This window comes from Campylobacter showae CSUNSWCD (genome assembly GCF_000313615.1).
Taxonomy (GTDB): domain Bacteria; phylum Campylobacterota; class Campylobacteria; order Campylobacterales; family Campylobacteraceae; genus Campylobacter_A; species Campylobacter_A showae_A.
The window spans coordinates 56,977-101,216 of record NZ_AMZQ01000012.1 but is presented as its reverse complement, the minus strand read 5'-3'; the positions used below and the strand labels follow the sequence as shown (position 1 = coordinate 101,216).

General features: G+C 45.1%; 46 protein-coding genes (1 of these 46 running past the window's edge). 33 read left to right on the top strand and 13 right to left on the bottom strand.

The window, feature by feature from the left end:
• Positions 1-283: 283 nt before the first annotated feature.
• From ftsZ to CSUNSWCD_RS09180, 4 genes are all read right to left on the bottom strand, one after another.
• Positions 284-1,438 carry a cell division protein FtsZ gene (gene ftsZ / locus CSUNSWCD_RS09195; RefSeq protein ID WP_009496063.1) on the bottom strand — a complete coding sequence of 385 codons (1,155 nt, stop codon included), beginning with the start codon at positions 1,436-1,438 and terminating at the stop codon, positions 284-286.
• 18 nt (positions 1,439-1,456) lie between these two features.
• Positions 1,457-2,887 (bottom strand): cell division protein FtsA, encoded by a 1,431-nt coding sequence (ftsA, locus tag CSUNSWCD_RS09190; protein ID WP_009496062.1) that lies wholly within the window; start codon positions 2,885-2,887, stop codon positions 1,457-1,459.
• A gap of 13 nt (positions 2,888-2,900) precedes the next feature.
• The gene (locus CSUNSWCD_RS09185; RefSeq protein ID WP_009496061.1) at positions 2,901-4,367 is read right to left on the bottom strand and encodes a peptidylprolyl isomerase; all 1,467 of its coding nucleotides are present in this window, start codon (positions 4,365-4,367) and stop codon (positions 2,901-2,903) included.
• A gap of 119 nt (positions 4,368-4,486) precedes the next feature.
• The gene (locus tag CSUNSWCD_RS09180) at positions 4,487-5,074 is read right to left on the bottom strand and encodes a class II aldolase and adducin N-terminal domain-containing protein (RefSeq protein ID WP_009496060.1); all 588 of its coding nucleotides are present in this window, start codon (positions 5,072-5,074) and stop codon (positions 4,487-4,489) included.
• Positions 5,075-5,128: 54 nt separating this feature from the next.
• On the opposite strand from CSUNSWCD_RS09180, the gene rsmH reads away from it, so the two are divergent.
• Positions 5,129-6,061 carry a 16S rRNA (cytosine(1402)-N(4))-methyltransferase RsmH gene (rsmH, locus tag CSUNSWCD_RS09175; protein WP_034964767.1) on the top strand — a complete coding sequence of 311 codons (933 nt, stop codon included), beginning with the start codon at positions 5,129-5,131 and terminating at the stop codon, positions 6,059-6,061.
• Positions 6,051-6,332, top strand: coding sequence for a hypothetical protein (locus CSUNSWCD_RS09170; RefSeq protein WP_009496058.1), 282 nt, complete (start codon positions 6,051-6,053; stop codon positions 6,330-6,332). The genes rsmH and CSUNSWCD_RS09170 overlap by 11 nt, the downstream gene beginning before the upstream one ends.
• On the opposite strand, the gene CSUNSWCD_RS09165 is transcribed toward CSUNSWCD_RS09170, so the two are convergent.
• Positions 6,333-6,842 carry a hypothetical protein gene (locus CSUNSWCD_RS09165; protein ID WP_009496057.1) on the bottom strand — a complete coding sequence of 170 codons (510 nt, stop codon included), beginning with the start codon at positions 6,840-6,842 and terminating at the stop codon, positions 6,333-6,335.
• Between the two features lie 130 nt (positions 6,843-6,972).
• Between CSUNSWCD_RS09165 and CSUNSWCD_RS09160 the strand changes: the two genes are divergently transcribed.
• From CSUNSWCD_RS09160 to CSUNSWCD_RS09150, 3 genes are all read left to right on the top strand, one after another.
• Positions 6,973-7,827 (top strand): D-amino-acid transaminase, encoded by an 855-nt coding sequence (locus tag CSUNSWCD_RS09160; protein WP_009496056.1) that lies wholly within the window; start codon positions 6,973-6,975, stop codon positions 7,825-7,827.
• 245 nt (positions 7,828-8,072) lie between these two features.
• Entirely contained in the window at positions 8,073-8,570 is a 498-nt protein-coding gene (locus CSUNSWCD_RS09155; protein ID WP_009496054.1) for a 2-thiouracil desulfurase family protein, read from the top strand.
• Complete coding sequence (locus CSUNSWCD_RS09150) at positions 8,548-8,871, top strand: hypothetical protein (protein WP_034964765.1); 324 nt, start codon at positions 8,548-8,550, stop codon at positions 8,869-8,871. The genes CSUNSWCD_RS09155 and CSUNSWCD_RS09150 overlap by 23 nt, the downstream gene beginning before the upstream one ends.
• A gap of 331 nt (positions 8,872-9,202) precedes the next feature.
• On the opposite strand, the gene CSUNSWCD_RS09145 is transcribed toward CSUNSWCD_RS09150, so the two are convergent.
• Entirely contained in the window at positions 9,203-11,272 is a 2,070-nt protein-coding gene (locus CSUNSWCD_RS09145; protein WP_009496051.1) for a bifunctional C40 family peptidase/M15 family metallopeptidase, read from the bottom strand.
• Between the two features lie 50 nt (positions 11,273-11,322).
• On the opposite strand from CSUNSWCD_RS09145, the gene CSUNSWCD_RS09140 reads away from it, so the two are divergent.
• From CSUNSWCD_RS09140 to CSUNSWCD_RS09125, 4 genes are all read left to right on the top strand, one after another.
• Positions 11,323-12,645, top strand: a complete 1,323-nt coding sequence (locus CSUNSWCD_RS09140; RefSeq protein ID WP_009496050.1) for an ATP-dependent DNA helicase — start codon at positions 11,323-11,325, stop codon at positions 12,643-12,645.
• Positions 12,642-13,145: a hypothetical protein gene (locus tag CSUNSWCD_RS09135; RefSeq protein ID WP_009496049.1), complete on the top strand. Its 504-nt coding sequence runs from the start codon at positions 12,642-12,644 to the stop codon at positions 13,143-13,145. Before CSUNSWCD_RS09140 ends, CSUNSWCD_RS09135 begins: the two co-directional genes overlap by 4 nt.
• A 448-nt stretch (positions 13,146-13,593) precedes the next feature.
• Positions 13,594-14,286, top strand: a complete 693-nt coding sequence (locus CSUNSWCD_RS09130; RefSeq protein WP_009496046.1) for a response regulator transcription factor — start codon at positions 13,594-13,596, stop codon at positions 14,284-14,286.
• Between the two features lie 21 nt (positions 14,287-14,307).
• Positions 14,308-15,546 (top strand): ArsS family sensor histidine kinase, encoded by a 1,239-nt coding sequence (locus tag CSUNSWCD_RS09125; RefSeq protein WP_009496045.1) that lies wholly within the window; start codon positions 14,308-14,310, stop codon positions 15,544-15,546.
• Positions 15,547-15,731: 185 nt separating this feature from the next.
• Here the strand turns inward: CSUNSWCD_RS09125 and CSUNSWCD_RS09120 are convergent, their stop codons facing one another.
• The 5 genes from CSUNSWCD_RS09120 to secA form a co-directional block, all read right to left on the bottom strand.
• Complete coding sequence (locus tag CSUNSWCD_RS09120) at positions 15,732-16,322, bottom strand: hypothetical protein (RefSeq protein ID WP_009496043.1); 591 nt, start codon at positions 16,320-16,322, stop codon at positions 15,732-15,734.
• Positions 16,323-16,449: 127 nt separating this feature from the next.
• Complete coding sequence (locus CSUNSWCD_RS09115) at positions 16,450-16,662, bottom strand: hypothetical protein (protein ID WP_009496042.1); 213 nt, start codon at positions 16,660-16,662, stop codon at positions 16,450-16,452.
• 279 nt (positions 16,663-16,941) lie between these two features.
• Positions 16,942-17,091, bottom strand: a complete 150-nt coding sequence (locus tag CSUNSWCD_RS11470) for a hypothetical protein (RefSeq protein WP_009496040.1) — start codon at positions 17,089-17,091, stop codon at positions 16,942-16,944.
• 497 nt (positions 17,092-17,588) lie between these two features.
• On the bottom strand, positions 17,589-18,785 hold the full coding sequence (locus CSUNSWCD_RS09105; protein ID WP_009496038.1) for an ABC transporter permease: 1,197 nt from the start codon (positions 18,783-18,785) through the stop codon (positions 17,589-17,591).
• 241 nt (positions 18,786-19,026) lie between these two features.
• A complete protein-coding gene (secA, locus tag CSUNSWCD_RS09095) occupies positions 19,027-21,612 on the bottom strand; it encodes a preprotein translocase subunit SecA (RefSeq protein ID WP_009496036.1) in 2,586 nt (861 codons plus the stop codon).
• 89 nt (positions 21,613-21,701) lie between these two features.
• On the opposite strand from secA, the gene lolA reads away from it, so the two are divergent.
• Positions 21,702-22,214, top strand: coding sequence for a LolA-like outer membrane lipoprotein chaperone (lolA, locus tag CSUNSWCD_RS09090; RefSeq protein WP_009496035.1), 513 nt, complete (start codon positions 21,702-21,704; stop codon positions 22,212-22,214).
• 412 nt (positions 22,215-22,626) lie between these two features.
• Here the strand turns inward: lolA and CSUNSWCD_RS09085 are convergent, their stop codons facing one another.
• Positions 22,627-24,042, bottom strand: coding sequence for a Do family serine endopeptidase (locus CSUNSWCD_RS09085; RefSeq protein WP_034964762.1), 1,416 nt, complete (start codon positions 24,040-24,042; stop codon positions 22,627-22,629).
• A gap of 174 nt (positions 24,043-24,216) precedes the next feature.
• On the opposite strand from CSUNSWCD_RS09085, the gene CSUNSWCD_RS09080 reads away from it, so the two are divergent.
• The 4 genes from CSUNSWCD_RS09080 to CSUNSWCD_RS09065 all read left to right on the top strand — a co-directional run bounded on the left by CSUNSWCD_RS09080 (position 24,217) and on the right by CSUNSWCD_RS09065 (position 27,642).
• On the top strand, positions 24,217-25,089 hold the full coding sequence (locus tag CSUNSWCD_RS09080) for a DnaJ family protein (protein ID WP_034964760.1): 873 nt from the start codon (positions 24,217-24,219) through the stop codon (positions 25,087-25,089).
• Between the two features lies 1 nt (position 25,090).
• Complete coding sequence (locus CSUNSWCD_RS09075; protein ID WP_009496030.1) at positions 25,091-25,468, top strand: heat shock protein transcriptional repressor HspR; 378 nt, start codon at positions 25,091-25,093, stop codon at positions 25,466-25,468.
• Between the two features lie 125 nt (positions 25,469-25,593).
• Positions 25,594-27,039: a potassium/proton antiporter gene (locus CSUNSWCD_RS09070; RefSeq protein WP_009496028.1), complete on the top strand. Its 1,446-nt coding sequence runs from the start codon at positions 25,594-25,596 to the stop codon at positions 27,037-27,039.
• A gap of 258 nt (positions 27,040-27,297) precedes the next feature.
• A complete protein-coding gene (locus CSUNSWCD_RS09065; protein ID WP_244263922.1) occupies positions 27,298-27,642 on the top strand; it encodes a hypothetical protein in 345 nt (114 codons plus the stop codon).
• Between the two features lie 163 nt (positions 27,643-27,805).
• On the opposite strand, the gene CSUNSWCD_RS09060 is transcribed toward CSUNSWCD_RS09065, so the two are convergent.
• Positions 27,806-29,077, bottom strand: a complete 1,272-nt coding sequence (locus CSUNSWCD_RS09060; protein ID WP_009496026.1) for an O-acetylhomoserine aminocarboxypropyltransferase/cysteine synthase family protein — start codon at positions 29,075-29,077, stop codon at positions 27,806-27,808.
• A 79-nt stretch (positions 29,078-29,156) separates the two neighbouring features.
• On the opposite strand from CSUNSWCD_RS09060, the gene CSUNSWCD_RS09055 reads away from it, so the two are divergent.
• The 19 genes from CSUNSWCD_RS09055 to CSUNSWCD_RS08975 all read left to right on the top strand — a co-directional run.
• Positions 29,157-29,489: a hypothetical protein gene (locus tag CSUNSWCD_RS09055; RefSeq protein ID WP_009496025.1), complete on the top strand. Its 333-nt coding sequence runs from the start codon at positions 29,157-29,159 to the stop codon at positions 29,487-29,489.
• Positions 29,486-30,109: an HAD family hydrolase gene (locus CSUNSWCD_RS09050; RefSeq protein WP_009496024.1), complete on the top strand. Its 624-nt coding sequence runs from the start codon at positions 29,486-29,488 to the stop codon at positions 30,107-30,109. Before CSUNSWCD_RS09055 ends, CSUNSWCD_RS09050 begins: the two co-directional genes overlap by 4 nt.
• Positions 30,110-30,199: 90 nt before the next feature.
• A complete protein-coding gene (locus CSUNSWCD_RS09045) occupies positions 30,200-30,457 on the top strand; it encodes a DUF2018 family protein (protein ID WP_004321218.1) in 258 nt (85 codons plus the stop codon).
• Positions 30,450-30,905, top strand: coding sequence for a hypothetical protein (locus tag CSUNSWCD_RS09040; RefSeq protein ID WP_009496023.1), 456 nt, complete (start codon positions 30,450-30,452; stop codon positions 30,903-30,905). Before CSUNSWCD_RS09045 ends, CSUNSWCD_RS09040 begins: the two co-directional genes overlap by 8 nt.
• Positions 30,906-30,928: 23 nt before the next feature.
• A complete protein-coding gene (locus CSUNSWCD_RS09035; RefSeq protein ID WP_009496022.1) occupies positions 30,929-31,822 on the top strand; it encodes a polyprenyl synthetase family protein in 894 nt (297 codons plus the stop codon).
• Positions 31,822-33,114, top strand: coding sequence for a glutamyl-tRNA reductase (gene hemA, locus CSUNSWCD_RS09030; RefSeq protein ID WP_009496021.1), 1,293 nt, complete (start codon positions 31,822-31,824; stop codon positions 33,112-33,114). The genes CSUNSWCD_RS09035 and hemA overlap by 1 nt, the downstream gene beginning before the upstream one ends.
• Positions 33,111-34,823 carry a proline--tRNA ligase gene (locus CSUNSWCD_RS09025; RefSeq protein WP_009496020.1) on the top strand — a complete coding sequence of 571 codons (1,713 nt, stop codon included), beginning with the start codon at positions 33,111-33,113 and terminating at the stop codon, positions 34,821-34,823. The genes hemA and CSUNSWCD_RS09025 overlap by 4 nt, the downstream gene beginning before the upstream one ends.
• Complete coding sequence (locus CSUNSWCD_RS09020) at positions 34,820-35,257, top strand: FxsA family protein (RefSeq protein ID WP_009496019.1); 438 nt, start codon at positions 34,820-34,822, stop codon at positions 35,255-35,257. Before CSUNSWCD_RS09025 ends, CSUNSWCD_RS09020 begins: the two co-directional genes overlap by 4 nt.
• A complete protein-coding gene (gene hemC, locus CSUNSWCD_RS09015) occupies positions 35,245-36,180 on the top strand; it encodes a hydroxymethylbilane synthase (RefSeq protein ID WP_009496018.1) in 936 nt (311 codons plus the stop codon). The genes CSUNSWCD_RS09020 and hemC overlap by 13 nt, the downstream gene beginning before the upstream one ends.
• 487 nt (positions 36,181-36,667) lie before the next feature.
• Positions 36,668-36,817, top strand: coding sequence for a twin-arginine translocation signal domain-containing protein (locus CSUNSWCD_RS11080; RefSeq protein WP_338120579.1), 150 nt, complete (start codon positions 36,668-36,670; stop codon positions 36,815-36,817).
• Positions 36,804-36,974, top strand: a complete 171-nt coding sequence (locus CSUNSWCD_RS11340) for a nuclear transport factor 2 family protein (protein ID WP_009496016.1) — start codon at positions 36,804-36,806, stop codon at positions 36,972-36,974. The genes CSUNSWCD_RS11080 and CSUNSWCD_RS11340 overlap by 14 nt, the downstream gene beginning before the upstream one ends.
• Positions 36,975-36,977: 3 nt before the next feature.
• Positions 36,978-37,196 carry an ester cyclase gene (locus CSUNSWCD_RS09010; RefSeq protein ID WP_100223852.1) on the top strand — a complete coding sequence of 73 codons (219 nt, stop codon included), beginning with the start codon at positions 36,978-36,980 and terminating at the stop codon, positions 37,194-37,196.
• A gap of 72 nt (positions 37,197-37,268) precedes the next feature.
• On the top strand, positions 37,269-39,077 hold the full coding sequence (locus tag CSUNSWCD_RS09005) for a menaquinone biosynthesis decarboxylase (protein ID WP_034964757.1): 1,809 nt from the start codon (positions 37,269-37,271) through the stop codon (positions 39,075-39,077).
• Between the two features lie 101 nt (positions 39,078-39,178).
• Positions 39,179-40,012: a thiamine-phosphate kinase gene (locus CSUNSWCD_RS09000; RefSeq protein WP_009496012.1), complete on the top strand. Its 834-nt coding sequence runs from the start codon at positions 39,179-39,181 to the stop codon at positions 40,010-40,012.
• Complete coding sequence (truD, locus tag CSUNSWCD_RS08995) at positions 39,990-41,114, top strand: tRNA pseudouridine(13) synthase TruD (RefSeq protein ID WP_009496011.1); 1,125 nt, start codon at positions 39,990-39,992, stop codon at positions 41,112-41,114. The genes CSUNSWCD_RS09000 and truD overlap by 23 nt, the downstream gene beginning before the upstream one ends.
• Positions 41,115-41,629: 515 nt before the next feature.
• Positions 41,630-42,268 carry a nucleoside recognition domain-containing protein gene (locus CSUNSWCD_RS08990; RefSeq protein ID WP_009496008.1) on the top strand — a complete coding sequence of 213 codons (639 nt, stop codon included), beginning with the start codon at positions 41,630-41,632 and terminating at the stop codon, positions 42,266-42,268.
• Positions 42,265-42,729 (top strand): YjiG family protein, encoded by a 465-nt coding sequence (locus tag CSUNSWCD_RS08985; protein WP_002950687.1) that lies wholly within the window; start codon positions 42,265-42,267, stop codon positions 42,727-42,729. The genes CSUNSWCD_RS08990 and CSUNSWCD_RS08985 overlap by 4 nt, the downstream gene beginning before the upstream one ends.
• 10 nt (positions 42,730-42,739) lie before the next feature.
• Positions 42,740-43,858: a M20/M25/M40 family metallo-hydrolase gene (locus CSUNSWCD_RS08980; RefSeq protein WP_009496007.1), complete on the top strand. Its 1,119-nt coding sequence runs from the start codon at positions 42,740-42,742 to the stop codon at positions 43,856-43,858.
• Between the two features lie 256 nt (positions 43,859-44,114).
• Positions 44,115-44,240, top strand: partial view of an alkylphosphonate utilization protein gene (locus CSUNSWCD_RS08975; RefSeq protein ID WP_034964775.1) — the 5' portion only. It continues 84 nt past the right edge of the window; 126 of the gene's 210 nt are visible here — the first part of the coding sequence; the start codon lies at positions 44,115-44,117; its stop codon lies off the right edge, out of view.

Sequence of the window (44,240 nt, the reverse complement as noted above, 5' to 3'; positions counted from 1 at the left end):
AGTTCTTGTGCTTGCACACTCTTTGAGAAAAACTCCTTTGAAAGTTTTTAACTTATCTTGAGCCTTTAATATTTATAAAATTTAATTATTCCAGATAGTATGGATGGAATTTGCGGTACTTGCGTGATTTGGTTTAGGAAAATTTTGTTGAATTATTCGATAATATTAAAATATTAGAATTAGGATGTGGATGGTAAATTTGCGTTATATTAGGTATTTTAAAATGGCAATAAAATAATATATAGAAAGGATTGGGGGGGGTGAATAAACCCAATCCTTCTTATTAATCCATTTGGTTTCTGATATACGATGGTGTTTCTAGCATATTAGTTGCTTCTTCGCTATTGTATCCGCCACTAACCTTTAGTCTGCTGATTCTTTCATCTAAAATCGGATTTCTTGACTTTTTAAATGCAGCGTCGGGCGTAGAGGCTACGGGCGTAGGTCTTTCTTCCTCTTTGTCTCTAAAGCCGGTGGCTATTATAGTAACTTGAATTTTGTTATTCTCAAAACTTTCGTCGCTTGTGGTACCGAATATAATATCAGCATCATCATCTACAGCATTTTGTACTAGGCACATAGCTTCCTCTATATCACTGAAAGGAGAATCTGGGTGATATTTGAAGTGTACCAGAACGCCCACTGCGCCGTTTATGGTAATGTCGCTTAGTAGTGGAGATTGTATTGCATTTTTGATTGCTTCCTGGGCTGCGCCTTCACCTTCTGATTCGCCTATGCCAAGTAGTGCCATACCGCGGTGTTCCATGACTTTTTTGACGTCGGCAAAGTCAGAATTTATATCGCTATTTCCCGAATCAAGAACTATGGTACACATACCGCTGACGGCTCGAGCTAAAACGTTATCAACTATTTTAAAACTTTCTTTTATACCAGCCTTTTTGTCTATAAGGGATTTTAGTCTTTGGTTTGGTATCACAACTATAGAGTCGGACTCTTTTTTTAGCTCGTTAAGACCTTTTAGGGCTAGATTGTAGCGCTTTTTACCCTCAAAATCAAACGGCATAGTAACTACTGAGATTGTTAGAGCGCCGATCTCTTTAGCTGCCTGTGCTACTACCGGAGCTGCGCCTGTACCAGTACCGCCTCCAAGGCCTGATGCTATAAATACGATATCTGAGTACTCAAGTGTAGATTTGATCTCTTCGTAACTTTCCTGGGCGGCTTTGGTTCCTACGTCAGGATTCATACCGGCACCAAGACCTTTTGTAATCTTTTCGCCGAGTTGAAGTTTTGTAAAGGCCAAAGAGCTATCAAGTGCCTTTACATCGGTGTTGGCAACTATTAGATCGATATCCATTTCATCGCCTTTTTCTCTAATAATATGATTTATCATATTTCCGCCGCCGCCGCCTACGCCTACTACTTTTATCTTTGCGCCGTATGAAGGCTTTTTCTCTTCTACCATAAAGTTACCCATAGTTGATCCAATCTCCTTTTAAAATAGTTGTGTTATTTTATTCCAAATCACAGAAAAAATATTTGGTTTTTTTTCTTTTTTGTTTAAATCTTCATTTAGTTCGTCTTGCAAAGTTCTGTCATCATCGATTCTTAAATCATCTATATAGTTATCATCTAGAGTGCTTCCCCTAAAGATTTTATTATCGACTTCTTCGATATTTTTTTTATCTTCGATTTTTACTCCATTGTCGTAGACTATATCTTTTAAAATCTTATTTTTTACTACAATCTCGTCTTTATATCGCATTTTCTTTTCAGAGTCGATTTCATAAGGCGTAAAGTAGCCTGCACCGTACATACAAAGTCCGATCGCACAAGAATTTGCCGGATCTCTTAAAATTTCATATAGCCCTTCCATTTCCTTTGGTCTTGCTATTCGCACCGGCATATTGTCAAATACTGCTACAGCAAGCTCTCTGATGCCTTCAAGCTTAGTCATGCCGCCCGTAAGAACTACGCCTGCGGCTATTGAGTTTTTGTATCCGCTATCCTCGAGCATTTTTGCAAGTATCATTAGTGTCTCTTCGGCTCTTGCATATATGACGTTTGAAATAACATCAAGAGATACTTCCTGCACCTTGCCATCTTCGTTAATAGGCGGGATCTCAACTAGTTCGTTGGCATTATTTAGCAAAATTCCGTAATTTAATTTTATATCTTCAGCTTTTAAAATAGGCGTATGAAGCGCTGCTGATAGATCATTGGTTATATTTGACGAACCTATGCCTAAAAATTCGTTATATCTTATCGAATTTCCAGAATGAATTATCATATTGCAAGTTGCACCGCCCATATCTATAAAAGCTACGCCTAAATCTTTTTCGTCTTGATTTAGTGTCGCGATAGCTGAAGCGTAGCTGGAAAGTACAATATTATCAGGTTCGACTCCTGCTAAATTTAACGCTTTTCTTAGGTTACTAAGAGATGATTTTTGCGCCATTATGATATGTGTTTGCACTTCAAGCCTGCTTCCGTTCATGCCCAAAGGATCTTCTATATGCTCTTGGTCGTCTACTTTAAAATTATAAGGAAGTATATGCAGTTTTTCATAATCGCTGTGGATTTGCGCCCTTCGCTCAGACTCGGACATCGAGCGTTGTATCTCTTTTATGCCTATTTCATACGTGGGAACATTTACCACACCGTTACTGTCAACGCTTTTTGTATAGGCTCCAGAAATTGAAACGACTACTTTTTCATATCTTGTACCTGCTACTCTTTGAGCATCGATTAAAGCACTTTTTATTGATTTTGATGCGAGTTCAATATTGGTTATTACGCCCTTTTTTATACCTTGAGTTTTTGAGGTTCCTATGCCGATTATTTTTAGTCCTGTTTCATCATGTTGTCCTATTACGGCGCAAATTTGAACAGAACCTACGTCAATGCCTAAAATTTTAGTACTCAAAATAAATGCCTTCTTATTGTTTTTTTGTGTAGAAATATGTTACTTGATAGCGCTTGGTTAGTGCGGTTGTTAAATCTCTAATAAGCTCGTTATTTTTCAAGTAGCCCACATTTTGTGTTATTATTTCTTTGTATTCTTTATCTTTGTCGGTATTTGTTAGTTTTTGCTCTATTATCTCATAAACTACTGCTTTATTGCCGAGTACTACGTAGCCCTTTTTATTGCTTTTTTCAAAAAGGCGATTGACGAATATATTAAACTCGCCCTCGCTTAACCCACCTTCGGCCTTCACGGTATCTCTACTAACAAATCCTATATCGGTACCTTGAAATCCTTTTTCAAGCAACTCTTTTGCTTTTGCTTCTACGATTTCTCTTGTTTTTTGTTCTTTGTAAAGTTCTAAAATTTGATCTTTTGCCTCATTAAAGCTCATTACTCTCGGAGCTACGATCTCTTTTACCTTTACTATCATATAGCCGTCTTCGTATTCAAACGGCTTTAGGGTATCGCCTTTTTTTGCTAGTTTTAGCTCATCCATCGGCAAGCTTGCATTATCTTCAAATGTAGCTATCGATACGTCCGCTTGCTTCTCGTCTTTCTTGATTTTTAGATACTCTTCAAGGGCGACTTTTTTAGTTTGTTTGAGATTGTAGTCTTTTAGTACTTCATCTTTAACAGCCTCAAATTCTTTTATCTTGTCGTCGCTACCTTTGTATTCGTTTTTGTTTTCGTTGTAAAATTCTGTTAGCTCGTTAGTATTTGCATCGCTTGATATAGCCGGGATAAATTTGGTATCAAGCTTAAATTCGGTCATGGTTTTGTATTCGTTCTTGTGTTCTTCCCAGAGTTTTTTGACTGCATCTTCATCTATTTTTATTTCGTCTGCGCTAGCCTCTACGACTTTCATGGAGATTTTATCCTGCATCAAAAAGCTAGCCGTTAGCATATCTATATCTTGAGCGTTTGCGGGTAAATTTATAGCATGTCTTAGCTTATCTAAAAGTATTACGTTTTTTAGGCTTTCCTCGTATTCGCTTTCAGTAGTTCTGGCTCTTTTTAAAGTATTTTTGTAAAGCTCTTTGTCAAATTTGCCGTTTGAGTGGAAATTTTGATCGGCGATGATGTATTTTACTATGTCTTCGTCGTTTACGCCCAGCCCCAAGTCATCGGCAAAATTTAAAAGCATAGTTTCGTTTACCAATGCCTCTAGGGCTAAATTTTCTATACCTAGTTCTTTTGCTTGTTCGTCGCTTAACTGCCCGTCAAAAAGCTGACTATAGTATGCATGAAGCTGACCGTATTTGCTTTGAAACTCTTGGATGCTTATATTTCTGTGCCCGACCTTGGCTACTGAGCTAGCTCTGCTCGCGTTTAGATCGTATGCTCCCCATCCGACGAAGCCTGCTCCGACAAAGGCTATCGTGCTTATCCAAATCGTCACGACGAGATATTTTCTATGCTTTTGCATCCAAGTTATCATCTAGTTCCTTCAAATTCATAAAAATTTTATGCATTATTTTACTGAAATATCGTAAATATCACCTTAAAAACGCGCTTTTTATCGATAAAATTTCAAAAAAATTAACATTTTTAAAGACGTTAGTTTCGTTCAGATTCGTAAAGGCGAGCTACGCTTAGCAATTTGCATGTATTTTCAAGAATTGCGACGTCTTTTGCTAATTGATACGGAGTCCTGCTATGCACGTATACGCCGTAGCCTTTGATGATCATTATGTTAGTTTTGTTTTCTAGCATGTAGCGATAAATTTCCGTATCTGCGCGCTCGTACCAGTCGTCAAACTGCTTTGGATCATAAATCGGGATCTCGTGATGCTTTATGTATCCGAAATAATCCCTAGGGCGGATAAAAGAATGCCCTAAAGTATAAGCCGTTAAATAAGGTGGCATAGCGTAGCAGATATATTTGGCTTCGTTTATATTTTTGTATATATTTAGGTGTATGTCTGCATCTATGCTTGCGTCGTTCCAGCGATAATCCCTTTTTGAATTTAGCATGATCAAGTCTTCTTCTTTAAGATTATCAAAAATTGTCGTTCTTTTATTAATCAAAAAAGAGTCGTGCTGAATTCTAGCTGAAATAGAGCCGTGAAAGACGCCAAAAAAATTTTTTCTAAACATCGAAAGAGCGATATTGCTAATCTCGCGTGCGCAGTATTTTAAGTCCATTTTAACCTTTTATAAACTTTTTTTGTTATTATACACAAAAAATAAAGGCTAAATTTGAACTCCCCACATGTTCCAGTGCTGCTTGATGAAGTTTTACGAGCTTTTGAGGATATAAAAAGCGGCGCGATTGTTGATTGTACGCTCGGATACGGCGGGCATTCCAGCGCGATTTTAGAGCAAAATCAAAACGTAAATTTGATAGCCTGCGATCAAGACGAAGAAGCGATCAAATTTAGCTCCGAAAGACTGAAAAAATTCGGTCAAAGAGCGCAAATTTTTAAGAGTAAATTTTCAGAAATTTTAGGCAAAGTAGAGCAAAGTCAGATTCGAGGCATCCTAGCCGACATCGGCGTTTCGTCGTTGCAGTTAGATAAAAACGAGCGAGGGTTTGGACTAAAGAGCGAAAATTTAGATATGCGCATGGACGAGCAGGCTAAAATTTCAGCTTACGACATTGTAAATTTTTATAGCGCAAAAGAGCTAGAGCGTATCTTTGCCGACTACGGCGAGCTGCCAAATCCGGCTAAATTTGCCGCTAAAATCATAGAAGCTAGGCAAAGTGGCGAGATAAAAAGCGCTGAACGTCTCGCGCAAATAATCGGACTAAAGGGCGTAAACGGACGCAGCGTTAGTGCGGCGACGTTAGCTTTTCAGGCAATAAGGATAGAGGTAAACAACGAGCTTGGCGAGCTGCAAAATTTGCTCCAAAGCATCGAGGATTCGCAGATCGACGAGTGCGTCGTGGCGATAATCAGCTTTCATTCGCTAGAAGATCGCATCGTAAAAAATAAATTTAGACAGTGGGCGCAAAGCTGCATTTGTCCGCCGCAAGCTCTTAGATGCACGTGCGGAGGGGATAACGCGCTAGGTAAAATAGTCAGTAAAAAGGCAATAACGCCAAGCACTGCCGAAGTCAAGGCAAATCCGCGCTCAAGCTGCGCGAAAATGAGGATTTTTAAAATTTCAAGAGGTAAAAATGCAAAATAAAAATGAGCTTTTAGAGTTTAGCGGCGAGCAAAAAAAGGAGCGAAATTTAGACTACAAAACGCTAGCGACGGCGTATTTGGGGCTTTTTATCGCGCTTGCTTTGTTTTTACCTAAAATTTACATCACAAATCAAATTTATTACATCAGCCGCGAAATCGGCGATCTAAGCGGCAAACGCGACGTCTTGCTCGAAGAAAACAGAGAGCTTCGCCTAAAACTCGAGAGGATGAAATATAAAAATCAAATTTTAGATCCGCTCATCTTGCAATAGCTAAATCCCGGCCTCAGACTGCGCGACTAGACGCTCTAGGACGTATTGCTCCAAGTCTTTGCGCGGGATCTCGTTTTTTACCGCTTCGTTGTAGATCATTTCGACTTTTGTAGAGTATTTTTCATAGCTAAAATACGGAAAATGCACGCTCCAAGCTTTTTTTATGAGCTCTTTGCTCACAGCTTTTCTCGCCCAAATTTTAAACATATCAAACCCGATAAAAACGGCCGATGTGCCCGCTACGGCGCTAACGATCGAGAGGTGAAAGTCAAGCTTGGTAAAAATATGATGCGTCAAAAGCAGTAAAATAAAAAACACTACAAAGCACAAAAGCCCGTAAACTAGGTAAGTTCTTGCGTAGCGAAATTTAAAATTTAGCTTAGCAGGATCTACTAACATGCCTTCGTTAAAAAGGCAGTTAGCCTCGAGCAGATCGCGAAACAGCACGGGTTGCTTCGAGATAACAAAGATATTTTCTAGGATTAAATTTTTAAACGCGTTATTTTTCATATTTATGATTATCCTTAAATTTAGCCTCAATTATAGCAAAAACTTCGTAATCCAAGCTAAAATTTGGCCTTAAGGCAACGCTTTTTTAAGAGTATTTGAGCTAAAATTACTTAAATTTTAAGGAGAAAAAATGAACGGAATGGTATACCTAAACGGCGAATTTATAGACGCGGCGGCGGCTAAAGTTAGCGCGTTTGACCGCGGATTTATCTTTGGCGACGGCATCTACGAGGTAGTGCCGGTGCTAAACGGACGCCTTGTTGATAGGGAGGATTTTTGGGAGAGATTTGAGAGAAGCTTGGCTGCGATCGAGCTAAGCTTGCCGGTTTCAAAGAGTGATTTTCAGGGTGTTTTAGAGGAAGTAGTCTGGCGAAATAACCTAAAAGAAGGCGGCGTTTATATGCAGATCACCCGCGGCGTCGCCGATAGGGATTTTAAATTTATAAAAGGCCTAAAGCCGACTTGTTTTGTCTTTTGCTACGAAAAAGATATAGTCGCAAACCCCGACGCCGCAACCGGCATCAAAGTCGTTAGCGTCGAGGATATCCGCTGGAAGCGCCGCGATATCAAGTCCATCTCGCTTTTAGCGCAGTGCTACGCCAAAGAACAAGCCGTAAAAGCCGGCGCCTACGAGGGTTTTATGGTCGAAAACGGCTTTGTAACCGAGGCGACTAGCTCGTCTGCGTTTATCATAAAAGATAACGTCCTCATAACCAAACCGCTTTCAAATGAGATTTTGCCTGGTATCCGCCGCAAGGTGATTTTAGGTTTTGCCGAAAAGGCGGGGCTGGAGATCAGGCAGCGACCGTTTACGATGCAGGACGTTTACGATGCCGACGAGGTGTTTATCTCGGCTGCGACGCTGCCGCTACTGCCCGTCGTCAAGGCCGACGGCAAGCCGATAAACGGCGGCAAAGTCGGCAAATACGTGCCGATACTAAGGCAGATGTATATAGATAAGATCAAAAAAGAGGCTGGGCTTTAGGCTAAATTTGACATTTAAGACTGCCTTGTGCTTTGCGTGAGGCGACTTGAAATTTGCCAAATTTGGCGACTAGCTCGCAAAAAGCTTTGGCAAATTGGGTCGTCAAATTTGACACGATGTGTGTTAAATTTAAGCCCAAATTCGTCAAATTTGGCTTAACCAATCGGCAGTAAATTTGCCGTCCGAAGCGTTAGTAAATTTGAACCAAAATAACGCTTGTCGACCATCAAAGTTCGGAACTAACGATGAAAAATAAACCCAAAATTTTAATCAGCGCCTGTTTGCTCGGCGAAAACTGCAAATATAACGGCGGCAATAACGCAGACGCGATTTGCGCTGGCGAACTTGCCAAACTTAGGCAAATTTACGAGCTCATCGCTGTTTGTCCGGAGTATCTGGGCGGATTAACAACTCCGCGCGAACCTGCCGAAATTTGCGTAAATGGACGAGTGATAACTAAATTTAGCGGTCGCGACGTGACGGATGAGTTTATTTTGGGTGCTCAAATTTGCGCCGATATCGCTAGTGAAAACGGCTGTAAAATCGCGGTTTTAAAAGAGCGAAGCCCAAGCTGCGGAAGCGGCGAGATCTACGACGGAAGCTTTACCGGGCGGATCGTTAGCGGCGACGGACTAACCGCAGCGGCGCTAAAAAAACTTGGCGTTTTGGTAGTTGGCGAGAGTACGCTTGCGGAGCTAAATTTAGAAAAAGAAGCAGAAAATGGCCGAGTGGATAAATGCTAAAGACATATTGGACGGCGCGAAATTTTACGCCGGGGCAGCAATTAGGATAATGCCCACGCCGTGCGGGCTGGCAGAGGGAAATTTTATCCCCGAAAACGGGCTTGTTTGCCTTATCTCGTGCAATGCTTCGGACAAGAGCTATTTTAACTGCGTCTGCCTAAGCGCAGGCGAAGAAGGCAACGTGATCTGCCGCCCCTGGCGAGATGGCAACTGCGTGCTTGGAAGCGAGATCAAGCGGATGTTTGAGAGCGAGCTGCAAGAGGCGTTTATAAGTAAAAGATTCACAGTCGCGGTAGCATAGGGCGGAAAAATTAAGTAGCTAGAATCAGGTTGCTAGAGCGGCACAAACGTCGTTATAAATTTGGGCGTATAAAATTTCTAGCGCGACTTTGGAAAAATTACCGCTTGAAATTTAAAAAATCTCAAATTCGGCAAATTTACTTAAACTAAAAATCTGCACGCGGGTTACCGTACGACTAACTTTAAATTTAAAATTTGCATGCTGCTTACCGCTTTGATTAGAGCTCAAATTTTAACAGAGGGCAAAGCGGCGACATCCTGCCGCTAGCCGAAAAGTAACGATAAATTTGAGCTAAATTTCACTCAAATTTATCGTTAAAACCGCGTCAAATTTACCTTAGATGCCCAAATTCCGGTCTATACTCAAAGTGCATCGTATCAAAGCTAACCCAGCGCCCGCCCCAGATGAAGCCGTGCTTTTCAAAGACGCGCACGATCTCCTCGGGGATTTGATTGCGGTAGCGGCCGCCCTTGCTCCAGCGCCAGTAGTCGCTTTTGTCGGTATTTATGTCGATCGCGATGCCGTAGGAGTGGGAGCTCTTGCGCTTTGTGCCCTCGATCACGCGCCAGTTAAACGTACCTGATGGATTATCGAGAAATTTTAGCAGCTCTGGCTTTTGCAGGGCTAGTGCGTCAAGCTCGTTTGAAACGGCTTGTAAAGCAGCTGCCGCGCCGTTTTTGGAGTTAAATTTAAACGTCTTGCCACCATGATTTTTTAGCCAAACGACGTCCGTTAAATTTGCCTTTACTTCCGCCTCATTCGCGCCGTAAATTTTATCCAAAAGCTCGTAGTTTCGGTATCTACCCGCGTCATTGCTAGGTAGTGCTAGAGGCTTAAATAGCGGATAAGGCTGCGCAAAAGTGTCCTCGACGTCGGCAAGATTTAGCAGGTGCGCAGTATCTTTTATCTCGCCGTCGTCAAATTTGATCTTAGTGCCGTCTGAAAAAATTACCTCGTTGCCGACTATTTTCACGCCGTAAGCTTTTTCGATCGCCGATTGTTTCGCGCGCTGCGCCTCTTCGCCGCTAGCTATTTCAAAGGTGTTCATGGAGTTTATACGCGAAACTAGCAAACGTTTTGGATCGATATCGGAGACATCCGAGCCGATTTTTAGCGTCGTGATCGCCACGCCGCCGATCATGGCCCTGCCGTTATCTTTCGTGCGGATACCCCAGACGTCGTGTACCGCAAGCGGTTCGTCTCCGCGCAGACCGGCGTAGAGCATGATGTGTCCATTCATGTGAAACAGCGTTCTATACGGCACTGCCTGCGTTTTGATGACATTTAGTTTTTCTTCCGCGCTTAGATTTGCTAGGCTTACGACCTTGCCGATTTGACCTTGTGCCTTTGAGTTTCGCGGCAACCACACGCCAAAGCTACCGAGAAAATCCTGCAAAAACAGCGAGCAGTCGCGCTTACCGCCAAACCCGCCCCAGCCGTAGCTTTGCCCGAGCAGCGATGATGCTAGCATTCTTACATTTTCGTCGCTAAATTTAAGCGGAAAGCGGCTAGCACTTTGTTTTGAGATCTCGTAGTTTCTTAGCCCGTTTTGGGTCTGGATTTTGCCGTAAAATTTAAACTGATCCTCGCTTTGAAAGGGCAAAATCGCCCCTATGCGCCCGTAAAACAAAAAGTTGCCGTTTTTGTCGTAGATAGGCTCTTCGTCTTTGATAATGCTTAAAAATTTAGAGTTTTTTAGCTCTTGCACGGCGTCTGCGCTTAAAATTTTGATTTCGGTCGATTTCACCCAGGCCCATGCGGCGTCGCTACCTACGAATGCCCACGCGCCGTCGGCCGAAAAGTGCGAAACGTAAAGCGGATATCCGATAGAGACGAAAGATAGCTGGGCGTAATCAAACGGTAGTCCCTCGCCGGCGCGTGCCGGATTATAGAGTACGGCCTCGTCGGTCGGTATATTTCGCAGGCTAGTATTTGCTGTCGTTATCGCAGGTAGAGAGACTTTACCGAAGCTCTCCACATTAGCGTTTTTGCGCACTTTTTCAAACCATTCGTTCGGGATTTTGCGCATATTTGAGAAATAATACTGCCTTTTTGCCGTATTTTTATAGTAGTCCAGAGCCCAAAATGCATCTTTTGCGGTGGTTGAGGGTGCTTTTAGATCAAGCGAATTAAAGCGTTTTTGTAGCAGTGTTTGGCCGCTACTTTGAGCCTCAAAAGGCAGTATCGGCAACGCATTTATATTTTGATCGACGTCAAATTTTAGATAGCTGATGTGGCCTAAATTTTCGTCCGCACTCTCCTCGGGCATATCGTATGCCGACGCTGTATTGGCACCTTGATCGGGTAAATTTACCGCACTAGAGGCATCTTTTGACGATGCGCAACCGCCTAGCATTACTAACGCTACCGCCGTAGAAAGCATAAATTTATTAATTTTCAATCTTACTCCTTAAAAATAAGCTATAATTTTACAAAAAGTTAGGGAAATTTGTGCTAAATCAGCTCTTAGAAATATTAAAAAAATCAAATGTTTTTCTCACCGGGCGCGGCGGAGTAGGCAAAAGCCACCTCACGCAAGCTGTTATCAAGCACTATAAAAGCGAACTAAAAAACGTAGTCGTACTTGGCAGCACCGGCATCGCGGCGGTAAACGTCGGCGGAGTGAGCGTGCATAGTTTTTTTAAATTCGGCATTTGCTCAAGCCTTGAGGAGTTAAGAGGCTACGACCGCAAACAGCGCGGGAAACTCGGCGAACTAAAAAAGATGCTAGACGCCTGTGATCTCATCGTGATAGATGAGATCTCGATGATCAGCGCGGGGCTGATGGATATGATTTATTACCGCTTGATGAGCTCGCGATTTGTCGGGCGCGTGATGCTCGTGGGCGACTTTTATCAGCTACCGCCCGTGCGAAAAAACGGCGAAGACGGTAGCTCGCTCTTTAAATTTCACTACGCTTTTAACTCAAGCTCGTGGCATGAATTTGAGTTTAAAAATATCGAACTAGTCGTCTCAAAACGTACGAAAGACAAGAAATTTTACGATATCTTATCTATGCTTCGCGTCGGGCGACTGAGCGAAGAGGTGTTTAGCTATATCGAAAATTTACGCGTGCCAAGCGTGCAGGTAGATGACGATACAAGCGTGCTTTTTGGGCGAAATTACGAAGCCGACGAGCTAAATAACAAGATGCTCTCTAAACTACCCGCGCCGCTTGAAAGAGCCGAGGCGCTAGTGGAAATTTACGATGAAAATTTAAACGAAAACGCGCTGGATCGCTGGATCGCAAATCTCTACGCGCCTGAAATTTTAAATATAAAAATCGGCGCGAAAGTTATATTTACCGTAAATAAATGGGGCGAGTACTATAACGGCGAGCGCGGGCAGATAATGCAAATTTTAAAAGAAAACGGCGAGATAAAAAGCGTCATCGTGCAAAAAGCTAACGGCGAGATCGTCGAGGTGGAGCGCGCGAGATTTGACATGAGCGAATTCGTGATGGCGGGCGAACATCTCGAAGAGCGCGCTAGGGCGTCTTTGACGCAGTTTCCGCTAAAGCTAGCCTACGCGATCACGATACATAAATCCCAAGGCATGAGTATTGAAAATTTAGTCTGCGACCTAAATCATATCTTTGCCAACGGGCAGCTCTACGTCGCGCTCTCGCGGGTGATCGATCCAAAAAAGCTTAGGATATTTTACGGCAAAAGTCGGCCGTTTAGAGAGTATTTGCAAAGCGTCGTTAAAATAGACGAAGAGGTCGAGAAATTCTATCTCGAAAACAAATTTGAAAACATTAAGGAAGACGTATGAAAAAGATTTTTGCGTTGGCTTTTGCCGCGGTTATGGCCTTTGCCGAGACGCTAAATATCGACAACTTTGAAACCGATCTGTACTCCAGAGATGCCAAAAGCTCGATCAAAAAAGTAAGTATAAGCCTGCGTCTGGAGGGGCGCGACGTCGTGGATAACGAAGCCTACGTGCTTGACGCGCTAAACGTCGTTATCGGTAGCTTTTACGTCGAAGATCTGCTAACTTCGCTCGGCAAGGAAAAATTTAAAGAAACGCTAGCCAAATACACTGCCAAAAAGCACTCGGTCGATATCGACGAGGTACTCATCATCTCGCTAAAAACCGTGCGTGAACCAAATATCGAAGAGCTGCTTGAAGCGCTAAAAAACGTCAAAACTACGGGTTCAAAAAGATCGCAAAAAGAGCAGGTCGAGGATATCTTGCGAGGAAATAAAAACCAGCTTAAGCCGATGGATTTAAATCAGATAGATGATTTTGGCAAGGATTTTGGCGAGCATTAGGCTTAATAACGGCTTGCCTCGAGCCTTTTTTGATAAATTGGTAAAATTTGACTTAATGAACTATCAATTTATCTTTGCTAAATTTTATTATACGGCGCTAAAATCATCTAGCTTTGATTAACTTTTGACTATCTATCTCAATTTGAAGTCAAATTTACGATTTTTATTTACTTATACATACGTCTTCACAACACTGAATTTGATGTAGTCAAATTCATTTTTCCGATATTTTATTTGTACTGAAAATTGTTTAAATATCAATCGTCTTGGCTTGGTTTGTAGATGAAGCGGAATAAGTAATCTGTAATGTGCAAAAAGATTTTGGCGATATTTCTTTGTGTTTGAGTTATGGCGGTATGCGCTCTAAGGCTAAACATAATATAAAACACAAGCTAGACTCGCCATTAAATTTAGTCAAAACTCGCTATAATCTCCAAAAGGACATAAAATGATAAAAATTCTGATGATAGAAGACGACCTGGAGCTGGCGGAAATTTTGACCGAGTTTTTAGCAAAAAGCGATATGAACGTAACGACGGCGGAGGAGCCGTATATCGGGCTTTCGACATTAAACGTAGAAAAATTTGACCTCGTGATCCTAGACCTCACGCTACCGGGACTTGACGGCCTAGAAGTGTGCAAAGAGATCCGAAAGCGCCACGACGTACCCATCATCATCTCAAGCGCGCGCCACGACATCACCGACAAGGTAAATGCCCTAGATAACGGCGCGGACGACTATCTGCCAAAGCCTTACGACCCGCAGGAGCTGCTAGCTCGTATCAAAAGCCATCTGCGCCGCCAAAGCACTGTAGCGGGTGCAAATTTAAGCGGTACAAAAGAGAGCGCACGCGAGAAAGACATCGCAGTTGATGATTTTAAACACGTCATCACGCTAAAAGGCGAGCCGTTAAATTTGACCGCGGCCGAGTACGACATCCTAAAATACATGCTACAAAAAGAAGGCGGCGCCATCACGCGCGAGGAGTTCATCTACAACTGCGCGAGCATCAGTGAGGACTCGACGAACAAGAGCATCGACGTCATCATCGGACGCATCAGAGGCAAGCTGGGCGACGACCCAAAAGAGCCAAAATACATCCACGCCATCCGCGGCATCGGCTACAAGCTGATGCAGTAAATTTGACTTAAAGCCCCGCAAATGAAACGCTCATCGGTTTTTTACACTATCACTTTTATCTTTGCTTTGGCGCTAACAAGCATATTTCTCGCGTTTTTGTGGCTGATGGACTACGACAAGCAAAATTACGCGCGCGAGCTAAACGCCAAGTACTCTACGATCGCTAGAAATCAGCTATTTTTGATGAGCGGTATCATAAACGAAAAAGAATACGAGCGTCAAACGGGCGACTTTAAGATGCCTGAGATCACAAACGAGCAGCAAAAAGAAGAGATCCTAGCAAACGCAACAGTGCTTGAGGAGATCTCCGCGGACATCGGCTCTAGCGCTATAATGATCTATCAAAACCACCACTATCTCAAAGTCCAGCACGTGGATAAAATCCTGCTTTTAAAGGATAACGACTACCAGCCATACCGCTACGACATCATCAAGATCATCTTTTTGTTAGTCGCGATCATACTTTTGGCCGCTTACGTTTTTGTTATCAGGAAGCTAAAACCGCTAAGAAAACTAAAGCGCCAGATAGCCAAATTTGCCGCAGGCGAGATCGACGAAGTGCAAAACGTCAGCAGCGGTAACGACGAGATTTCCGAGGTTGCGGAGGCATTTTACGACGCGGTGTCCCAGATCAAAAACCTAAACGCATCGCGCAAGCTGTTTTTAAGAAACATAATGCACGAACTAAAAACGCCGATCACCAAAGGCCGCCTCGCTGCCGAAATGATCGAAAAAAGCAAAAACCAAGAGCGACTCGTGTCGGTGTTTATAAAACTTGAAAATCTCATAAACGAATTTGCCGCAGTCGAGCAAGTCACATCAAACATCGCGCTGAATAACACCAAAATTTGCCGTATCGACGACGTCATCGACGAGGCTCTGGATATCGCAATGGTCGATCCCGGACAGGTCACGATCAGCAAACTAGAGGACGTGAGCCTAAACGCCGACTTTAAGCTGCTAGCGATCGCCGCCAAAAATATGATCGATAACGCGCTAAAATACTCCCCAAACAAGCACGTAAATATAACTATCACGCGCGAATCTATCAAATTTATCAACGAAGGCGAGCGGCTGTCAAAGGAGCTGCGGCACTACGTCGAGCCTTTTACCAAAGGCGAAAGCGCACAAAAGAGCTTTGGCCTGGGGCTCTATATCGTAGAAAATATAATCAAAGCTCATAAGCTAACTCTAAGCTACGAATACAAAAACGGGCTAAACGTGTTTAGCTTTGAAAATCTGCAAAATATCGCGGCGTAGGCGTAAATTTGAGCGTTTTGTCAAATTTGCGGCACGCGTGGTAAATTTAAGCTAAAATTTAAAACGAGTCACATTTGCTTAAATTTTAAAATTTAGCGTATCGTTTGCGACTAACTAAACTCCAAATTTTGAGCTATAAATTTGGCGCTCGTTTCAAATTTATAGTCAAATTTAGCAACCGTTCACTACTCATAATAAAAAGACTTTACGGGCGCGAAATTTAGCCCCGCTTTTTCACGCAGCGCGTAAAAATCAACCTCGCCGCCGCGAGATTTAAACTCAAAATAGCATTCGTAAAGCTTTACGAAGTATTCAAACCCTAAGTTTAGCCGCTCGCTTATCTCGTGCTTTTGCATTACGTCGCGAGCTTTGCGGATTAGTTGCTCATAGTATGGGCGCTCGATCAGGCAACCCTCAGGAAAGTGGTGCACGCCCCAGTCTAGCACGTCTAATAACATGCAAAAGTATAACTCCACAGTTCGTGCGTCGCAATGCTCATGGCGGTATGCACGGCGCAAAAGCTCATTCCTATCAAGCTCCTGCAAGCCGCGCGTGCAGATCTGGTACGCCCAGCGCAGATGCGGCATCTCGCCTGCGTCGCAACGCCCTTTTAGATACTCGTCGACTAGCTCACCGAGCTCAAAAGGTAGCTCGCCGTTGCCGCGGTTTTTTAGATTTTTTAGCTCGCTTTTATTTTCGTCTAAAATTTCGCGGCAAAGTTCGCCTAGTGCACGGTCACGCTGCGTCTGGCTAAATTCGCTTTTAAATTTACTCACAGTGCCCTTTAGATGCTCGTTTGCTGGCTTTTTTAGCCCGCATCGTATAGTTTTATATACTCGCAGAGCTCAAATTTTAGCCATCTAAAAGCGTCCGTATGCATTTATTTTCCTTGTCTGTGTAAATTTATCGCGTAAAAACCACGACCTCGCCGCGCTCAAAGGCGATCTGCCGTCCCGCTAGATACAGCTCGAAGTAGGGCTTTAAGAAGTCCTCCTGCGGCCTTTGCGCGTAGTTTGGATACTGCAAGTGTGCAGGTAGCAGGTAGTCGCAGTCGATCGAATAATACGCTTCGCCGAGCACCCATAGCTTCGCATCGAGCCCCTGCGAATCTATCATCCACTCGCCCCGTATACGGCGTTCGCAAGTTCATCTTCATATCCCTAAAGTCAAAACTTTCCTGCACGCGCACGGATTTTACCCGCTCAAGCATCTTTAAAAGCTCGCTCTTGCCTAGAAATTCTGCGAAAATTTTTAAATTTCGAACGCGCGCTAAAGCTAGGCTCTTAAGCGCTTCGCCACTAAATTTCGGATCCTATGGCGGGCAAAAATACCCGGGCGCCACGCCCCGACCAAACGCCTCTTGCGTCTGCTACGCCGTGACTGCGTAGATCGGCATTATGCGTGCTTGCGCAGCTCGGAGTCGTTTTGCAGCAGCGCAAACATCGCCTCCACGCCGACTCCGTCAGGCATAAAGCACTGAAAAAGCCCGTAAAACTTATCCTGCAGATCTATCTCTTTGCAATCTAAGTCCTGCAGCCTCGTCAATGCGGCGCGCGTACTCGAAATTCGTCATTTTCGCCTCAAATTTGGATTAAATTTTGAGCATTATATCTTAAAGGGTCTCAAATTTTTGCTTGCAAATTGATACAATTCACTTCAAAACAGCAGTCGAATATGGAGTAAATTTAGCATAAGTGCCGACCTTAAGCATGGCTTTCTAAATGCCGTAAGTAAATTTAGCAACCGTTGCAGTATAAAAAACATAGGCAAACTTACGGCTACTACTTGGTTGTGGATACTTTGTACGATGTACAATTTCTAGTTTGGATGGTAAATTTGACGCCGACTGCAGCTTAAATTTAAAAATTTACACGCACGAGAATAAAAACTTGAACGAAAATAATTTAAAGCGGCGTGTTTTTATATAAATAAAATTTCGCCGCTTTTTATATAATTCAAAAAATAGACGAGCCAGCGCGATCAAAACAGCAAATTTTTATTCGCTCAAATTTAACCCAAAAGCATTTCACTAAAATACCGATTTATTCATTCCTAAGCGTCTCGAGCACGTTTATCTGAGCGGCTTTTTTAGCAGGGTAAAACGACGAAAACGCCACAATAACGACCGCTCCGATCAAAATCATAACAAGATCGAGCAAGGATAACTCCATAGGAAGCTTCGCGCTGCCGTAAACGTCGGCTGGCAAATTTACGATATCAAAGCTACCGAGCAGCCATACGCCAAAGAGCCCGAGCACGAGCCCAAACACTATCCCGCCTCCACCTATCGTGGCTCCTAGGGCAAAAAAGCTCTTTTTGATCTCGGCCTTGCTAGCGCCCAGCGAGAGTAGTAGTGCGATCTCTTGGCGGCGGTTCATGACAGTCATGAGCAGCGAGCTTACGATATTTAGCGAGGCAACCAGGATGATGAGCATCAAAACTATAAAAAGCGCGCGTTTTTCAAGCGCCAAAGCGGAGAAAAAGTTGCCGTTTTGCTGCCACCAGCCGATAGCTTTTTGCCCCAGACGTAGCTCGCGCGAGATCTTTTCGATGTCGACGAACGGATCGTTTGAAAACACGTGTATGCCGTCAAATTTACCCTCGTCGTACTCAAGTATCTTACGCAGCGCCTCGACACTCGTGTATAGATAGCTTTTATCGTAGGCCACAAGCCCCGAGCTAAACGAGCTCACGACGTCAAAGCGCTTCATTTTGGGCGTTAGCGCGAAGCCGCTCGGGTCGTTTTTGGTAAAAATGAGCGTGAGTTTGTCATTTTCGTTTATCATCATCTCATTTTTGACGCCTTGCCCGACGAGCAGGCCGTATCCGTCTAGCTCGCGGTCACCAAGACCGGCTGCTACGACCGAGTTTATCTGCTTTTCGTCGGCTGAATTTACGCCAAAAAGCAGTCCGCCCTCGAAGCTATTTGCGCCTTTGATGATAACTTGACTCATGATGTACGGGCTAAATTTGAGATTCGGAAACTTCTGTTTTAGCTCGCTAACGTCGCTCTCGTCGATGTTGCCGCGTATGGTGGAGAGGATTGTGATCGGGTAGTTCATCGTAAAAAGTTTGCGCTCAAATTCTTTATCAAAGCCGTTCATGATCGCCATCGCAACGATGAGCACCATGAGCCCGACGCCCACACCTAGAAACGCCAAAAGCGCCGAAAGCATGATAAACGGCTGGGTTTTGTCAAACCGTAGATATTTAAAAAGTAGATATTTGGTTAGGCTCATTTGTTTTTCCGTTGTTTTAAATTTGGGCTTTGGCTTGCTCGCTATTTTTGCGTCGCTCGATTTTATTTTAAATTTACGACAAGCGCGTTAAATTTATCTACTCACACAAATTTGACGTCAAATTTCAAAAACCGCTTACAAACGCTAGGCGCTTTAAATTTACGTTACGATTCCGCGCCGCTATAAAAAAGGCGGCAAATTTAAATGCTAAATTTAGCAAGTCGCCGCCAAAACGCCAAAGCTAAATTTTATCCCAATCCTCAGCAAAAGCTCCTTTTTTAGGGCCGCTCTTGCCGTGGCAGTCTTTGTATTTCTTGCCGCTTCCGCACGGGCACGGGTCGTTTCGCGATACTTTTTTACCAGGCTTTTCTTCACTCTCAGGTGCACCGACGGTCTCGCTATCTTGCACTTCCTGCGGTGCAGACTCACTAGGCTCGGAGAAGCTTAGGCGCACGGCCGTTAGTATCTTGATGCTCTCAAATTTGATGCGACTAACAAGCTCCATAAAGAGGTTAAAGCTCTCTTTTTTATACTCGGTGAGCGGGTCTTTTTGATTGTAGCCGCGCAGTCCGATGCCGGTTTTTAGGATGTCCATCTGATATAGATGTTCGCGCCATGCAGTGTCTAGTACTTGCAGGCAAAGCACCTTTTCTAGGTATCTGCGCTGACCCTCGCCTATGACGCCCATTTTTTCTTCATAGTCGGCTTCAAATTTAGCCGTTATCTTCTCGGCAAGCTCGGCGTAGTCGAGATCTTTTAGGTCATCTGGCCGCATGAACGCGCCGCTTGAGATTATCACGGAGCTTAGTTTTTCGAGGTTGTATTCGCTCTTTGGCTCGCCTGCGTAAATTTCGGCCTGAGCTAGCAGATGCTCGACAAATTCGGCACGATTTTGTTTGATTTTTTCGCCAACTTCAAAATTTGGATCAAGTAGCTCGTTTCTAAATTTATACACCGTTTTTCTCTGCTCGTTTGCGACGTCGTCGTACTCGAGGATGTGTTTTCGCGCTTCAAAGTGCAGGCTTTCGACCTTTTTTTGCGCATTTTCGACGGCTCTTGTGACCATTTTTGAGTCGATGCTTTCGCCTTCTTCGATACCAAGGCGCGTCATTATCGCCTTGATGCGGTCGCTACCGAATATCCGAAGTAGATTATCCTCAAGGCTTAGATAAAAGCGGCTCACTCCGGGATCGCCCTGACGTCCAGAGCGGCCTCGCAGCTGGTTGTCGATACGGCGGCTTTCGTGCCTTTCGGTACCGATGATGTATAGACCGCCTAGGTTTCGCACCTCGTCGTCGATACGGATATCTACGCCGCGTCCGGCCATATTCGTCGCGATCGTAACCGCGCCGCGAGCGCCGGCCTGAGCGATGATCTCGGCCTCTTTTTCGTGGTTTTTAGCGTTTAACACGGAGTGCGGGATCTTTTCTTTTACGAGTAGGTTATGCAACTTTTCGCTCTTTTCGATCGAGGCGGTACCCACGAGTACGGGCTGACCGCGGTCGTGAGCTTTTTTGATCTCGTCGATCACGGCTTTAAATTTCTCGTTTTCCGTTTTATAGATGAGATCGTTGTTGTCTTTTCTGATTACCGGCACGTTTGTCGGGATGGATACGACGTCAAGCTTGTAAATTTGCGAAAACTCGGTCGCCTCCGTCTGCGCCGTACCCGTCATGCCCGATAGTTTTTTGTAAAGTCTAAAGTAGTTTTGAAATGTAATATCGGCTAGCGTTTGGCTCTCTTCTTGGATCTTTACGCCCTCTTTAGCCTCGAGCGCTTGGTGCAAGCCCTCGCTAAATCTTCGACCTTCGCTAAGACGTCCCGTAAATTCGTCGACTATGACGACTTGCCCATCACGAACGACGTAGTGCACGTCCTTTTCAAAGAGATTGTGCGCTTTTAGAGCTTGGTCTAGATGGTGGCTCAAAATCGCGTTTTCCATATCGTAAAGATTTCCCACGCCAAAGAGCTTTTCAGCCTTTGAGATGCCTTCTTCGGTGATCGCTATCGTGCGGTTTTTTTCATCTACGGTAAAGTCGCCCGTAGCCTTTTCTTGCGGAGTCGCAGGCGGTTCGCCTCGCTTCATCTGGCGCGCGACCTCGTTTGCTTTGATGTAGCCATCTAGCGTGCGGTTTGTAGGGCCCGAGATGATGAGCGGCGTCCTGGCCTCGTCGATGAGGATACTATCGACCTCATCCACGATGACGAAGTTGTGCTCTCTTTGCACCTTGTCTTTGAAATCCATTTTCATATTATCGCGTAGGTAGTCAAAGCCGAATTCGTTATTCGTGCCGTACGTTATGTCGCTGTCGTATGCGGCTTTGCGCGCTGCGTCGTCATATTCGCCGCCTAGTATCACGCCGACGCTAAGGCCTAGAAATTTATAAATTTCGCCCATTTGCGTCGCGTCGCGCTTAGCTAGGTAGTCATTTACGGTCACGACGTGCACGCCCTTGCCGCCCATCGCGTTTAGTACGACGGGCAAGCTTGCTACGAGGGTTTTGCCTTCGCCCGTTTTCATCTCGGCAATCTTGCCGTCGTTTAGCACCATGCCGCCGATTAGCTGAACATCGAAATGGCGCATATTTAGCGTTCTTTTACCAACCTCTCGCACGATGGCAAACACATCGTCTAGCAGCTCGTCCTGACTCTTTTCTCCGTTTTGCACCTGCGCTTTAAATTCGTTAAATTTTGCTTTCAGTTCATCGTCGCTCATCGCTTGATATTTGCTTTCAAGTGAGTTTATGTAGGCGACTCGTTTGAAATATTTTTTTACTTCCCTGTCGTTTTTTGTGCCAAATACCTTCTGCATAAACGCCGTTATCATTTTTAGCCTTTTTAAATTTTGTTAAAGCTTGGATTTTAACATTTTATTATTTAAACTTAGCTAGAATTTCGCCCGATAAAGGAAAATATATGAAAAAAATTTTAGCATTTTTGCTCTTTTGCGCCTCGGCTTTCGCAGTTACGTTAAATTTCGTCACGCTTCAAAGCGACTTCGTGCAAACCATCACGAGCGAGAACGAAACGGTTGATTATTTTGGTAAATTTTACGCAAAAAGTAACAACCGCGCCTACTGGATCTATGAGCGTCCGACGCCTAAAAAAATCTACTTTGATAAAAACCGCGTCGTCGTGATCGAGGATGCGCTCGAGCAAGCGATCATCTCAAAATTTGAAAAGGCGCCCAATCTAATCGACGTCGTTAGAAACGCGGTTAAGATCACTGATACGCTTTATAAAGCCAAATACGACGGCGTAGAGTATCTAATCACCGTCAAAAACTACATCCCGACAAGGATCGACTACGAGGACAAGCTCGGCAATAAAATCAAAATCACGCTAAGCAACACAAAAAAGGATTTTAAGATAAACGATGATTTGCTGACGCCGGTGATACCGTCGTATTATGATGTCATAAACCAATAAAGTTAATGCCTTGAGAAGCTACGTATATAGTGTAGCTTTGCTGGTTTTGTATATTTTCGTCAATATCAGCCTATAAAAATGGATGCGAAAATTATTAAAAATTTGAGAGATCGCTCGTATAATATTGTACTATTTTATTCAAAAACCAAAAATAGCGTTATAGTGCCTACGAAGATCAACTTTAAAAAAATGTAAAAATACCAAAAACACGTGGCGTATAAAATGAAAATTATAGTGCGTAAAATTTAGTGCCTTTAATTTTTCCGCTAGATTTTGTCTCTGAATTTTGCTATCAAATTTGTCATATGAAATTAGAAAATTTAACTGTTGATGTTCTAATAGTATAAAATTTAAAACGTACTAAAATTTAATTGAAGAAAAAGGCGCAGTTTCCCGCGCCTAAAGGTAGAAATTATTTTATAACAAGACCTTGGAAAAGTCCGCCGCGATTAACCCAAACGAGGGTCTTTTTGCCTTTCGCGTTTGCTAGGGCTTTGTTAAAATCATCCATATTTTTGATATTTTCCTCGGCGATTTGTATGATGATGTCGCCTTTTTCAAAGCCGATTTTTTCAGCATTCGAGCCCGCTTTTACGTCAGTTACTAGGATACCGGCAGCGTCTGCAGGTAGGCGGTATTTGTACCTTGCGTTGTCGTCGATCGCCGTGACGCTAAGACCCTCGATAGCCGTGCCGTTTTTTGCCGCCGGAGCGCTTGATTTCGCGTTTGCGTTAGCTAGTTTTATCTTGGCGGTTTCGATTTTACCGGAGCGTTCATAGGTTAGCGTGATCTCTTTGTTTGGAGCTAGCGAGCCGATGAGATTTTTTAGATCATTTGCGTTTTTGATCTCTTTATCGTCGATTTTGATTACGAGATCGCCTCGTTTTAGTCCCGCAACATCCGCAGGAAGGCCGCTTTCTACGCTGCTAATGAGCGCGCCTTCTTTGTTTTTGTATATCTCTTTTTGCTCTTCGTTTAGATTTGCTATCATCACGCCGATATATCCACGCTCAATCTTGCCGTCTTCGATGAGTTTTTTGGCGATATCTTTAGTCATATTTGACGGGATAGCAAAGCCGATGCCGTTGTTTCCGCCACTGCGGCTAAGTATGGCTGAGTTTATGCCTACTAGATAGCCGCGGCTATCGACTAGCGCGCCGCCCGAGTTACCCGGGTTTATCGAGGCGTCTGTCTGGATGAAATTTTCGTATTGATTTAGACCGATGTTGTCTTTATTTAGGCCGGAAACTATGCCCTGAGTGATACTGCCGCCTACGCCGAACGGATTTCCGATGGCAAATACTATATCGCCTTCCATTAACTTAGCCGAGTCGGCAAATGGTATGGCTTTTAGCTCTTTTGCGTCTATTTTGATGATGGCTAAGTCGGTTTTAGGGTCGGTGCCGACGATTTTGGCTTTATACTCTTTGTCGCTATCTAGCAGCGTGACGACGATCTCGTCGCTATCTTCTACGACGTGGTTGTTTGTCACGATGTAGCCGTCGCTAGATATGACGACGCCTGATCCCAGCGAGCTGCTTTTTTGTTTTTCTTGAGGGATATTAAACTGAAATCCGAAAAAGTCCTTGAAAAACGGATCGCTAAACATATCGTTCATATCTGCTACGTTGCTGCTGACGGTTTTTGTGGTGGAGATATTTACGACTGATTTTTTAGCGTCGGCGATAGAACTGTTGTAGGACAGTACGACGTTTTTGTTAAATTCCGGATTTACTCTAGTGAAATCCTCTGCTGGTTCGTTAAAATTTATGCTTGCGGCAAAGATTGCGCAAGAAGTAGCCAAAGATAATACGGTTATCTTTTTCATTACTTTTCCTTTTGATAAAATTTTTTCAAAGCGCGATTATATGGCGCTAAGCTCAACGTAAAGTTAATTATTATTTAAGTCGTTTAAAATCGTTTTATTTACTATACTTGATTGACATACGCTAAACTTTTATGCTATAATCGCTGTAAAATTAATTGACTATAAGGACATAACATGAGCAATAGTCTTTACGAAACGTTAGGGGTGTCCGAAAAGGCCACCGGCGACGAGATCAAAAAGGCCTATCGCAGGCTGGCTCGAAAGTATCATCCCGATATCAACAAAGACCCAGGCGCGGAGGATAAATTTAAAGAAATAAACGCCGCGTATGAAATTTTAAGCGACGAAAAAAAGCGCGCGCAGTACGACAGGCACGGCGACGCGATGTTTGGCGGGCAAAATTTCCATGACTTTGCGAGCAGCTCGGGTATGGGAAATTTGGACGAAATTTTAAAAAATATCTTCGGCGGAGGCGGTTTTGGCGCCTTTTCTAGCAGAGGCGGATTTGGTGGCTTTAGGCAAACTGGCGGATTTAGCGGTTTTGAGGACGATGAGGATCTAGACTCCCGCGCAAAGGTAACTATCCCGTTTGACGTAGCGGTAAAAGGTGGCGAACACTCGATAAATTTTAACGGCGAAAACATCAAAATAAAAATCCCAAACGGCATAAATGACGGCGAAAAGCTACGCATAAAAGGCAAAGGTAGCGGCGGACGCGGAGATCTGATACTAACCGTAAATATCGCGCCTAGCGACGAATACGAAAGAGACGGCGACGATCTATATAAAGACGTGCTAATCCCGCTAAAAACGATGATGTTTGGCGGTAAGATAGACGTAAAAACGCCTAAAAAAGACGTAACGATAAAAATCGCCGAAAACTCAAAATCCGGGCAAAAAATCAGGCTTAAAGGATACGGCGTGCAAAATAGAAAAAGCGGGATATTCGGCGATCTGTATCTGCGAGCGCGCGTGTCATTGCCGGACGTAAATGCCCTAGACGGCGAGCTAGCCGAACTTATGAAGCAAAAACTCCCGGAGGCATAAGATGAAACAATACGAAGAACCAGTATATCTAATCAGCGTCGTAGCAAAGGTGCTCTCCATACATCCGCAGACGCTGCGCCAATACGAGCGCGAGGGGCTGCTAGAGCCATCAAGAACCGAGGGCAAGATGCGTCTTTACTCCGAAAAAGACATGGATCGTATCAAGATGATACTGAGTCTAACGCGCGATCTGGGTGTAAATTTAGCAGGCGTGGATATCATCTTGCAGTTAAAAGAGCAGATCGAGCAGTCTGAAGTCATGATAAAGCAGATGAAAGAGGAGCTGGCTAAAATGGAGCAGGGCGGCGTGCCGTCTAAAAAGGCTCTGGTAAAGCGCAAAAATAGCTTTGATCTCATCTTTTATGATGATAAAAATTAATCCTTTTTATCGTTAAAAAAGGTAAAATCGGGTAAAATTTACTTACAAAACGCGCCAAATTTGAGGCTTTAGTGGTACTAAATTTAGCCTTAAATTTGCCCCGCTTTGAACTCAAATGAGGGACAATGTTAGAAACTTTTTTACTATTTTTTTCTATTCTACTTATCGCTTGTATCGTCTCTAGCAAGGTTTCAGATAGATTCGGTATCCCGTCGTTAGTCGTATTTTTGGCGGTTGGGATGCTGGCTGGCTCGGACGGACTGCTAGGCATCGCCTTTGATAGCCAGCTCATCGCTCATGATGTGGGCATAATCGCACTTATTTTTATCCTCTACACTGGCGGGCTTGATACGAATTTAAAATCGATAAAGCCTATCATGATGAGTGGCATCATGCTCGCGACCGTTGGCGTCGTGCTGACGGCGGCTCTGGTCGCACTTTTGGTTAAATTTTTACTAGGGCTAACTTGGCTTGAAGCCTTGCTTTTTGGAGCGATCATCTCCTCGACCGACGCTGCGGCGGTGTTTGCGATCCTTGGAGCGAAGGAAATTTTGCTAAAAAATAACATCCGACCGCTTTTGGAGCTAGAATCTGGCTCAAACGATCCGATGGCGATTTTCCTCACTGTCACAATGATACAAATCATCGCCCTAAACACCGTCCCAGACGCCTCTGACATCACTGTCGCACTCATCAAGCAGTTTTTACTCGGCGGGCTGATGGGCTATGTATTTGGCGTCGCGCTACCTGGGCTTTTTAACCGTCTAAGGCTTGAGTACTGGGGGCTATATCCTGTTTTTTCGATGGCTTGGGTGATGCTTTTATACGTGCTAGCGGGCAAGGTCGGCGGCAACGGCTTTTTGGCTGTTTATATCGCGGGTATGTTTATAAATAAAAAAGAGTTCGCGCATAAGAAAAATTTGATCGGTTTTCACGACGGTATCGCGTGGGCGATGCAGATCGTCATCTTTTTGACGCTGGGACTTTTGGTAAATCCTTCTCAGCTGCCCGCCGTCGCGCTTGCGGGCACAGTGATCGCGTTTTGGATCATGTTTATCGCGCGTCCGGTGGGCGTTTTCGCGTCGTTACTTTTTTCGCGTTACAACGTGAAAGAAAAGATGTTTATCTCGTGGGTCGGGCTTCGCGGCGTCGTTCCTATCGTACTTGCGACCTATCCGTTCGGGGCAAATTTGCCAAACTCGGAGCTGATTTTTAACACGATATTTTTCGTCGTGTTCGTCTCGATCATCATCCAAGGTATGACGCTAGAAAAGGTCGCGCAAAAATGCGGCGTCAAAGAAGAGGTCGTAGCCGAAGAGGTCGAGATGTCGAACTTGCCGATCTTTTACCACACTTTACGTCAGCACACTATACGCTTTGACGCCGAAGTCGTGGGTAAAAACCTAGCCGAGCTCGAGCTTCCTAGCGACTTTTTGGTGCTACTCATCAAGCGAAAGGGCGAATACATCAAACCGACGGGCTCATCAGTATTTGAGGATGGCGACTTGCTACTGATCCAGTGCGAGGACGAAAACAAATACAACGAAACCTTAAAGACGTTTACGGCGTAAATTTGTTGCCATTTGCGTAAAATTTAAAGAAAGGAAATAGAAATGAAATTTGAGGAAATGACCTTATCTACATTTTCAAGCGCATTTCGTAGAATAAGAAATAAAAAAGGACTTAATAAAAATAAAGAGAAAGGCGTTAAAGATGAAAAATAAAGCACTAATTATAACTTTACTTTTAAGCGCGTTTAATTTAAGCGCTTTTGCTAAGGTTGATTGCGATGACCCGAAAAATAGACCTAAATATATTGGGGGGGGGTTATGATGGGCGGCAAGGAAGAGTGCGGCGTTAATCGCGGCACTGCGGAGCGCGCCAAACGCGAGCTTGATATGACTATCGGCAGAAACCCAGTAACTGGCAAGGTAACGTCAAAAGCCGAGCTAGCAGGCGGCGACAAAGCTACTAATAAGCTTGAGGCAGCGCAGCAGAATTTCGGTAAGGCTAAAACCGAGCTTGAGGAAGCAGAAAAGGTTTATACCGATGACGCCAGCGTTAAAAACTCTCGCCGGGTAGATAAGGCACGTAAAGCGTTTAAGCAGGCGCAACTAGACTTAAAGGCGGCGGAAGAGATAAAGGAAAAAGCCGATAAGAACAAGGACAAGTAGCCTGCTCAAATTTGAGTTTGGACGAGCCAAGGATCAAGAGGGAAGCCCTCTTGATCAAATTTAACAATCTAGCGTTTAGCCCCAGGGCGGTGAAACCGCCGAAGGGGTATATTTGAATTTAGCTTAAATTTAGCCGAATTTATCTTTCAAATTTAGCCTTATTTTACTCCAAAGCCTGCGCCAGATCGGCGATGAGGTCGTCGGCGTTTTCTAGGCCGACGCTTATTCTGATTAGTTCTTTTGTTATGCCAGCTTTCGTTAGCTCCTCGCTCGAGAGCTGCTGATGCGTAGTGGAGGCCGGGTGCGTGATGAGTGACTTTGAGTCGCCGATATTTACGACGATTTTAAATAGCTTTACTTTGCCCAGCATCTTTACGGCGCGTTCAAAGCTATCGGTTTCAAAGCACATTAGCCCGCTAGCCATACCGTCTTTAAAGTATTTTTGCGCCTTTTCGTGCTCGGGATCGCTTTTTAGCGCAGGGTAGGTTACGCGCTTGACATGTTTATGCGAGTTTAAAAACTCGGCGATCTTGCGCGCATTTTGCGAGTGTCTCTCGATACGAACGCTTAACGTCTCAAGCCCCTGTATCAGCTGCCATGAGTTAAAAGGCGAGATCGTAGCGCCTATGTCGCGCACCAAAGCCACTCTCATGCGCAGCGTATAGATGTCAAATTTATCCGCCATTTGCGCGTAAACTAGCCCGTGATAGCTCTCATCAGGCTCGTTAAAGTGCGCGTACCTGGCGTTACCGACTAACTTAGCGTTTAAATTTTTGCTAGCGACGACCGCGCCAGATAGGCTTAGACCTTGGCCGCAGATATATTTGCTAGCGCTATGCACGACGACGTCTACGCCGTGATTTAGCGGCTGGAAAATGATCGGCGTAGGCACGGTGTTATCGGCGATCGTTACGACGCCGTGCTTGTCCGCGATCTCGACGATCTTTTTAAAATTTGGTATTGCGATTTGCGGGTTTGATAGCGTCTCGAAAAATATCGCGCGAGTTTTATCGTCGATCAAATTTTCAAGATCGTCCGCGCTGTCGCTGTCAAACACTCGCGCCTCGATACCGAAACGCTTAAGCGTGTGCATAAAAAGAACCATCGTGCCACCGTAAATTTTCTTTGCCACGATGATGTTGTCGCCGACTGCGGCTAAATTTGCGATCGAGTAAAAAATCGCCGCCTGACCGCTGGCCGTCACGATAGAGGCTGAGCCCTCCTCGAGCGCGGCTATACGGCTCTCTAGCACGTCCGTCGTTGGGTTGCCCAGCCTTGTATAGATGTGGCCAGGAGCTTCTAGCTGAAATCTCGCCGCGGCCGTCTCGGCGCTACCGAAATCATAAGCCGTAGTCTGGTAAATCGGCACCGCCATGGCGCCGGGGCCTGCCTTGGTGTCGTAGCCATAGTGCGTGGCGATCGTCTCTTTTTGCATCTTTTCTCCTTGTAAAATTTGCGCGCATTATAACCGCTAAATGTTTAAATTGGTATAATTGGGCTTTTGAAAGGAAAAAATGGCTGAACAAAACGACAAATTTAAGCGCGTAAAATACCTGCGCGGCTTGGAAAAATTCGCAAAAGCAGCGATTAGCGCGCTAAAAAGAGAGGATTTTAACGAGGGCGAATTTCGCGCTAGGGTCGGCAAAAACGCCGAAATTTTACGCAAGATCGAGCCCGTTTTTTTAGATAACGCCTACTCGAAATCTCTTGAAAATTTCGTAAATTTGGTCGTAAAAGGCGGCGAGAGAGCCGAGCTAATAGCCTACGCCAACGCGCTAGAAAAGCTAAAAAATCAAAAAACGTATAAAAAAGAAAAACATAGAAAAAAATATAAGGACGAAGAGTGAAATGCGTGATATTTGACATGGACGGCACGCTCATAGATAGCGCAAAAGCGATCTGCAAGACGGTAAACGAGGTGCGGCGCGAGCTAGGGCTTGATGGCGATCTGGCGGCCGAGTTTATCGTAAAGGCCATAAACGAGCCGGGGCGAAATTTGGGGCTTGACTTTTACGGTATCGATAAGCCGGATATGAAACTGCGGGATAACTTTGAAGCCAAATTTAAGAAAAATTACCGCGAATACGCTACTGCATATGATGGCGTCGATGGACTGCTAGCAGGACTAAAAGAGGCGGGGCACTTCGTCGCTCTAGCTAGCAATGCGCCAAGATATACTTTGGATGAAATTTTACAAAGAAGCAGAATATTTAAATTTTTTGATCTTATAGTAGGAGCGGACGAAAACGTACCTCAAAAACCAGATCCCGCGATGCTAAATTTGATATTAAAATCAGGAAAATTTGATAAAGCGATATTTGTCGGAGATAGTAAAAAAGATGAGCTTGCCGCACGCAATGCTGATATGAAATATCTAAACGTTTGCTGGGGCTTTGGTAGTCAAAGTCCAAGCTGCGACAATGTCTTTACGGTGGCTGAGGCAGCCCTATATATCGAGAAGTTATAAAAATTTAGCGTATTATAGTGCGTATGATTTTAGGTAAGATTTTACAAAAAATAGTATGTATTTTAAGATTTACAAAAGGTTTTAAAATTTATGGATTATGATATATTTTCTCAAAGTCCGAGAGAAAAATTCTTTGAAATTTTATTTAACGCGAACAAAAACTTAGTCGAAAACGAGCTTGAAAAGACCTTTGAAAAATTTATCGCAATGAGCGAATTTTGTGAAAAAAACGGCTTTGACGAAACGGCGCAAAATTCGTTTATTTCTCAAAATCAAACCCTGATAAATGAGCGTCTAAACGACATTTATATCGGGCTTAGTGGGGATATTTTAAGTCAAAATGAGTAAAATAGCCGTTATATTTTCGTTGTTTTTATCGCTGGCTTTCGGCGCGGTAAATTTCGAGGAAGAGCACCTTTTTGAGCTCAAAAAAGACGAGTGGGCACGGGTTTTCGTCACTAAAAAGGGTACGGACGAGCGTGAGAGCTTCGACTTTCGCTGGACGCTTTTTGATAACACGAACATTATCGTTCATTCGCGCTACCGAAACTATCCTCGCCAGCTTGTTATGTCGCTAAGGCGCGGCCTTGAAACCTATAAGCAGACTTTGATACCTGACCTCAAGTATCCGCCTAGCGACCGCGTCGCGCTTTATCTCGTTTTTGAGGATTTTAAGCAAGGCGTGGCGAAATTTCGCGTGCTGATAAACGACGATGAACAGCGCGTGGACGTAGAGTTTTTGGACCCGCCAAAAAAGCAGGGCGGCGCTCAAAACAGCGCGCAAAACGCCAGATAAAAGCAAAATTTAAGTGAGCATAAATGGAAAAAATCGATCTGATAATGAAAAATTTTATCGCAGAGCTTGGCTACGAGCCTGCAAATGCGATGTTTGCGCGGATAAATTCGGGTAAAAAGCTGCGCTCTAAGCTACTTTTAAAAATAGCGGGCGAAAGCGAGCAAAGTCTCAAAATTTGCGCGATTATCGAGCTTATTCACCTAGCTAGTTTACTTCACGACGACGTAATAGACGACGCGAACACCAGGCGTGGAAGCCCTAGTATAAATGCGAGCTTTGGCACCAAAAACGCCGTGATGCTGGGCGATATCCTCTACTCGAAGGGCTTTTACGAGCTATCTAAATTTCCGCACGAGATCGCGGGAGAGATATCGGGCGCGGTTAGCAAACTAAGCGTGGGCGAGATGATGGACGTGGATCTCTCGGCTAAATTTAACGAAGACAAGTTCGCATACGAAACGATGATCTACTATAAAACCGCCGTTTTGATCGAGGCTGCTGCCGCGGTCGGAGCGATGCTGGCTGGGCTTGACGCGCGTAATTTTAAAATTTACGGCAAAAATTTAGGCCTAGCATTTCAGATAATCGACGACATCCTAGACGTCACACAAGACGCCACGACGCTTGGAAAACCGAATTTTAGCGACTTTAAAGAGGGTAAAACGACGCTGCCTTACATTTATCTTTACGAAAGCTTAAGCGAAGCGGACAAAGAGAAGCTAAAAAGCCTATTTAAAAAGGATCTTAGCGAGGCCGAGCGCGGCTGGGTAAGGGCAAAGATGGACGAAACGGGCGCGATAAAAAAAAGCATAGAAGTGGCTAAAAATTTAGGCGAGCAGGCGATAAAATCGGTAGAGAAATTTAACATAGACGGCCTAGAAAACATCGTAAAATCAATGATAGATAGGGAATTTTAATGCATTACGCAAGCGTGAGCTTTACGCACAAAAACACCGATATCTCCGTGCGCGAAAAGCTCTCTTTTTCTAACATCGAGCGCAAAAACGAAATTTTACGCCTCATTAGCTCCAGCCAAAATATCAACGAATGTATGGTGCTTAGCACCTGCAACCGCGTCGAGATCATCGCTAGCGTTAAGACTGTTGAAGGCGCTAGCAAGCACATCATCGCCTGCATGTCGCTCATCTGCGGCATCCCTTTTGAGGAGCTGCAAAGCAGAGCCGACATCTACGAGGATAACGGCGCCGTGCACCACCTCTTTGCCGTAGCTAGTTCGCTAGATAGCCTAGTCATCGGCGAGACGCAGATCGCAGGTCAGCTAAAAGAGGCGTATAAATTTGCCCGCGCTAACGGCAAATGCGGCGCAAAGCTTGGCAGGGCGATGGAGTTTGCCTTTAAGTGTGCGGCGGAGGTGCGAAACAAAACTGAAATCTCCAAAAATCCGATCTCGGTCTCAAGCGTTGCAGTGGCGAAGGCAAAGGAGATTTTTGGCACATTAAACGGCATGGTTGCCGTGATAGTGGGAGCTGGAGAGATGGCGGAGCTAGCCGCAAAACATCTAATAGCAAGCGGCGCGCGAACGATAATCGTCAGCCGAAACAAAGAGCGCGCTAAAAATTTAGCCCTGACGCTGGGGGATAATAACGAATACGACGCACTTTCAAACGTAGCGCAGTATATTAACAAATATCAAATCATATTTTCCGCGACTGCCGCGCCGCATCCCGTTTTGATCGACTCTATGGTTGAGACTAGGGAGTTTAAGCGTTATTTTTTCGACATCGCCGTGCCGCGCGATGTCGCTATCACGGAGAGTGAAAATATCAAAATTTACGCCGTGGACGACCTGCAGGAGATCGTAAATAAAAATCTCGCCCTGCGTGAGGAACAGGCGCAGATCGCATACGGTATCGTCGGGCGAAATACGGCGGCATTTTTCCAAATGCTGCGCGAACTAGCAGTCACGCCGCTAATCAAAGGCATCAGAGAACAGGCTAAAGAGTGCGCCGAAAGAGAACTCGCAAAAGCCCTAAAAAAGGGCTATCTAAAACATAGCGATAAAGAGGAAGCGTACCGCCTCATACATCAGGTTTTTAAGGCGTTTTTGCACTCGCCGACGATAAATTTAAAAAACCTAGCGGGCGCTGCGGGAAGCGAAGCGCAGTTAAGAGCTATCGGGGAAATCTTTAACATCGCGGAGCAAACGCCGCAAGAAGAAAATAATGAATTTGAATGGGAGAACGAATGAAATTTAGCAAATTTTACGCGCCGACAGCAAAAGAAGCGCCAAAAGACGCAAGCCTGGCAAGTCATAAATTTTTGCTCCGAGCGGGCTACGCCGAGCAGGTAGGTAGCGGACTTTACAACTTTTTGCCGCTTGGAAAACGAGTGCTTGAAAATATAAAAAATATCGTCAAAGAGGAGCTTGACGAGGCGGGCGCGCAGGAGATCTCGATGAGCTTCGTGACGTCGGCTGATCTTTGGCGCGAGAGCGGACGCTTTGACGTCTATGGCAAGGAGCTTTTGCGCTTTAAGGACCGCAAGGAAAACGACTTCGTCCTAAGCCCGACCAACGAAGAGAGCGTCGTCGCGCTCGTGCGAGGCAAAGTGACGTCCTATAAGCAGCTGCCGCTAAATTTGTATCAGATCAATACCAAATTTAGAGATGAAGCGAGGCCGAGATTTGGGCTACTTAGAGGGCGCGAGTTTTTGATGAAGGACGGATATAGCTTTCATGCAAGCGCCGAGGATCTGGACCGTGAATTTGACCTGATGGAGAAAACTTATAGCAAAATTTTTACTCGCCTTGGGCTAAATTTCCGCGCGGTTAGAGCCGATAGCGGCGCGATAGGCGGCAGCGGAAGTAAAGAGTTTATGGTGCTTGCAAATAGCGGCGAGGACGACATCATCGTCTGCGAAAACTGCGACTATGCCGCAAACATAGAGGCCGCAACCCGCGCAAAACGAACGACGCAGGCTGAGCGGCCCGAGGCTGACGCGGCTAAATTTTTAACTCCAAACGCCAAAACCATCAAAGACGTGGCGGAGTTTTTTAGAGTTGATGAGTTTTACTGTATAAAAGCGGTGATAAAAAAGGCGATTTTTATCGACGATAAAGGCGAAAAGAGCGAGAAAATCGTGGTATTTTTCGTGCGCGGCGAGGACGAACTACAAGAGGTTAAAGCGCAAAACGCGTGCGGAGCGCTCGAGCTAGCGGATGCGACTGAATCCCAGATCGCGGCAGCCGGGCTTGTGGGCGGATTTTGCGGGCCGGTCGGGCTAAAAGGCGTGGAGTTTTACATCGACAAAGAGCTTGAAGGCGAATCGCAGATGATCTGCGGCGCAAACGAGCGGGATTATCACTTCGTCGGCGTTAGCGTTAGTAGCTTTAACGCCGATCGTTTCAAAGACCTAACCGCGGTCAAAGCCGGCGATAAGTGCCCTTGCTGCGGCGGAAATTTAAGCGTTAGTAAAGGTATCGAGGTTGGACATATATTTAAGCTAGGTACTAAGTACTCTGAGCCGATGGGTGCGACGTTTTTAGATGAAAACGGCAAGGCAAAACCGTTTATCATGGGCTGCTACGGTATCGGCATCAGCCGCCTGGTTGCCGTCGCCGTCGAGGCCAAGCACGACGAAAAGGGCATAATCTGGAACGAAACCCTAGCTCCGTTTAAATTTGAAATCATCGTCTCAAATTTAAAAGACGAAGAGGGAGTCAAATTTGCTCAGGGGCTTTACGAGGACTTGCGCGCGGCTGGCATTTCTGTGCTGCTTGACGATAGAAACGAGCGCTTTGGCGTAAAGATGAACGATTTTGAACTAATGGGATTTCCTTATGCCGTGATCGTGGGCAAAGGACTAGCAGAGGGCACGGTCGAGCTCGTTACGCGTGACGGGCTAACTAAAGAAACCGTCAAAGTGAGCGAAATTTTAGCGCGACTAAAGAGCTTATGATAAGGCATTTTTTTACGCCCTACGTCATTTTGGAGATCGTAGCGGCGTATTTTTTCATCCACGCGTACGGATTTTTAAATTTAGTCCTAGAGGTCATCGCGTCGGCCGTTTTGGGACTATTTTTTATATTTCGTGTCGGATTTTTTCAGCTCACGAGCAATATCGCATTTTTTAAGCCCGCAGACGTTTTTAGTAGCGTAGGTATGGCGATCGGGGGATTTTTTATGTTTATCCCGGGGCTTATCACCGACGTTTTGGGCGCGGCGATCGTAGCGGTCGCATTTTTTGCAAATTTAAAAAACGGCGGCGAACGCAAGGGCGGGAGCGAATATTATTACGGAAAATTTGAAAGCGGACGTGACAAACCGCGCGATGATGGCGAGATCATTGACGTCGAAGTCGTAGAAGAAAAGAGGCAAATATGGAAAAACTAAAAATCGCAACGAGAAAAAGCGTGCTGGCGATGTGGCAGAGCGAGCATATCAGGGATAAAATTCTATCACGCTATCCGCAAATCGCGGTCGAGCTAACAGGCATGAAAACCAAAGGCGACGTGATCCTTGACACCCCGCTAGCAAAGATCGGCGGCAAGGGACTGTTTACAAAAGAGCTAGAAGATAGCATGTTAAGCGGCGAAACGCACATCGCCGTACATAGTCTAAAAGACGTGCCTGTCGTTTTTCCAGAGGGGCTGGTGCTGGCCGCGATCTGCTCGCGCGAGGACGTTAGGGACGCGATGCTAAGCGAAAAATACGCTAAATTTGAGGATCTGCCCGAGGGCGCGCGAGTAGGCACTACGAGCCTACGCCGCAAAATGCAGCTTTTAGCGATGCGGCCCGATCTTGAGATAATCTCGCTGCGAGGCAACGTCCAAACACGCCTGCGCAAGCTAAAAGAGGGCGAATTTGACGCCATTATCCTAGCGATGGCGGGCGTGAACCGCTTAAATTTACGCTCCGAAGTCGTGCATATCGTGCCGTTTGAGCTAGATCAGATGGTTCCTGCGATGGGGCAGGGTGCGCTAGGCATCGAGGCTAGAGATGACGCTGAAATTTTAAATTTGATAGAGTTTCTAAAAGACGAAAAAGCCGTGATAGAGACGACCGTGGAGCGTGATTTTGTTGCGATGCTAGAGGGCGGCTGCCAGGTGCCTATCGGCGTAAATGCAAATTTAAACGGCGACAAGATCGAGATACGCGCGGTAGTGGGACTACCCGACGGCAGCGAGAGCATACGTGAAAATATCGTCGCGCAAAAAAGCGAGTGGAAGAGTGTGGGTGCCGCGCTTGGACGGATATTTATCGGCAGGGGCGCAAAAGAGCTGCTAAAACGCGCCGAGGAGATGGCTAATTCGTGAGGGAAATCCGCATGGGCTCTTTATCTCCTCACTTTTTGCGTAGATTGATTTAGAGCCCGTGCACTAGCTTTTTACTTATAAAAATTTTTACAAAAGCTCAAATTTGAAGATTGAAATGCGAGACTGCCTCAAAAATAACTTTTACTCGCCGGGTAAATTTGACTAGATAAACATCGCAAAGCTTGGGCAAAGCGAATAGTCTAGCAGGATATTTCGTATCTCACTCACTTCTAAAAACGGCGAAGTAACGCAGGCCGATACTAAAAAGTTGCACCTATCACACGCCTATAAATAGGATAAATTTTTAAACTTATTATCAGTGGCGTGACAGATAATAAGACTCGACTTTTGCGCGTCCAAAACGAGGCTGATCTGCCTCAGATAAGCCCTGGCGAGTTTATAATGACAGAGCGGCTTTGATCAAATTCTAAATGCTATCTTTTTTAATACGACTTAAATCAAATTTGTGGGTAAAATTTGATGTTGGATATTTTTAAAAGGAGACAAGATGAAAAGACGAAATTTTCTAAAATTTGCCGCCGTTTCGGGAGCTGTGGCGCTACCTGGTACGCTAAATGCCGCAAGCCAAAACGCAGATAAAATATCGCAAAATAAAAGCCTGGGTGGAGCGCTTTGAAAAAGCTATAAACAGCGCAGACGCGGCGACTCTAAAAGAGCTGGTAGATCCCAAGGCGCCATTTCTCACGCCTGCTTCGCCGGAGCCGCTTTACGGCGGAGAGGGGTACTTTGCGGTAGTAAAGATGATGCGAGATAGTTTTCCTGATGTGCAGTGAGCGATGCAAGACATGGTGGCCGACGAGCGCTGCGTGGCGGTGTATTGGCTCTGCACTGGTACGCATGAGTATGACTTTGCGGGCGTTGTAGCGACTGGGCGTAAATTTAGCGCTAGAGTGATGAATTTTTACTATTTTAACGACGCTGGCAAGATCACGAACGACGTGGCGGCCGAGGGTATGATCGCCATCTTGCGAGCTATCGGCGCGTGCGATAAATAACCATTTTAGGCTTTACTTCGCCTTTTTCAGCTATTTTTGGCTAAAATCGCCCAAAAATCAAAAAGGCGAAATATGGACTATATCAAGCTTCTAAAAGATAACGGCCTGTTGCGCGTCATCTACGAGCCCGCGGATATCGATCTGGAGATCGCGCACGCAAGCTACATCGAGGTCAAGCGCGAAAACTCGCAGGCGCTACTTTTTACAAATCCCATCTGCAAAAAAACGGGGCGTAAATTTGCCCCCGTGCTAACAAACATCTACGGCTCAAAGCGCGCTTTAGAGCTTATCTTTGGACGCGAGCCAGACGAGATCGCAAGCGAGATAGAAAAGCTTTTAAAGCCCAAAAAACCTGAGAATTTCAAAGAAAAGCTTGACTTTTTATCTTATCTTTTTAATATGAGAAAGATATTTACCAAAAGGCTAAAGGGCGAGGGCGAGTGCCAGCAGGTCAAATTTATAGGCGAGCAGGCCGATCTTTTGAGCCTGCCTGCGCTAAAGACCTGGCCGCATGACGGAGGCGCTTTTATCACGATGGGGCAGGTCTATACGCAAAGCCTAGATGGCGCGCTGCAAAATTTAGGCATGTATAGACTGCAAATTTATGATAAAAACCGCCTTGGTATGCACTGGCAGATACACAAAGACGGCGCAAATTTCTTTCACGAGTATAAGCGTGCGGGTAAAAAGATGCCAGTCTCAGTAGCGATCGGTGGCGATCCGCTATATATCTGGTGCGGTCAGGCTCCGCTGCCAAAGGGCGTCTTTGAGCTGCTGCTTTATGGCTTTATCCGTAAAGAGCCAGCAAAGCTAGTAAAGTCGCTCACTAATGAAATTTACGTCCCGCACGACGCGGACTACGTGATCGAGGGCTTTGTTGATACGGATAAATTTGAGCTTGAGGGACCGTTTGGCGATCACACCGGCTTTTATACACCGATCGAGCCGTTTCCGGTGATGGAGGTCACGGCGATAACTAGCAAGCGTGAGCCCCTGTTTCACGCGACCGTAGTTGGCAAGCCGCCGCTTGAAGATAAGTACATGGGCTGGGCGACGGAGCGCATCTTCTTACCACTTTTGCGAACGACCGTGCCTGAGCTACTTGACTACAACATGCCTGAAAATGGCGTCTTTCACAACCTTATCCTAGCTAAGATAAATGCCCTTTATCCAGCGCACGCAAAGCAGGCGATGCACGCGTTTTGGGGCGTGGGGCAGATGAGCTTCGTCAAACACGCGGTTTTTGTGGGCGAGGATGGGCCAAATTTGAGCGATTATGACGCGCTTACGGAGTATATTTTAAACCGTTTCGGCGATAAAAGCCTACTAATCAGCGAGGGCGTGTGCGATCAGCTTGATCACGCGAGCCCAAACTCGTGCTTTGGCGGTAAGCTGGGAATCGACGCTACGCAGGACTTTTCTACGCCTGCGCCCGTGCTTTTGGATGATGCCGCGCTACTTGCTAAATTTAAAGAAGTAGAGCCAAATTTAACGCAGCTCGTGCAGTTTAAAACAAACACCAAAACACCGATTTGCGTCGTCAAATTTGACAAAAATCGCCTAGTAAAAGAGGTTTTTGATGAGCTTTTGAAATTTAAAGAGCACTTTAAACTACTTGTTTTCGTCGGTCCCGAAAACCGCCTGGAAAACCCATATATGCTGCTTTGGCGCGTGACAAATAACATCGACGCCATGCGTGATATCTACGCAGATGGCGAGCATTTTTGCGTAGATGCGACGAGCAAGGACGAGCTAGAGGGCTATACACGTGGCTGGCCTATGCAAACTGACTGCGACCGCGAAGTGGTGGCTACTCTTGTGAAGCGTGGCGTGGTGAAAGATGAGCCAGAGCTGTTTAGCAAATTTGAGATTTTCGGATAGATTTTTAAACTCGGCAAATTTGAGAGGTTAAATTTGCCGAGCCGCTTAAATAAATTTGTTTTTCAAGCGCCTTTTTAGCCCGAATTTTATAAAATCGCAAAATGGATAAAGAACGCCTAATAATCGATAAATTTAGCAACTCCTTCATCGGCGACGACGGCGCTGTAGTGGCGCATGAGCGCGGAGAGTGGGTGTATAGCAAGGATCTTTTTTGCGAGGGGACGCACTTCCTAGCAGGCTGGCTTAGCATGGAGGAGATCGCGCGCAAGGCGATGCTCGTAAATCTCTCCGATGCCGTCGCGATGAACGCCGAGCCTAAATTTGCGCTTTTGGGGCTTGGGCTGCCCAAAAAAACGAGCGCGGCGCAGATATCGGCGCTACGCAAGGGATTTGCGGACGTTTGCGACGAATACGGCGTAACTATCATCGGCGGCGACACGATCGGCAGCGATAAAATTTTACTTAGCGTTACCGTTATCTCTCGGCTTTGCGGCAAGGCGGTTTTGCGAAGCGGCGCGAAAAAAGGCGATCTAGTCGCTTTTACCGGCGAGCTAGGTCAGAGTCTAAAAGGTCTTAGGACGCTTTTAAACGGCGGGCGGATCGCGTCAAATTCACGCTTTAAAAGACCCGTTTTAAAAGATAAATTTTTCTATGCCGCAGCGGATAAGATAAACGCCGCTATGGACGTCTCAGACGGGCTTTGCACTGATCTAGCCAAGCTTTGCGCGCAGAGTCGGTGTGGTGCTAAATTTATCAAGCGGCTAAGTAAGCAAGAGCTAAATAGCGGCGAGGAGTACGAGATTTTATTTACATTTAGTCCGAAAAACCGCGCCAAAATTTTAAGCCTCGCTCGCAAAACCCGCACAAAAATCACGATCTTTGCCAAAATCACGAAAGGAAAATTTAAAAGCAATGCAAGAAACCACCATTTTTAAGCCTCTCTACGCGCTCACTCACGCGCCCATTAACGCGTATTTTAGTAAAAATTCGGACGATTTTGTGGTGCGCGAGATCCCGCTTTACGCATTTAGCGGGCAGGGCGAGCACCTCATCGTAGAAATCTGCAAAAAAGATATGACGACGCAAGAAGCCTTGCACGCTCTAAGCGAGGTTAGCGGCGTAAAGATGCGTGATTTTGGCTACGCGGGGCTAAAAGACAAGCAGGGTATGACGACGCAGTTTATCTCGATGCCGCGTAAATTTGAGGCGGCTCTTGCAAATTTTAGCCACGATAAGATGAAAATTTTAAGCCTAGCCGCACACGACAATAAACTTCGCATCGGGCACCTAAAGGGCAATAGTTTTTTCATCCGCCTAAAAAAGGTGATGCCAAGCGAGGCGGCAAAGCTGGAACAAGCCGTGCGAAACGTGGGTGAGGCGGGATATGCTAACTACTTTGGCTATCAGCGCTTCGGCAAATACGGAGATAACGCGCAAAGTGGGCTGGAGCTGCTAAAATCGGGTACCGTAAATGGCAAAAAGAGCAAAAATCCAAAGCTAAACGACTTTTTGATCTCGGCATATCAAAGCGATCTTTTTAACCGCTGGCTTAGCAAACGCGTTGAAATCTCGAGATTTGCGCAGGATTTTAGCCTCTCTGAGTTAGCTCAAATTTACCCTTATTTTGACGGCGCGATTTTGAAAAATTTAAAATCGCAAAAGAGATTTTTTAAGCTTATTGAGGGCGAAGTTTTAGGGCATTACCCGCACGGCAAGTGCTTTTTGTGCGAGGATTTGGACGCGGAGGGGGCACGCTTTGACGCGAGAGATATCACTAGCTGCGGGCTGATCGCGGGCGCTAAGGCGTATGAGGCGCAGGGTGCGGCGAAGGTGGTAGAGGATCAAATTTTCGCGCAGGCGAATGAATATAAAGCCAAGATGACGGGCTCAAGGCGCTTTGCGTGGTGTTATTTGGAGGATGCCGGTTACAAATACAACGAGGAAAAGGCGCATTTTACGATAAATTTCACGCTGCAAAAAGGAAGCTACGCGACGGTGGTGCTGGAGGAAATTTTACACAAAAATATTTTTGAATAATCTAGAACAAAACGGCTTGTATTTTGGAGTACTTTTGTGTGGTTTGCTAAAATTTCGCTCGGCAGACTATTTATGCTTCGCTTTGCTAGCGACTTCAAGCAAAGTCTAGTTTACGCAAAATTTTATCTGCACAACCCCAAGAACCGTCTCAAGATACTTCGCCCTAACTTTCTATGTTCAAATTTGGCGTTATATTCGGTTAAATTTGCAAATTTCTACTTTAAATTTTGGCGACTACAGTAGAGCATTAAATTTGACTAGATGAGCCGCTTGCCTTGTTTTTGTCAAATTTCAACTCTATTGCTAGCTTGCCTCATGCCTCGCGCTCGTATTATTAAAGCTACAAATTTACGATTGTTTTTATTAAATTTGATCGTTTTAAAATCAAAGTATCTAAAAGTAACATTAACTAAAAGAACTAAATATTATTCATTATCTTAATTTCCTTTTTAATCATTCCTAAGGTTCGCGACTGTATATTACCTATGTATTTACTTTATTTTTAAGGAGGCTTTATGCAAGAGGCAAACGACGGCAAAAAGCTAGCGATCGGCACCGTTGCCTTGATCCTAGCTATCGTCTTTTTCGGCGGTTTCTTAAAGGATGTCGCGGGCGGTATTTTTGATTTCGGTAAGTTAACCGGTCAGTTTCCGGAGTGGTTTAAGACCGCAGGCGGTACAAGCGCTAAGGGCGGTTTTATATTTGCGCTTAGCTTGGTTCCAGCGATCATGCTCGCTCTCGGGTTTGTTGCGATATTTGAGAGATATTACGCGCTTTACGCGGCTTCACGCTGGCTCACTCCCGTGCTAAAGCCTCTCATCGGTATCCCGGGCTGCTGCTCGATCTCGCTCATAGCTAGTACGCAAAGCACCGACGCAGGTAGCTCTACGGCTAAATTTTTACGACAAGACGGCAAGATTACTCACAAAGAGCTTTTGATATTTGCCGCGTTTCAGTTTAGCGCAGGCGCGATGATCACGAATTTCCTAGCATCTTTCGCTCCGTTGCTCACGGTAGCCGATAAAAATGGAGCCCTAGCGCCTATATCTATCGCGGCTGGCTTGGGAATCATTTTGGTGTTTAAGGTATTTGGGGCAAATTTGATGAGACTTTACGTTAAAAAATTCGTAAAAGACGGGGAGACTGAAGCATGAGCGAGCAAGCTAATAATAAATTATTAACCGACGTTTTCGTAGAAGGCGCTAGAAAGGGCTGGGATATCGCTGTTCACAACACTATCCCAAATGTCCTTATGGCTTTTGTGATCATCCACATCCTAAAGGTCTCGGGCGCGCTTGATATCATAGGCAAGTATCTTGGCTTTGTTATGCTGCCGCTTGGGCTTCCTGGCGAGTCGATAGCGGTTATCATGGCGGCGTTTCTTAGCTGGGGCGGATCTGCTGGCGTACTAGTAGCGCTAGTTCAGGGCGGTACCCTAACGGCTCCAGATATCGCTGTACTGATCCCTGGCATGGCGCTAGTAGGCTCTACGGTGCAGTATATGGGACGCGTGCTGGGCGTACTGGGCATCCCTGGCAAGCACTACTTGGTGTTATTTGGCATATGTATCCTAAACGCCTATCTAGCGATGTTTGTCATGAGCCTCATCGTATAAAGGACGGTCTATGAAACAAGAGGAGCTAAAACAATATCTAGCTGAGCTAAAGGAGCTAACCGATATCGAGAGTCCGACGTCTAGCGTAGAGGGTGTAAACAGCGTCGCGAAGTGGTTTATGAATAAGGCAGAAACGCTCGGCCTAAAGCATGAAAAGGTCGCACTGGGCACCGATAAGGTCGCTGACTGCCTGCTCATCTCAAACAACCCGAACGCGGCGAAATTTGACGTGCTTTTCGTCGCACACATGGATACGGTTTTTCCTGTAGGCTCGGTGCAAAACACTCCTTTTACCCAAAATGAGGGCAGGGTAAACGCGCTAGGCGTCATCGACGACAAGGGCAGTGCGCTACTGTCGCTCTACGTCATCAAGGAGCTTGATCTTAGCAAAATCAACATCGCTTTGTTTTTAAACTCACACGAGGAGACGGGGTCAAATTTTGCCAAAGAAAAGATCCGTGAATACGCAAGAAAGTCCAAATTTTGCCTCGTGATGGAGCCTGCTCGCGAGGACGGCTCGATGGTGGCGACTAGAAAGGGCGTGATGACCTACGTGATAGATTTTCACGGCGTGGGCGCGCATGCGGGCAATCACCCCGAGCTTGGCCGTTCGGCGCTAGTCGAGGCGGCAAATTTCGTAGTCGAGCTATCCAAGCTGACTGATTTTGCGGCGGGACATACCTTTAACTCCATCATCACAAACGGCGGCACTGCGCACAACGTCGTGCCAGAGTTTGCTAGCGTGACCTGCGAGATGAGGTATAAATTTGCCTCCTCGGTCGAGTTTTTTAATAAAAAGCTGGACGAAATCCTAAGCAAGCCGTTCATAAACGGAGTAACGCATAAAAAGGTACTAATCAACGAAGAAGCGCCGATGATAGACGAGCAAAATTTGCCGAGGATCAAAGCGGTCTTTGACGAGGTCGCCAAAGAAACGGGCATGAAGGTGAGCTGGGTGGACGCCGGCGGTCTAAGCGACGGTAACATCACGGCATCGGCTGGCTGCCCGACGATCGACGGACTGGGGCCTACTGGCGGAAATATGCACACTAAAAACGAGTATATGGACGCTAGCTCTGTAGTGCCAAAATGCAACCTAGTGCTAGACGTCATCAAAAAGCTTATTTAAATTTAACGGCAAAGGGGTCAAATTTGATTCCTTTTGCCTTAAATTTTAAAAATTAAAATCTCCAAAAGCTTTCTGTTTAAAATTTGGAGAAGAGTTTACTGTTTCGACTATCGCAAGCTTACCAAAATAAAATCAAATTAACGACTTTACTTAACGACAACATGTAAATTTGGCTCGTTTTTTTAATTTTAACAGTTTAAGCTTTGTTTTTTGTTTATTTTTTAGTAAAATGAGCGCTAAATTTAAAGGAGAAAATATGCCAAAAGACGCAAACGGAACCGAACTAAACGCCGGAGATAACGTAACTCTAATCAAAGACCTAAAAGTAAAAGGCGCGGGCGCTACGCTAAAGCGCGGAACTATGGTAAAAAATATAAAAATC

Bases quoted from the DNA above. Each gene is read 5' to 3' on its own strand.
- ftsZ (WP_009496063.1), bottom strand. From the start codon at position 1,438: ATGGGTAACTTTATGGTAGAAGAGAAAAAGCCTTCATACGGCGCAAAG.
- CSUNSWCD_RS09185 (WP_009496061.1), bottom strand. From the start codon at position 4,367: ATGATAACTTGGATGCAAAAGCATAGAAAATATCTCGTCGTGACGATT.
- CSUNSWCD_RS09180 (WP_009496060.1), bottom strand. From the start codon at position 5,074: ATGGACTTAAAATACTGCGCACGCGAGATTAGCAATATCGCTCTTTCG.
- CSUNSWCD_RS09170 (WP_009496058.1), top strand. From the start codon at position 6,051: ATGCAAAATAAAAATGAGCTTTTAGAGTTTAGCGGCGAGCAAAAAAAG.
- CSUNSWCD_RS09165 (WP_009496057.1), bottom strand. From the start codon at position 6,842: ATGAAAAATAACGCGTTTAAAAATTTAATCCTAGAAAATATCTTTGTT.
- CSUNSWCD_RS09160 (WP_009496056.1), top strand. From the start codon at position 6,973: ATGAACGGAATGGTATACCTAAACGGCGAATTTATAGACGCGGCGGCG.
- CSUNSWCD_RS09155 (WP_009496054.1), top strand. From the start codon at position 8,073: ATGAAAAATAAACCCAAAATTTTAATCAGCGCCTGTTTGCTCGGCGAA.
- CSUNSWCD_RS09150 (WP_034964765.1), top strand. From the start codon at position 8,548: ATGGCCGAGTGGATAAATGCTAAAGACATATTGGACGGCGCGAAATTT.
- CSUNSWCD_RS09135 (WP_009496049.1), top strand. From the start codon at position 12,642: ATGAAAAAGATTTTTGCGTTGGCTTTTGCCGCGGTTATGGCCTTTGCC.
- CSUNSWCD_RS09130 (WP_009496046.1), top strand. From the start codon at position 13,594: ATGATAAAAATTCTGATGATAGAAGACGACCTGGAGCTGGCGGAAATT.
- CSUNSWCD_RS09125 (WP_009496045.1), top strand. From the start codon at position 14,308: ATGAAACGCTCATCGGTTTTTTACACTATCACTTTTATCTTTGCTTTG.
- CSUNSWCD_RS09115 (WP_009496042.1), bottom strand. From the start codon at position 16,662: ATGATAGATTCGCAGGGGCTCGATGCGAAGCTATGGGTGCTCGGCGAA.
- CSUNSWCD_RS09105 (WP_009496038.1), bottom strand. From the start codon at position 18,785: ATGAGCCTAACCAAATATCTACTTTTTAAATATCTACGGTTTGACAAA.
- secA (WP_009496036.1), bottom strand. From the start codon at position 21,612: ATGATAACGGCGTTTATGCAGAAGGTATTTGGCACAAAAAACGACAGG.
- lolA (WP_009496035.1), top strand. From the start codon at position 21,702: ATGAAAAAAATTTTAGCATTTTTGCTCTTTTGCGCCTCGGCTTTCGCA.
- CSUNSWCD_RS09085 (WP_034964762.1), bottom strand. From the start codon at position 24,042: ATGAAAAAGATAACCGTATTATCTTTGGCTACTTCTTGCGCAATCTTT.
- CSUNSWCD_RS09080 (WP_034964760.1), top strand. From the start codon at position 24,217: ATGAGCAATAGTCTTTACGAAACGTTAGGGGTGTCCGAAAAGGCCACC.
- CSUNSWCD_RS09075 (WP_009496030.1), top strand. From the start codon at position 25,091: ATGAAACAATACGAAGAACCAGTATATCTAATCAGCGTCGTAGCAAAG.
- CSUNSWCD_RS09070 (WP_009496028.1), top strand. From the start codon at position 25,594: ATGTTAGAAACTTTTTTACTATTTTTTTCTATTCTACTTATCGCTTGT.
- CSUNSWCD_RS09065 (WP_244263922.1), top strand. From the start codon at position 27,298: ATGATGGGCGGCAAGGAAGAGTGCGGCGTTAATCGCGGCACTGCGGAG.
- CSUNSWCD_RS09060 (WP_009496026.1), bottom strand. From the start codon at position 29,077: ATGCAAAAAGAGACGATCGCCACGCACTATGGCTACGACACCAAGGCA.
- CSUNSWCD_RS09055 (WP_009496025.1), top strand. From the start codon at position 29,157: ATGGCTGAACAAAACGACAAATTTAAGCGCGTAAAATACCTGCGCGGC.
- CSUNSWCD_RS09045 (WP_004321218.1), top strand. From the start codon at position 30,200: ATGGATTATGATATATTTTCTCAAAGTCCGAGAGAAAAATTCTTTGAA.
- CSUNSWCD_RS09040 (WP_009496023.1), top strand. From the start codon at position 30,450: ATGAGTAAAATAGCCGTTATATTTTCGTTGTTTTTATCGCTGGCTTTC.
- CSUNSWCD_RS09035 (WP_009496022.1), top strand. From the start codon at position 30,929: ATGGAAAAAATCGATCTGATAATGAAAAATTTTATCGCAGAGCTTGGC.
- hemA (WP_009496021.1), top strand. From the start codon at position 31,822: ATGCATTACGCAAGCGTGAGCTTTACGCACAAAAACACCGATATCTCC.
- CSUNSWCD_RS09025 (WP_009496020.1), top strand. From the start codon at position 33,111: ATGAAATTTAGCAAATTTTACGCGCCGACAGCAAAAGAAGCGCCAAAA.
- CSUNSWCD_RS09020 (WP_009496019.1), top strand. From the start codon at position 34,820: ATGATAAGGCATTTTTTTACGCCCTACGTCATTTTGGAGATCGTAGCG.
- hemC (WP_009496018.1), top strand. From the start codon at position 35,245: ATGGAAAAACTAAAAATCGCAACGAGAAAAAGCGTGCTGGCGATGTGG.
- CSUNSWCD_RS09010 (WP_100223852.1), top strand. From the start codon at position 36,978: ATGCAAGACATGGTGGCCGACGAGCGCTGCGTGGCGGTGTATTGGCTC.
- CSUNSWCD_RS09005 (WP_034964757.1), top strand. From the start codon at position 37,269: ATGGACTATATCAAGCTTCTAAAAGATAACGGCCTGTTGCGCGTCATC.
- CSUNSWCD_RS09000 (WP_009496012.1), top strand. From the start codon at position 39,179: ATGGATAAAGAACGCCTAATAATCGATAAATTTAGCAACTCCTTCATC.
- truD (WP_009496011.1), top strand. From the start codon at position 39,990: ATGCAAGAAACCACCATTTTTAAGCCTCTCTACGCGCTCACTCACGCG.
- CSUNSWCD_RS08990 (WP_009496008.1), top strand. From the start codon at position 41,630: ATGCAAGAGGCAAACGACGGCAAAAAGCTAGCGATCGGCACCGTTGCC.
- CSUNSWCD_RS08985 (WP_002950687.1), top strand. From the start codon at position 42,265: ATGAGCGAGCAAGCTAATAATAAATTATTAACCGACGTTTTCGTAGAA.
- CSUNSWCD_RS08980 (WP_009496007.1), top strand. From the start codon at position 42,740: ATGAAACAAGAGGAGCTAAAACAATATCTAGCTGAGCTAAAGGAGCTA.